38 protein-coding genes and 1 pseudogene are annotated in these 46,543 nt (G+C 28.7%); 8 read left to right on the top strand and 31 right to left on the bottom strand.

Going from position 1 to position 46,543, the window contains the following annotated elements; genetic code table 11:
* The 21 genes from BUA19_RS08065 to BUA19_RS07965 all read right to left on the bottom strand — a co-directional run.
* A partial coding sequence (locus tag BUA19_RS08065; RefSeq protein ID WP_143145407.1) for an S-layer homology domain-containing protein occupies positions 1-270 on the bottom strand: 270 nt, incomplete at its 3' end.
* 175 nt (positions 271-445) lie between these two features.
* Positions 446-1,114, bottom strand: coding sequence for a DUF6042 family protein (locus BUA19_RS08060; RefSeq protein WP_072725451.1), 669 nt, complete (start codon positions 1,112-1,114; stop codon positions 446-448).
* Positions 1,115-1,140: 26 nt separating this feature from the next.
* Positions 1,141-4,065, bottom strand: a complete 2,925-nt coding sequence (gene secA, locus BUA19_RS08055; protein WP_072725449.1) for a preprotein translocase subunit SecA — start codon at positions 4,063-4,065, stop codon at positions 1,141-1,143.
* An 89-nt stretch (positions 4,066-4,154) separates the two neighbouring features.
* Positions 4,155-5,849 carry a phospho-sugar mutase gene (locus BUA19_RS08050; protein WP_072725447.1) on the bottom strand — a complete coding sequence of 565 codons (1,695 nt, stop codon included), beginning with the start codon at positions 5,847-5,849 and terminating at the stop codon, positions 4,155-4,157.
* 1 nt (position 5,850) lies between these two features.
* A complete protein-coding gene (rfbD, locus tag BUA19_RS08045) occupies positions 5,851-6,687 on the bottom strand; it encodes a dTDP-4-dehydrorhamnose reductase (RefSeq protein WP_072725444.1) in 837 nt (278 codons plus the stop codon).
* Between the two features lie 12 nt (positions 6,688-6,699).
* Positions 6,700-8,103, bottom strand: a complete 1,404-nt coding sequence (locus BUA19_RS08040; RefSeq protein ID WP_072725442.1) for an undecaprenyl-phosphate glucose phosphotransferase — start codon at positions 8,101-8,103, stop codon at positions 6,700-6,702.
* Between the two features lie 10 nt (positions 8,104-8,113).
* Positions 8,114-8,989: a glycosyltransferase family 2 protein gene (locus BUA19_RS08035; protein WP_242939267.1), complete on the bottom strand. Its 876-nt coding sequence runs from the start codon at positions 8,987-8,989 to the stop codon at positions 8,114-8,116.
* An 11-nt stretch (positions 8,990-9,000) separates the two neighbouring features.
* Entirely contained in the window at positions 9,001-9,957 is a 957-nt protein-coding gene (locus BUA19_RS08030) for a glycosyltransferase family 2 protein (protein ID WP_072725440.1), read from the bottom strand.
* 33 nt (positions 9,958-9,990) lie between these two features.
* Entirely contained in the window at positions 9,991-11,061 is a 1,071-nt protein-coding gene (locus BUA19_RS08025; RefSeq protein ID WP_207645983.1) for a glycosyltransferase, read from the bottom strand.
* Entirely contained in the window at positions 11,058-12,299 is a 1,242-nt protein-coding gene (locus tag BUA19_RS08020) for a glycosyltransferase (RefSeq protein ID WP_072725437.1), read from the bottom strand. The genes BUA19_RS08025 and BUA19_RS08020 overlap by 4 nt, the downstream gene beginning before the upstream one ends.
* A gap of 7 nt (positions 12,300-12,306) precedes the next feature.
* Complete coding sequence (locus BUA19_RS08015; RefSeq protein WP_072725435.1) at positions 12,307-13,701, bottom strand: hypothetical protein; 1,395 nt, start codon at positions 13,699-13,701, stop codon at positions 12,307-12,309.
* Positions 13,702-13,716: 15 nt separating this feature from the next.
* A complete protein-coding gene (locus BUA19_RS08010; RefSeq protein WP_072725433.1) occupies positions 13,717-14,622 on the bottom strand; it encodes a class I SAM-dependent methyltransferase in 906 nt (301 codons plus the stop codon).
* Between the two features lie 13 nt (positions 14,623-14,635).
* Complete coding sequence (locus BUA19_RS08005) at positions 14,636-15,901, bottom strand: ABC transporter ATP-binding protein (protein WP_072725432.1); 1,266 nt, start codon at positions 15,899-15,901, stop codon at positions 14,636-14,638.
* 15 nt (positions 15,902-15,916) lie between these two features.
* A complete protein-coding gene (locus BUA19_RS08000) occupies positions 15,917-16,678 on the bottom strand; it encodes an ABC transporter permease (RefSeq protein WP_242939266.1) in 762 nt (253 codons plus the stop codon).
* Complete coding sequence (gene rfbB / locus BUA19_RS07995) at positions 16,662-17,705, bottom strand: dTDP-glucose 4,6-dehydratase (protein WP_072725428.1); 1,044 nt, start codon at positions 17,703-17,705, stop codon at positions 16,662-16,664. The genes BUA19_RS08000 and rfbB overlap by 17 nt, the downstream gene beginning before the upstream one ends.
* 15 nt (positions 17,706-17,720) lie before the next feature.
* Complete coding sequence (gene rfbC / locus BUA19_RS07990; RefSeq protein ID WP_072725426.1) at positions 17,721-18,278, bottom strand: dTDP-4-dehydrorhamnose 3,5-epimerase; 558 nt, start codon at positions 18,276-18,278, stop codon at positions 17,721-17,723.
* A gap of 10 nt (positions 18,279-18,288) precedes the next feature.
* On the bottom strand, positions 18,289-19,158 hold the full coding sequence (gene rfbA / locus BUA19_RS07985) for a glucose-1-phosphate thymidylyltransferase RfbA (protein WP_072725424.1): 870 nt from the start codon (positions 19,156-19,158) through the stop codon (positions 18,289-18,291).
* Positions 19,159-19,183: 25 nt separating this feature from the next.
* A complete protein-coding gene (locus BUA19_RS07980) occupies positions 19,184-21,217 on the bottom strand; it encodes an O-antigen ligase family protein (protein ID WP_072725422.1) in 2,034 nt (677 codons plus the stop codon).
* A 124-nt stretch (positions 21,218-21,341) separates the two neighbouring features.
* Positions 21,342-22,013: a DUF6042 family protein gene (locus BUA19_RS07975; RefSeq protein ID WP_072725420.1), complete on the bottom strand. Its 672-nt coding sequence runs from the start codon at positions 22,011-22,013 to the stop codon at positions 21,342-21,344.
* A 43-nt stretch (positions 22,014-22,056) separates the two neighbouring features.
* Positions 22,057-25,359 (bottom strand): preprotein translocase subunit SecA, encoded by a 3,303-nt coding sequence (gene secA, locus BUA19_RS07970; protein ID WP_072725418.1) that lies wholly within the window; start codon positions 25,357-25,359, stop codon positions 22,057-22,059.
* A gap of 139 nt (positions 25,360-25,498) precedes the next feature.
* Positions 25,499-28,201 (bottom strand): S-layer homology domain-containing protein, encoded by a 2,703-nt coding sequence (locus tag BUA19_RS07965; RefSeq protein WP_072725417.1) that lies wholly within the window; start codon positions 28,199-28,201, stop codon positions 25,499-25,501.
* Between the two features lie 180 nt (positions 28,202-28,381).
* Here BUA19_RS07965 and BUA19_RS12140 point away from each other — a divergent pair.
* A pseudogene (locus BUA19_RS12140) lies at positions 28,382-28,570 on the top strand (transposase family protein); the annotation flags it as partial.
* Between the two features lies 1 nt (position 28,571).
* Positions 28,572-28,781, top strand: coding sequence for a transposase (locus tag BUA19_RS12135; protein WP_408645618.1), 210 nt, complete (start codon positions 28,572-28,574; stop codon positions 28,779-28,781).
* 471 nt (positions 28,782-29,252) lie between these two features.
* On the opposite strand, the gene BUA19_RS07950 is transcribed toward BUA19_RS12135, so the two are convergent.
* The 5 genes from BUA19_RS07950 to BUA19_RS07930 all read right to left on the bottom strand — a co-directional run bounded on the left by BUA19_RS07950 (position 29,253) and on the right by BUA19_RS07930 (position 31,617).
* Positions 29,253-29,900, bottom strand: a complete 648-nt coding sequence (locus BUA19_RS07950) for a type II toxin-antitoxin system PemK/MazF family toxin (protein ID WP_072725413.1) — start codon at positions 29,898-29,900, stop codon at positions 29,253-29,255.
* Positions 29,901-30,202: 302 nt separating this feature from the next.
* Positions 30,203-30,331, bottom strand: a complete 129-nt coding sequence (locus tag BUA19_RS12025) for a hypothetical protein (protein WP_278280458.1) — start codon at positions 30,329-30,331, stop codon at positions 30,203-30,205.
* A 33-nt stretch (positions 30,332-30,364) separates the two neighbouring features.
* A complete protein-coding gene (locus BUA19_RS12020) occupies positions 30,365-30,493 on the bottom strand; it encodes a hypothetical protein (protein WP_278280457.1) in 129 nt (42 codons plus the stop codon).
* A gap of 435 nt (positions 30,494-30,928) precedes the next feature.
* Positions 30,929-31,189, bottom strand: coding sequence for a DUF7768 domain-containing protein (locus BUA19_RS12165; protein ID WP_456300355.1), 261 nt, complete (start codon positions 31,187-31,189; stop codon positions 30,929-30,931).
* Between the two features lie 173 nt (positions 31,190-31,362).
* On the bottom strand, positions 31,363-31,617 hold the full coding sequence (locus tag BUA19_RS07930) for a hypothetical protein (protein ID WP_178137473.1): 255 nt from the start codon (positions 31,615-31,617) through the stop codon (positions 31,363-31,365).
* A gap of 147 nt (positions 31,618-31,764) precedes the next feature.
* Here BUA19_RS07930 and BUA19_RS11445 point away from each other — a divergent pair, with 147 nt between their 5' ends.
* Genes BUA19_RS11445 through istB form a run of 3 tightly spaced genes read left to right on the top strand, consistent with a single transcriptional unit; the run spans position 31,765 to position 33,727 of the window.
* A complete protein-coding gene (locus tag BUA19_RS11445) occupies positions 31,765-32,436 on the top strand; it encodes a transposase (protein WP_084602001.1) in 672 nt (223 codons plus the stop codon).
* Positions 32,437-32,459: 23 nt separating this feature from the next.
* Positions 32,460-32,972, top strand: a complete 513-nt coding sequence (locus BUA19_RS11440) for a Mu transposase domain-containing protein (RefSeq protein ID WP_084602000.1) — start codon at positions 32,460-32,462, stop codon at positions 32,970-32,972.
* A gap of 5 nt (positions 32,973-32,977) precedes the next feature.
* Complete coding sequence (gene istB / locus BUA19_RS07920) at positions 32,978-33,727, top strand: IS21-like element helper ATPase IstB (RefSeq protein ID WP_072725411.1); 750 nt, start codon at positions 32,978-32,980, stop codon at positions 33,725-33,727.
* Here the strand turns inward: istB and BUA19_RS07915 are convergent.
* A complete protein-coding gene (locus BUA19_RS07915) occupies positions 33,719-34,174 on the bottom strand; it encodes a phage/plasmid primase, P4 family (RefSeq protein WP_330389046.1) in 456 nt (151 codons plus the stop codon). The two genes, istB and BUA19_RS07915, sit on opposite strands and share 9 nt — an antisense overlap.
* A gap of 280 nt (positions 34,175-34,454) precedes the next feature.
* Here BUA19_RS07915 and BUA19_RS07910 point away from each other — a divergent pair, with 280 nt between their 5' ends.
* Positions 34,455-35,099 (top strand): hypothetical protein, encoded by a 645-nt coding sequence (locus BUA19_RS07910; protein WP_072725406.1) that lies wholly within the window; start codon positions 34,455-34,457, stop codon positions 35,097-35,099.
* 168 nt (positions 35,100-35,267) lie between these two features.
* On the opposite strand, the gene BUA19_RS07905 is transcribed toward BUA19_RS07910, so the two are convergent.
* The 4 genes from BUA19_RS07905 to BUA19_RS07890 form a co-directional block, all read right to left on the bottom strand.
* On the bottom strand, positions 35,268-38,324 hold the full coding sequence (locus BUA19_RS07905; RefSeq protein ID WP_072725403.1) for an Ig-like domain-containing protein: 3,057 nt from the start codon (positions 38,322-38,324) through the stop codon (positions 35,268-35,270).
* Positions 38,325-38,429: 105 nt separating this feature from the next.
* Entirely contained in the window at positions 38,430-41,654 is a 3,225-nt protein-coding gene (locus BUA19_RS07900; RefSeq protein ID WP_072725401.1) for an S-layer homology domain-containing protein, read from the bottom strand.
* A gap of 217 nt (positions 41,655-41,871) precedes the next feature.
* The gene (locus BUA19_RS07895; RefSeq protein WP_072725399.1) at positions 41,872-43,467 is read right to left on the bottom strand and encodes a CTP synthase; all 1,596 of its coding nucleotides are present in this window, start codon (positions 43,465-43,467) and stop codon (positions 41,872-41,874) included.
* A gap of 264 nt (positions 43,468-43,731) precedes the next feature.
* The gene (locus BUA19_RS07890; protein WP_072725397.1) at positions 43,732-45,093 is read right to left on the bottom strand and encodes a S41 family peptidase; all 1,362 of its coding nucleotides are present in this window, start codon (positions 45,091-45,093) and stop codon (positions 43,732-43,734) included.
* A 343-nt stretch (positions 45,094-45,436) separates the two neighbouring features.
* Here BUA19_RS07890 and BUA19_RS07885 point away from each other — a divergent pair, with 343 nt between their 5' ends.
* Complete coding sequence (locus BUA19_RS07885; protein ID WP_072725395.1) at positions 45,437-46,126, top strand: copper amine oxidase N-terminal domain-containing protein; 690 nt, start codon at positions 45,437-45,439, stop codon at positions 46,124-46,126.
* Positions 46,127-46,318: 192 nt separating this feature from the next.
* Positions 46,319-46,543, top strand: a 225-nt coding sequence (locus BUA19_RS07880) for a helix-turn-helix domain-containing protein (protein ID WP_143145403.1), incomplete at its 3' end; no start/stop codon positions are given.

Genomic DNA, 46,543 nt, shown 5'->3' with positions numbered 1-46,543 from the left:
TCCTTTTGCTGCTTCTGCTGCTGATCCTAATCCTAAAGCTTCTACTAATAATTTTGCAAATTGCTCTCTTGTTACTTTCATTTCTTCATGGTATTTTCCATCATCCATACCATTTACTATTCCAAATGCACTTAATCTTTCTACTGCTTCTACTACCTTTTTATCTGTATCCGGCTTCATCTCTGGAGCTGCCGCAAATGCTGCCCCTACTGATCCAAATGCTAATGCACCTGCTAATGCCATCGAAAAAACTTTTTTAGTATTTTTCATATATATATTCCTCCTTAAACTTAGATGTCATTTTCCTTTTGATGATTCGGAGTTATTTTTTTACCTCGTCTACATTGACTATTATACAATGCTATACCCCTAATTACAATTACAGAAGTGTTACAATATCGAGGTAATTTATGGCAAAATTAAAAGACCTATTGAAATAGGTCTTTTAATCTATTATAAATCTCTTTTTCTCAAATACATCTTTATCTATATTTATATATATTTTATCACTCTTTCTCAACTGCTTTACATCTTTATCTGCTTTTACTTTAATCGATCCCTCTTTCACTAGATAATCTAATACTTCTTTAATATCAGAATGCTTTACTTTTGTAACATCGTGAATATTATCTAATGTAGTCATCAAATTACCATTACTATTTAAAATTAACGTCAAAATACTGTTAAATGCATCTTGATGTTTAAACTCAAATCTAATATTCTCTAAAATACTTTTTTCCTCTTGATCTAAATTTAATACTTCTTCTGGTTTTGGTATTGGAATATTATACAAATAAACTAAATTCCCATCTTCATCTTTTACTACTTTTATAAGTCTATAACTCAAAAGAAGCTCTAAATCCTCTAACCTATTAGTCGGATATTTATGCCCTATTTTTTGCAATACTCTCTCCTTTTCTTCTTTTAATTGTCCTGTTTCGTGCTTGATTTCAAAATGCGAAGTCAATAACTTCTTACTCGCTTCTTCTCCTCTTAAATCTTCATTTTGTAAATGTCCTATCATTATATAAGTTTTATAAGTAGTTTCAGGCAAATACCTAAACCACATATATTCTTCCATTAATTTTGTTATATTTATCTCTTTATTACCCATCGATACTTTTCTCCCTTCTGTTTTTATTAACTTATTAATAAATATTTCCTAAAAACAACTCTATCAAATGCCGTAATTCTAAATTCATACTTTCCTTTTTTCCAAGTTTTATCTTTCTTCTTAAGCCCAATAGTGTAAACTCCTGACTGCTTGATTTTCACAGGCAAACTTTTTACAACTTCATCTTCTTCCAAATATACAAGTTCACCTAACATTTCTACAGAATCATCTTGTTTTATATTTAACTCAACTCTTATTCTCAACTCATCTTCATAATCTTTATACTCATCTACAAGCATAAAAGGAAGTATTATGTTATTTTTTTCAAATAACAAAACCAACTCATACAACCCATTTGTCCAACCGTTATCCGGTCTTGATATAGCCACCTTTACCTTTTCATCTTTTACAGGTAACTCTAATGAAATAACATTGTTTCTATCCCTATTAAATACTAATTCTGCATTTACCTTATCTTTTTTATATCCTTTTAATGATAAATCAAAAGATACTTCATCAGATTGATTAGAAAAAAACTGAATTCGCTGAATATCATTTCTCTTTTGTTCTTCTTTATCCATATCAGTTATACCTACTAATAAAAACATAGATTTTACTGTCAATTCTTTTATTTGATTTAACATATTTTCAAATAAATTAAATGCCTCTCTATTAAATACCCTTATCGGTTTTTCTCCTCCTATAGCTTGAAATCCTATACCCTGTCTTAACTGATCTACCATATCTAAATGATCTACCCACTTTTCATCTATTGATTTCATCAAAGTTAACCTTTCAAGATATCTTATCTGCTTTTCTCCAAGTTCTTTTTCTTTTTGAGAATATATATCAAGAGCTTCTTTTATTATTTTTTCCTTTAACGTATCTTTATCCAAATCTTCTATTTCTTCAGAAGTCAACTTTTTAAAATCAATTCTATCATTAAAATGCAAATTTTTATTCAAATATTTTTGTAATCCTTCCAAATCCCATTCTTCAGGATATGGACTCATATCAGTATAATTGTCTACTAACTTACTTAAAAAGTCTTTGATTATATCTTTTATAAATGAACTCATATCCTCGCCATTTAATATTTTATTTCTTTCACTGTATATAGTCTCTCTCTGTTTGTTTAAAATTTGATCGAATTCTAATGTAGATTTTCTCGCATTGTAGTTGGCAATTTCCACATTCTTTTGAACTCCTTCAATCGCCTGTGAAACCAATTTGTCCTCTATAGCTTCATCATCTTTTAACCCTAACTTTTCTACAAGTTTTTTTACAGTAACCATCACCTCAGGTTTTACTTTATCAAATAAACTATCTTCTAAAGATATATAAAATTGAGATTCTCCAGGGTCTCCTTGACGACCTGATCTACCTCTTAATTGATTATCTATTCTCCTTGAATCATGCTTTTCAGTTCCAAGTACAAATAACCCTCCAAGTTCAGCAACACCATCTCCCAATTTTATATCAGTACCACGCCCAGCCATATTAGTAGCTATAGTTACTGCCCCAATTTGTCCTGCATTAGATATAATCTCGGCTTCATCTTTGTCCTGTTTTGCATTAAGTAATTTATGAGGTATGTTTCTCTCATTTAATAATTTGCTGAGCTTTTCAGATTCATCTATATATATAGTTCCAAGAAGTACTGGTTGTCCTTTTTTATATCTTCTTTCAACTTCATCTACTACAGATTTAAATTTTGCTTCTTTATTTTTAAACACCAAATCATCTTTATCTATTCTCTGAACAGGTTTGTTAGTTGGAATACATATAACATCCATTCCATATATATCTTTAAATTCTTGTCTTTCTGTATAAGCTGTCCCAGTCATACCTGCTATTTTATTGAACATTCTAAAATAGTTTTGGTATGTAATCATAGCTACAGTTTTTGATTCTTTTTGAATTTCAACTCCTTCTTTAGCTTCAATAGCTTGATGAAGTCCATTACTAAACCTCCTTCCTGGCACTAATCTTCCTGTAAATTTATCTACTATTATTATTTCTCCATCTCTTACAACATAGTCCTTATCTCTTTCAAATACATAATTTGCATAAAGCCCTTGTCTTATATGGTGTAAAAGTTCTGTGTTTTTTATATCTGCAATATTTTCAAGATTAAATACTTTCTCAGCTTTATCCATTCCACTCTCAGTAAGATTGACTATATTTGTTTCTATATCTCTTTCATAATCTTCTTCTTTTAATGATTTTATAAATTTATCTACAGTTATATAATATTGAGAAGGTCTACCAGCTTCTCCTGTCATAATAAGCGGAGTTCTAGCTTCATCTATAAGTATTGAATCTACCTCATCTATTATTGCATAATTTAAATTTCTTTGAACAACATGTTCTTTTGATATAGCCATATTATCCCTTAAATAATCAAAACCAAATTCACTATTTGTCCCATAAGTTATATCGCATTTATAAGCTTCCTTCTTATCAGGTAAACTCATACCTCTTTTTATAAGTCCAACGGAAAGCCCTAAAAATTCGTGTAATTTTCCCATCTGCTCTTTATCCCTAGATGCTAGATACTCATTTACTGTTATAACAAATACTCCTTCTCCTGTAAGCGCATTGAGATATGTCGGAAGTGTCGCAACTAATGTTTTTCCTTCACCAGTTTTCATTTCTGAAATGTTTCCTTCATGAAGAACTATCCCTCCCATTAACTGTACAGGAAAGTGTTTCATTCCAAGCACTCTATGTGAAGCTTCTCTTACAACTGCAAAAGCTTCTTCTAATATATCATCAAGTTTTTCACCACTATTTAATCTATCTTTAAATTCCTGTGTTTTACCTCTTAATTCTTCATCAGTTAATTCTTTTATTTTATCTTCAAAAGCTAGTATTTTATCAACTCTTTTTTTAAGCTGATTTAATTTTCTATCGTGAGGATTTATTAAACCACCTAAAAAACTTTTCATATTTTTCCTCCTAATTGTCTTTTAACTTTATTATTTCACAAATTCCATTTTATCATTTATATTTCAAAAAAAATCCTAAGCAAATTTGCTTAGGATTTTTTCATAACTGAATTTACTAAGTTATTTAACTTCAATTCAACATCTTCTTCTGATTTTCCTACTACTGCAAAGTAAAATTTAATCTTTGGCTCTGTTCCAGAAGGTCTTATCGCAAACCAAGAGTTATCTTCTAATATATATTTTAATACATCTGCCTTAGGTAGATTGTCTATTCCTTTTTTATAATCTTTAAATTCCTTTACTTTAACATCATTCACTTCTTCTATATTAGTTTCTCTAAAATACTTTATTATATCATTTATTTTTTGTTGTCCTTCTTTACCTTTTAAAGTAATTGATTTTAAACACTCTTTATAATATCCGTATTTTTTATAAATCTCTATTAACCCTTCATACAAGCTCATGCCTTTTGAATAATAATAAGCTGCCATTTCTGCAATTAACATCGCTGAAACTACACCATCTTTATCTCTTGCATGAGTTCCACATAAATATCCATAACTTTCTTCATATCCAAATATATAAGTTTTTTCTCTGTTTTCTTCAAACTCCCTTATTTTCTCTCCTATAAATTTAAATCCCGTCAAAGTATTCAAAACTTCTAAATTGTAACTTTTAGCTATTTCACTTCCCAATTCTGACGTTACTATAGTTTTTACAATTACTCCATTATCAGGAAGTTTACCTTTTTTACTTAAATTTTCAAGTATATAATCAGTTAAAAGTGCTCCAACTTGGTTTCCCGTTAAACATAAATACTCTCCTTCATTATTCTTAACAGCAACCCCTACTCTATCACAATCAGGATCTGTTCCAATGACAATATTAGCATTTTCCCTTTTAGCAAGCTCTATTCCCAAACTCAATGCTTCCTTTTCCTCTGGATTAGGGTATTTAACTGTTGAAAAATTCGGATCAGGATTTTCTTGTTCTTTAACTACTAATACATTTTTAAACCCTATTTCCCTTAAAACTTTTCTTATAGGCTTATTTCCCGTTCCATGGAGAGGTGTAAATACTATTTTAAATGTATCAGATACTTTCTCTATTATATCTTTTCTCAAAGATTTTTCCTTAACGGCTTCTATAAAAGCTGTATCTATATCTTCATTTAGTAAATTTATAAGTCCTTTATCTATTCCCTCTTTTTCATCAATAGTAGGTATTTTACTGTAATCATTTATTTTATTTACTTCTTCTATTATCTCCTTTGCTATATCAGGTAAAATTTGTGCACCATCTTCCCAATAAACCTTGTATCCATTATATTCAGGTGGATTATGACTTGCAGTAATTACAACTCCTGATATAGCATTTAAATATCTAATCGCAAATGAAAGTTGAGGAGTTGGTTTTAGTTCATCAAATATATATGTTTTTATCCCACAAGCAGAAATCGTTTTTGCAGTTTCTAAACAAAATTCTCTAGATTTATGTCTATTATCATGAGCTATAACTACTCCTTTTTTCTTTCCTTCTTCTCCTGCTTTTTTAATTATGTAATTTGCAAGTGCAAAACTCGCTCTTCTCACTGTATATTTATTCATTCTATTAGTTCCAGAACCTATAACTCCTCTAAGTCCAGCAGTTCCAAATTCTAAATTTTTATAAAATCTATCTTCTATCTCTCTTTCATCATCTTTAATTTTTAAAAGCTCATTTTTAGTTTCTTCATCAAAATAAGGATTGTTCAACCATTCTTCATATGTCTTTAAATATTCCATATTATACCTCCATAAAATATTCTATTAAAGCATCTTCCCAGTTTCTTATAAAATAATTAAAATCAATCTCTAACATATAATTTCTCATTACTGAATATTTAGGTCTTTGAGCAGGTCTATTTAACTCTTGTGTTGTTATAGGAAGTACTCCTATGTCTATATTACCAAATTCAAATATTTTTTTAGCAAATTCATTCCAGCTACAGCTTCCATCATTAGAAACATGGTAAGTTCCATAAGCATCGTTTTTTATAATCATCTCTATAACTTTAACTAAATCCATCGTATAAGTTGGAGTTCCTATTTGATCGTCAACTACTCTTAATGTTTTATTATTTTCAGATAGTTTTAACATTGTCTTTACAAAGTTATTCCCATTTTTCCCATAAAGCCATGCAGTTCTAAGTATATAATATCTCGGACAAATATCCTTTACAAAATTTTCTCCAACAAGCTTTGATTTTCCATATATACTCAATGGATTAGGTTTGTCAAATTCTATATAAGGCTCATTTTTCTCTCCATCAAACACAAAGTCAGTAGATATATGGAGTATTCTAGAATTATTTTCCAAACTAGATATAGCTAAATTTCTAGCTCCCAATCCATTTACCTTATATGCTAAATCAATATTTTCTTCACATTCATCTACATTAGTATACGCAGCAGAATTTATTATAATATCAGGTCTTATTCTTTTAACTGTATTAATCACATTGTCTATATTAGTTATATCCAAATCTTTTGCATCTAATCCAATAACTTCATACTTTTCAGATAAATTATTTACAACATCTATCCCCAACTGTCCGTTTGCTCCCGTAACAAGTATCTTCAATATAATCACTCCCTAATATGCATTTTTATTTATAAAACCCTTAAACACAGTAAGACAAAGTATTTTTATATCAAACCAAATACTCCAATTTTCAATATAATAAAGATCATACTCAATTCTCTTTGTAATAGAAGTATCCCCTCTTAATCCATTTACCTGTGCCCATCCTGTAATTCCCGGTCTTACTTGATGTTTTATCATATATTTCGGTATTTCTTCTTTAAATTTATCGACAAAATAAGGTCTTTCTGGTCTAGGTCCAATAATGCTCATATCTCCTTTTATAACATTAAAAAGTTGAGGAAGTTCATCCATGCTTGTCTTTCTAATAAAAGAACCAAATTTAGTTTTTCGTGGATCATCTTTAGTAGTCCACTGTATTTTTTCTTCTTCTTTTTTTTGAACACGCATAGATCTAAATTTATACATATTAAAAATTTTTCTATTAAGCCCTACTCTTTCCTGTTTGAATATTATAGGCCCTGATGAAGTTAATTTTATAATTACAGAAATAATTATCATAATTGGCGAAAACAATATAATAGCAACAACAGAAACTACTAAATCCAATAATCTTTTTATAGTCTTATTAAATATATTATCAAGTGGAACATGTCTTATGTTTATTATAGGAAGTCCCTCTATTTCCTCTACATAAGGTCTTGCAGGAATATATTTGTAATAATCTGGTATTATCTGAGTTCTTACCCCCATTTTTTCGCAAATACCTATTACCCATTTTAATTTTTCATATTCTTTTATACTTAAAGTTATAATGACTTCATCTATGTAATGTCCTTCTAAATATCTCTCCAAATCATAAATTTTACCTATAATATTTATGCCTTTGACTTTATAACCTAAATTTCTATTATCATCTAATATACCTTCTACACTATACCCCCAATGCTTGTTTCTTTCAATCCTTTTTAAAAATTCTACAGTTAACTCACTACAACCCACAATAAGTGAGTGTTTCAAATTATATCCTTTTTTTCTTATAATTCTTAAAAAAGCCCTTATAAATCCTCTTTCAATAGTAGTTATAATTATAGTATTAAATGTAAATATCAAAAGCAAATACCTAGAATAATGCACCTGTTTAATTAAAAATAACATTGTTGCAAGAATAAATAATCCTAACATATTAGATATTAGTATATTTAAAAATTCTTCATATACATTTTTAAATCGTCTAATAGTGTATAAATTTAAAAAACTATATATACTTAAATATATAGGTATTACAGTAAGTACAGGTACAATATATTCTTTAAAACTTAAATGACCAATCCCAACTTTTATTAATCCACTTTCAAATCTTATATACCAAGATATTAAGAAAGACATTATTATCGATACTACATCTAATAATACTAATAATCTATTTAAGTATTTCTGATTTTCTTTTATCATGCAATCATCCTTATCTTTTGAATAAATTTAACAATAAAGATAATATTAATTTAAATAATATCCCCAAATAAACAATCAATGTAACTAAATTACTGTATTCTTTTTTATAATGCTTATTGTAAAACAAATACATAGCTCTGTGAAATTCGTATATTGTTTTAAACCTTTTTTTCCTGGAACTAGAACCCTTATAATGTATTATTTGAGCTTTTGGATAATATATTACCTTATATCCAGCTTTTTTTATTCTGTAGCACCAATCTATATCTTCTCCATACATAAAAAAATCTTCATCAAACATCCCAACTTCGCTTATAACTTTTTTAGGTACTATCATAAATGCACCAACTAAACTATCCACTTCGTTTATTTCATTTTCATTTAGATAAGTTAAATTGTACTGTCCAAATTTTACATTATTCGGGAACAACCTATCAAACTTCAACATATAAAAAAGAGAAGCCTGTGGAGTTGGAAATCCTCTTTTACAAGACTTATCTATTTTACCATTCGGAAGTAATACTTTACATCCTAAAGCTCCTATATTATTATCTTTTTTTATGTATTCTAAACATTTTCTAAGACAATCATCTACTATTACTGTATCTGAATTTAATGTAAGTATATATTCCCCTTTGGATATTTTAATCCCTATATTGTTGGCTTTTGAAAAACCTAGATTTTCTTCATTTTTTACAATTTTAATTATGTTATCATCTATCTTTTGTTTAAATTCTCTTTCTAATTTATCTACACTTCCATCATTTGACGCATTATCTACTAATATTATTTCATAATTAAAATTATGATCCTTTTCTATTATCGAGTTTATAGTTTGTTTTGTAAGTTTATATGTTTTATAGTTAACTATTATTATTGATAACATAATCGTTCTCCTCAATTTAAAAATACATATTTAAAAGTATTTTTTACAAGTTCTAATTCTATTTTTATATAATTAAGTAAATTTTTATTTTTGTATTTTACTCTTTCTATTTTATTCAATGTAGTAATCCCTTCTTTTAATCCCTCTAAATACGTTTTTCCAAATCCTTTTTTAAGAAAAAATAAATATTTTATAAAAAAGCCCAAAAATAAAAATGGAAGATTAATAATCAACTGAAATAAAGGCATATTTTTATATGGAACATATACATTATTTCTAGCCGAAAGCTTTATTTTAAATTCATTATATCTACTTCCACTCGTTCCACTTCCTATATGATAAACTACAGCATCAGGACAATATATATTTTTATATCCATGGCTTTTTGCTCTATAGCTTATATCTACATCTTCCATATATGCAAAAAAGTTCTCATCAAAATACCCTATTTCATCAAATATTTTTTTCCTATATATAGCTGCTCCTGCACATGAACTAAATATTTCTTTTTTTTCATTATAATTATTTACAGATTCTCCCTCCCCAATTTTAAATGTCCAACCAAGCAATGTATATTCATCTCCTGCATCATCTATTAAATTCCTGTTATTATATTGAATCATTTTAGATGATACTGAAAATATTTTTTTATCCTTTTTTATACATTCAACTAAATTTTTAAGCCAATCTTTTTCAACTTCTGTATCATTATTTAAAAGAACAACATATTCCCCTTTTGCTAACTTTATCCCTTCATTTACAGCTTTAGCAAAGCCATGGTTTTTAGAAAGATTTATAAGTTTTACATCAGGATAATTCCTTTTTATAAATTCACAACTATTATCCTGAGAATTATTATCTACAACTATCAACTCCACTTCATTAAAATTCTGATTGTAAACTGAATCTAAACATCTCTGTAAATATCTCAATCCATTGTAATTAGGTATCACTATCTGAACACACATAATTATTCCTTCCATTAAATTTCAAATCCAAAATTATTTTTTTATAAAATTTCTAACAAGTTTAGAAAACTTAGTATTAATTTTATTTCCTGTCCTTACATACTTAATAAAAGTACTATTACTTTCATTAAATGGATTTTTATATTTATATTGCAATCTTATATTATCCCTATACGCCAACCTAGCTAACTTATCTATTTTTTCTCCTGAGTTGTAATAATCATAACTCCATTTAATACTTCCCAATTTTCTTTGTCCCATGGCTAACATCTCTCTAACATACTCATCTCTCATCTTATAAATAGCATTATTTCTATTAGGCACATACTTTTTAATCATAGCTTCATTAGCTCCCGAATCAAAACCCGAATAATGAAAAAATCTCAAAGGCATCCCATTTACTTCATAAACATATTTCTTAACTTCTTTAACTTTTCTCTTAGATAAATTCCAAGGTGCAATATTATAACCAGGATGCTTTAAAATACATACATCAAAAAAACAAGGTGCTAAATCTATCCATCTCTGATCTGTAAATATTCCCCTAGGTATATCATCATAACAAAACATATTCAATCTACTTCTCCACCAATCTATAAACTTTCTAGATTCACTCCCCCTTCTAACAGCTAAAAAACCCAAATTAAATACACCATGTTGCAAAGCACACAATTCATTGTCCATCACTGCCTCTAAACTATCTTCTTGTATTGTAAGATGTGGAGTTAAAACTATCTCATTTTCATCTAAAATTTCATATAATTCTCTCAATTCACTGTATACTTTTATATCAGGATCTAAATACACAAATTTTTCTTCATCTTGAAACTCATCAAACATATACTTAAAAAGTTGCCCTTTTACAGATGTAGCTGCTTCAACAATAGAATGTTTAAATATAAAACCTTCAAAATTCTCAAATCCTAAATCTCTCGACAAAACAACATAATCAAAATATTCAAAATCCCTCGCAACTTGTGGAATTTCCTTCTCTGTCAAACAAACCAATACACGTGCATTATTGTATTGCTTTATCGACTTTGCCAACACCATGGCCTTAGGCAAATAATTAGAACAAATCGAAGTACAAATTATCATTATCATTCCCACTTTCCATTCACATTTTCATTGAATTTTAAATCATATCTGTACCTTTTCATCTCTACTAAATCCTTAACTCTATTGTAATCATTCAAAAATTCATATAACTCTTTCTCATCATTTAAAACAATTCCCACTTCAAAACCTAAACTCTGTACAACATAATATATATTTCCACTTCTTTTATTAGTTATAATAGGCACTCCAGCTGCAATAGCCTCATGTAATGTATATGAATAACTTTCAGGAACTATCGACCACAAAATTACAATATCTATATTCTTAGAATTCAACAATTTTACAGCTGCATCTATTCCACCTTCTATAAACGAATATCCATAACACGATACATTTCGTGAATAATTCTCAACACTCCCTATATGAAAAAACTCGTATTTAGAATTTAAATTTCTATCCAAATATAATTTTTGCCAAGTTTTCCACCCTTTAAAATTGGACTTATACCCTAAATACGCTATCTTTATTTTTTCTTTAACAGTTTTATTCACTTGATCTTTTTTCAATAATTTCAAATGTCCTACATCTATAATTTTTTTCTCCTCATTTGGAAATACTTTTTTAGCAATATTTTTTAAATATACAGATGGAACTACTATTAATTCCATATTAGACAAAATAAAATCAAACTTATTCCTCCATAAAATTACCTCATCTTTACTAGAAAGTCTATCTACTATATCATAATTATGATCTACACTGTATATCTGTTCTTCTCTTACATTATAAGATAGATATATCTTATACACACTTGGAGTAAAAGAAAAAAAATCATGCATATAATAAACCATTTTTACATCGTGTTTTTTTAAATTCATCAACAGCACATCAAAGTCCAAATACTGCCAATACATTAAATGATGTATATATAAACCCTCTATTATTTTTTTATTCCCCAAAAATTTTTTTACGATTTCTTCCACTCTATAATAACCCAAAAATTGTTCATTCAAATTAACCCCATAAAACGTTTTTTTATTATCTAAAAAAAACCTCCTACTATAAGGAAATATTTGAATTACATCTATATTTTTTTTGCTTCTTAAATATTGAACTTGTTCGTATATATACTTTTCTGTTCCTCCCATTGAATTAAGATAATCCGAGTGAGATACTATAACAGCAAAACTGTCTTTTAAATCTAAATCACCAAATTTCAAATCAAATAAATTACCCATAACTCTCTTTATCTTCCTTATATAACCTTTTACTATTAAAATCACCCTTCCATTAAATTTTCAATTTAGATTTTAATTTCCTAAACGGTTCAGTTATTTTCCAAGACAATGAATTATACAGTAAATTCAACTCATTTTCGATAGATTTAATATAAATGTTCTTTTTATAAATTTCCCTATTTTTTTCCTCTAACTGCCTTTTCAATTGCTCAATTTCCATTCTTTTCTGTTTTAACTCTTTATTATCTTTTAAACTATTTTTTAAACTATCATATAAATTCATCATATACTGTTTCACTTTGTAATCAAAATCTAAAAAATCTATATCAATTACTATTTTGACATATCTCTTTAAATCTAAATTTTCTATTATAATTTGAGGATCATCGTTTAAAAATACATATTTACCTTCAAATATATACTCTGCATTTGTAACAAATTCATCTGTTTCTACATCAACCAAATTCTCATCGACAAGGACAATTTTATTAATATATACAACACAATTTGTATTTATAGGATCTACTCTTAAACTTTTTATTGATTTAAAACTTGAAATATCAAACTCAAATTTAACAGAACTATTTTTATCTAAATCCATTTCCTTAACTATACTTTTTTCTTCACAAAATCCACTGCCATCATCTGCAAAAACTTGCATATTATAAGCTCTATTTATACTTTGATTTATCAAATAAGATTTTTTTAAATATTTACTGTAAAACACATAATTATCAACATTGTCTTTGACAAAAACATAACTGTGAAATCTATTGAGCATCAATTCATATATTTTTATATATTCTCCAGTTATACCTAATGAATCAAAAATAAAATCAATATCTACAAATTTTTCTGTATATTTTATATGCCTAAAATAAAAATTAATTACAGATCTATAAACCAAAAAATCTATAGGTATTGGAAAATCAAAAACCCACTCGTAATCTATTATCTTTACCAAATTTTCACCATCTACTATCAAATTGTCAAAACTCAAATCTACATTAGATATTCTCAAACACTTTAATCCTCTTAATTTATCACAACCTCTAAATATATTCAAAAATTCATTTGTAAATTTAAAATTTATATAATTTTTTCCTTCTAAATTTTCAACAAAATTCTTATACCAATTTAATTTTTCTAAAAACCCCCTTTTATCTTTCTTTAAAATCAAATTAAGCAATATTTTATCAATAGTATTCCCATATTCATAATCAAATATTATTTCATCGTTCTTCAATTCAGCTTTTGAAATATACACATTTTTGTAATTTTGAGTTAATTTTATATAATTATCATATATATTTCTTATATGAGCTTTTCCTTCTTCATAAAGAGCTTCTTTTTTTACAAAATATTTCCCATTTTCTCTATACATAATCGTCTTTATCTGAAATTGAGGTATTCTCTCCCTAGTGTATTTAACATAAACAATATCCATAAATATCCTCGCTTTCTATAAACCACAAAAAACCAAAAATGAATTAGCGAAAAAATCAAATTTTCCATTCTCAATTATATTGTCATATACTAACCCTTCATCAAATAACAGCAATCTATCTTGATCATAATTTATCACTAAATTTCTCAATTCTCCTACCCCCGGTAATCTATTATCAGAAAAAATTTGACTAGGAAACTTATAATCCGGCATAGGATAGTAAAAATCTAAATTTTTAAATCCCACTGTATTTAATATATTTTTTAATTCTTCTTTTGAAAAAGTTATAACATCTTTAGTTCCTGTATAATTTTCTAAACTATCAAAAAAATTTCCAGTATGATCCTCTCTACACCCAGCCCAATACTTAAGACCAAATTTATTTTCTATCGCTATTATGAGTTTTCCATCTTCTTTTAAAAATTTTTTTATATTTTTTAAAAAATCTTCACAAGGACTAGTAGTATTTGTATAATATCTCGAATACTCCAAAACACCTATTAACGTAATATAGTCAAATTTTTTATCTAATTTAACATCATTCAAATTTCCAACTATTATTTCAAGATTATCTCTATATCTATTTCTATATGCATTTATTGTTGATCTTTTTTTAGACAATTCAATACACGTAACTTTTCCCGATTTATCGCATAAAACTCCCGTTATAGCTCCACATCCTGATCCTATTTCAAGTACTTCACTATTCTCTTTGAAAGGATACCATTCTATAATATTTTCTCTTAATTTTGAAAGATGATACAGTACAGCCCACCTATTATCCTTATATATCAATTCATCGTATTTATCATATTTTTTCACCATTTCCAAAATTTCATCTTCTATATCTCCATCACTGTAATAATCCTTTCCTTTATAAAATTTCAAATTTAATTTGACATTCCCTATTAATTCACACATAACCATCCACCTTTTAATTCAAATATTTAATATCTATTTTTGAATTCAAATCAAAAAAACCAACACTATTTTTTTCTGATACTATATGAATATTAAACACATCATACAATCTGTGATAAACAACGAGATTATTACTTTCAAAACCAGTACACCCAAGCGAAATCAAATAATCTCCACCTTGAAGAGTTACAATTTGTCTAAATACTACTTTTACTAATTTCCCTCTTTTAACATATCCTGTATCTATATGCTCAAGCATAGTATTTGTCCCTGTTATTTCAGTTCCTTTAAAATCTTTAATAGTAAATGCAAAAATAGGATCTTTTATACTTTCATTAAATTTAACTTTAAACACCAATTTAAACTCTTTCCCCTTTGTAATAGTATTAGTTAAATTATTTTTATCATCAAATACTCCAAAATCAATTATTTCAGCATTTTTATTTCCATAATCTAAATAATTAGGATTTATATTTAAACTTTTCTTCCAATCCACTTTTGTATCTACACTATCACTTAGTACTTTTTCCTCTACATCTTCTTTAGAATACAAATTAACAAGTATTTTTTTATATACGTCTACCATTTCAGACGGCAAACCTTCTTCTACTAAAATTCCATCATTTAATACTATAGCTCTATCACAGTATTTAATAATACTTCCAACATCATGAGTTACAAACAATATAGTTTTTCCTTTATTTTTAAATTCATCAAATTTCTTATAACACTTTGATTGAAAAAAAATATCTCCAACAGATAAAGCTTCGTCTACTATTAAAATATCCGGATCTACATTAATAGCTACTGCAAAAGCAAGCCTTACAAACATACCACTAGAATACGTCTTTACTGGATGATATATAAATTCTCCTATATCTGCAAATTCAAGAATTGAATCCAATTTTTCGTCTATTTCATCTCTTTTATATCCCATCATAGTTCCATTTAGATATATATTCTCTATCCCCGTGTATTCTGGATTAAATCCTGCACCTAATTCAAGAAGTGCTGATATTTTTCCGCTTGATTTCACGCTTCCCAATGTAGGAGATAAAACCCCTGTAATTATTTTTAACAGTGTAGACTTTCCAGATCCATTTTTTCCTATTATTCCAACCGTTTCTCCCTTTTTAACTGCAAAAGAAACATTATTTAACGCATAAAAATCCCTGTGATAACTTTTTTTTATAAAACTCAATGATTCTTTTAATCTATCTATCGGTTTATCATATAACTTATATATTTTAGTTAAATTTTCAACTTTTATCGCTTCCATTTTTTCCTCCTATGTTTATAATACATCTGAAAAATGAGGTCTTAATCTTTTAAATATAAATACACCTACTGTAAGTATCAAAATTGACAAACACCAAAAATAAATAGTTTGATTGTACCTTTCCCAAAACCATACATGATTTATAAACGCATCTCTATATCCTTGCACTATATAGTACATTGGATTTAATTTAAAAAATTTAACATACTTAACAGGTATATTCTTATATGACCAAAAAATAGGAGTTAACCAAAATCCAAATTGAATAATTATAGAAACTATCTGAACTGTATCTTTCAAAAAAACATTAATAGAAGATGTTATAAAAGATAAACCTAAAAGTAAAATCACAATAGAAAAAGAATAATAAAACACTTGTATATTATATATACTTAATTTATTTCCATATAAAAAAAACATTATAAAAATGAATACAACAAAAAACAAATGTACAAAAATAGAAGATAATATCTTTACTATTGGAAGTATACTAACTCTAAAAACGACTTTTTTAACTAAATAACTGTATTCTAACAGACAATTTGTAGCATTCACAAAACCATCTGAGAAAAAAAACCACGGAATCATTCCGCATACAAGCCACAATATAAAAGGAATGTCTTTTTCTATTGGTGGAGTTTTAAATCCAACTTGAAATACAAACCAAAATACTAATATAGTAATAATAGGTTGAATGAATCCCCATATTACTCCTAAATACGAACCAGCATATTTTGCCTTAAAATCATTTTTAGCTAATTCAAATATGATAAACACTATTACGCCCACTCCTTTTAAGAATGTTCTTCCACCAATATTTATTATCTAAATACCACTGTATAGTTTCCTTTATTCCTTGTTCAAAAGTGTATTTTACTTTCCATCCAAGTTCTGTAGTTATTTTAGTATTATCTATTGCATATCTTCTATCATGTCCCAATCTATCTTCTACGTACTTTATTAGTTTTTCTGATTTTCCAAGTGATTTAATTATTATTTTAACTATTTCTATATTTGTTTTTTCATTATTTCCTCCTATATTATAAACTTCTCCTATCTTACCTTTATGAAGCACAACATCTATAGCTCTACAATGATCTTTAACATGAAGCCAATCTCTTACTTGCATTCCATCTCCATATACAGGTAAATCCCTTTCATTTAAACAATTTATTATCATAAGAGGTATTAATTTTTCAGGAAATTGATACGGTCCATAATTATTTGAACATCTTGTAATATTTATTGGTAATTTAAAAGTTTCACTATATGCTCTAACTATCATATCAGCTCCAGCTTTAGATGCTGAATAAGGACTATTAGGAGAAAGTGGTGTACTTTCACTAAACATACCCTCTTTCCCCAATGTCCCATAAACTTCATCTGTCGATATTTGAATGTATTTTACTCCTTCTTTATACACTGGATAACCTTTTTTTTCTTTTCCTATTTCCCAACTTTTTTTAGCTACATCTAAAAGCACCTGTGTTCCCAAAACATTAGTCTTTACGAATATTTCTGGATATTCTATACTTCTGTCAACATGAGATTCTGCTGCAAAATTTACAACACAATCTATATTTTCTTCATTAAATATTTTCTCTACTAAACTTCTATCAGTTATAGATCCTTTTATAAATCTATAATTTTTATATCCTTCTATTCCATTTAAATTTTCTAAATTTCCAGCATAAGTTAAAAGGTCTAAATTGATTATTCTATAATCACTGTATTTTTTTATCATGTATCTAATAAAATTAGAACCTATAAATCCAGCTCCACCTGTAACCAATATATTTCTCATTTTTTTCTCTCCTTCTCAAAATGGTATATCAATTTCCCTTAATCTCTTTTGTCTTTTATCTTTCTCCGAAAGAATAATTTGCTCTACATATTCTAATGGCCAATTAATTCCTATATCTGGATCATTCCAAATCACTCCAGAATCGTATTCAGGAGCATAATAATCTGTACATTTATAATTGAATACAGCTTCATCTGATAAAACTAAAAAGCCATGGGCAAATCCCTTTGGTATATAAAACTGTCTTTTATTTTCTTCTGATAAAATTACCCCTTCCCATTTTCCAAATGTAGAAGAACCCCTTCTCAAATCAACAGCTACATCAAACACTTTGCCCTTAATTACTCTGACTAGCTTACCTTGAACATTTCTCGTTTGAAAATGAAGTCCTCTTAAAACTCCCTTATTAGACTTTGACTCATTATCTTGAACAAACTCAACATCAATTCCAGCTTCATAAAAATCCCTCTTATTATAACTCTCCATAAAATATCCCCTATTATCTTCAAATACCCTAGGCTCTATTACATACAAATCCTCAATACTAGTTTTTATAAACTTAAATTTCCCCATCAAATCACCTCTACATTCCTTTAGCTATATCCTCTAAGTACTTACCATAATCCGTTTTTAAAAGTGGTTGAGCAAGTTTTAATAATTTTTGTTTATCTATATACCCAAGTCTATAAGCTATTTCTTCAAGACATGCAATATAAAGCCCTTGTCTTTTTTGAACAGCTTCTACAAAATTACTGGCTTCTAAAAGTCCACTATGAGTTCCTGTATCAAGCCATGCCATTCCTCTACCAAACAACTCTACCCTGAGTTTCCCTCTTTTTAAATACTCATTATTTACACTTGTTATCTCAAGTTCTCCTCTAGCCGATGGTTTCACATTTTTAGCTATTTTCACAACATCATTGTCGTAAAAATAAAGTCCTGGAACTGCATAATTAGACTTTGGAAATTCAGGCTTTTCTTCTATAGACAAAACATTTCCCTCTGCATCAAATTCAACTACCCCAAAAGCCTTAGGATTTTTGACATAATATCCAAATATAACAGCTCCTTCTTCAAGAGATGATGCCCTTTTAAGTGTTTCACTAAATCTTTGACCATAAAAAATATTATCCCCTAAAACAAGAGCCACTTTATCAGTTCCTATAAACTCCTCTCCTATTATAAAAGCCTCTGCAAGTCCTCTAGGTTCTATTTGAACTTCATAACTAAAAGAAATTCCCAAATTACTACCATCACCCAACAACTCTCTATATAACGGCAAATCTCTCGATGTTGAAATTATCAATATCTCCCTTATTCCAGCAAGCATGAGTACAGATATCGGATAATATATCATAGGTTTATCGTATATTGGAATTATCTGTTTAGATATTGATTTTGTTATAGGATACAACCTTGTACCACTTCCTCCAGCCAACACTATCCCTTTCATAAAAATCCTCCTAAATTTTTATCAATTACAAAACATCCACTAACAACTTCGATTTATTTATTTTATCCAACACATTCTTATCTAAATTCACTCTAAATCTATCTTTAACATAATACTCAGGTACATCTTTTACTCCTTTTAACAGCTCTTTCTTTGTAATTTCTAATTTTTTATTTATTTTCTCTACACCTTCAGCTACTTTTACCACTTTCTCAAAGTACTTCTTCGCTTTATCCCTGTCTTTTTCAATATAAGAAACCCCTAAAGTATAATAAATATTTACATAATTCACATAAGTAGTATCTACCAAAGGATAATATTTTAAATACTTATCTGCCAAATTTAACCCCTTATCTACTTCTCTATCTTCTAAATAAATTCTAATAGCCTCAATCATCGCCTGTTCATTTCTTTCGTTTATTTTAAGTGCTTTCTCTATATTCTCTCTTGATTTTTTAAGTTCTCCATAATAATACTGGGTTTTCGCCAAATCAACTTTATAATCTGCATCAAAAAACTTCAATTTTGAAGCAATCTCAAAATATTTAATTGCATCTACATATTTTTCTTTTCTGTAATTCTCTACACCTTTTTCGTAATACAAAATTCCCATACCAAATGCTAAAGAAATCATAAACAACACAACAGTAAAAACTCCAACAGCAAAAGAACTTACACTCTTAACTTTTAAACTTTCATTTCTAATTTCCCTATACTTAAAAGCTATCATCGCCACTAATGTCCAGACCAACACAGAATACGAACCCAAAGCCATATCAAAATCTATAAAAGTATGAAGCACAAGTACAACAACTGCCACAATCACACTTACAATCCTATTATCTTTAGAATGTTTAATTACATAAAAACTCGAATACAATACAGATAAATAAAAACCTATAAGAAATATCAACCCCAATATTCCAACCTCAATAAAAACTCTAATTATATAATTATGTGCTTGTGTTGTCGTATAAGCATAAGTTTGATATTGAGGATATAAAGTTTGCCATCCTCCACCTCCAGTTCCCAATACAAAATAATCTTTTATTATCTTTAATGCATCTTTATAAAAAACATTTCTCTCTACTACTGTAAATGTTTTTAAGTTTATACTGCTAATTCTCTGCAAAACAGATTTAGGCAAAAATTTCGCAAAAATACCCAATATCAACAAAGACAATATTACATATTTTCTCTTTATATTTATATTGAGTTTTCTTTTAAATAATACATCTAATACAAACGACATTATAATCACAGCCAAAAAACCTATAAATATATACAACCAACCACTTTTAGCACTACTCACAGCTTTATTTATTCTTAAAAAAGATATTGCAAATCCTAAAATAACACTAAAAAAAGATATAATTACATTCATCAACCCTTCATTATTTAATAATAAAACAATTGCCAAATAAGATATCGGAAATAAAATCCACGCACCTCTCGAATAAGAAAATACAAATCCCAAAAATAAAATATAAGCTACTCCATTCAATATATAATTTTGCCAAGAACTCCTTTCAGATATTTCTCCAAGAGCTAAAATAAAAACACCTAAAATATAAGCACCAAATGTATTATGATATTGAAAAGTAGAACTCATCATGCCTTCTTGAATAGCTCCTTTATACACAAAAGTACCAAATAATACCGAAAACCCTATAAGCACAACAATCAAACCACTCAAAACAAATACTAAATTCAAAAAACTTATTTGATTATCACATTTTAATTTATTGCTAATTATCATAAACAATAAAATATAAGTAGAATTTTTTATAACCTCATATATAGCTTTACCCCTATCTATTGCAAAAATAAAATTAACTAAATATATAAATCCAAAAAATAAAGCAAAATAATGAATAAAAGAATACAAATCTATCTCCCTTAAATTAAAAACAAAAATTACAGCTAAAACTATAATTGCTATATACATCTCTTTCTCGAAAAAAAGCCCTCTAAAAAAAGGATTTAAAAACAACACTATTCCCAATAACAAAATACCTAAATCTATATTATTATGTTTCTCACTACATTCAATCTGCATTAAACAATAACCCCTTTCATCTAAAATACACCTCATTGTAATTTTTCTCATTTTTTAATTTTTTATACAAAAAAGTCCAAACACTGCTATTTAGCAGTATTTGGACTTTCTAAATCATCGCATATTAAGCTATAACAAATCTTTTTTGTTCAAATACTTCTTTATTTATACTTATATACACCTTGTCATTTTTTCTAAGATTCTTCACATTTTTACTAGCTTTTATATTAATTGATCCTTCTTTCTCTAAAAACTCAAGAACCTCTTTTAAATCAGAATACTTAACCTTAGTAGTTTTATGTATATGATCTAATGTAGTTGCTAAAGTACCATTACTATTTAAAAGCAAAGTCAAAAACATATTAAATGCATGTTGATGCTTAATTTCAAATCTTATATTCTCCAATATAGTAAGCTCTTCTTCATCTAAATTTAACACTTCTTCAGGTCTTGGAACTGGAGTGTTGTATAAATACAGTAAATTCCCATCTTTATCAGCTGCAATTCTCACAAGATTGTACTTTAAAAGAAGCTCTATATCTTCTTTTCTAGTTTCTGGATACTTATATCCTAACTTTTCTAAAACTCTCTTTTTTTCTTCCGTAACTTGAGGAATCTCCCTTTCCACAGTCAAATTAGCATTTAAAAGAGTATTTGTAGCTTTTTCTCCTTTTATATTTTCCGCATTCAAGTATCCAACCATTACATACATTTTAAATGTTGTTTCAGGTAAATATCTACTCCAAAGATACTCTTGTATTTCTGTCGGCATCTTAATCGTTTTTTTATGTTGCATAAAATTCATTCCCTTCTAATTAATTTATTTTCAAAGTTACAAATTAACTCACTAAGAAATTAGTTAAAAATATCACCTTATTAGACGCTATTAATCTAAATTCATATCTTCCTTTTCTCAACTTATTTTTTTGTTTATCTATATTAATATTTATCTGACCTGACTTATTTATATCTATAGGTATATTGCTCAATAACTCTTTTTCATCTATATTGATAAGCTGTCCAAACATCTTTATATTTCTGTTTTCTTCCATTTGTATATTAACTTTCATTTCAATATCTTTATCTTCATCAGTAAACTCATCTACAATCATAAAAGGTATTGATATATTCTTTTCACCTATATTAAATATCACTTCATAAACACCATTTTGCCATCCGTCTTCAGGTCTATTCAGCTCTATTCCTGCTGATCTATTTTTTGCATTTATTTCAAAAGTTTTAACATTTTTCTTATTGCCATTGTAAATTAAAGTAACACCTATCTTATCTCCATCAAATTCAGGGAAACTCAAATTAAAAGCTATCTTATCCCTCTTATTTGAGAAAAACTTAATATTTTCATTCGTAATTACTCTCACACCTGTAGATGTAAGATCTCTAGGTTCTACTACCAAAAAGTTTATATTTGTAGCTTCTTGTCCTGCAACAAAAACTTTCAATTGATACCATCCCATTTCCCAGTCTTTATCAGCTGGCTTTTTAAATTCCACTGGGAAAACTCCCTTTACATTTAACTTCGCTTCATAATCCTTTAATTTCTGCTCATATCCATTTTCCATATAATAAAGACCTACTATGGCATCTATCTCCTCTGTAGCATTTATATCCAAGTTAAACTTAATACTCGGAAGATTTGCAGGTATTTTCATCATGTATTTTCTATTTACCTTGTACTTATCCTCTAAATCCAATACTCTTTTCTTTCTCTCTTCTTCCTTAATCTCTAATTCTCTTTCCATTTCTTGCTGAGATTGTGTATTTATCAATCCAAATAAAGCTTTTACAGTTAACTCTTTTATCTCATGTAACATATCTTCAAATAAATTATACGCTTCTTCATTAAATACCCTTACAGGATCTTTTCCACCTATTCCCTGGAACCCTATACCTTGTCTTAACTGCTCCACTAAATCTAAATGATCTACCCACTTCTCATCTATAGATTTCATAAGTATTAACCTCTCAAGATATCTAAGCTGACTTTCATTAAACATTCCTTCTTTTTCATCATGTATCTCAAGAGCTTTTTGTGTAATTTGATCTTTTAATGATTTTTTATCCAATTTCTCTATTTCTTCCATATCTAAATTGCTCAAATTTACTCTATTTTTAAAATTCAAATTATTATTCAGATAATCTTCAAGCCCTTTCAAATCCCATTCCTCTGGATAAGGACTATTTTGTGTGAATCTCTCTACGGTTTTATCTACGACATCTTTAATTATTTCTCTAATAAAACCGCTCATATCTTCTCCATTTAATATCTTATTTCTTTCATTATATATAGTTTCTCTCTGCTTATTTAAAATCTGGTCAAATTCAAGAGTACTCTTTCTTATCCTGTAATTTATATTTTCAATACTCTTTTGAACACCTTCTACAGCTTTTGAAACCAATTTATCTTCTATTGCTTCTCCTTCAGCTATTCCCAATTTATCTATCATTTTCTTAATTCTATTTAAATGATCTTTATCTATCTTCTCAAACAATCTATCTTCAAGCGATATAAAAAATCTAGACTCACCAGGATCTCCTTGACGACCTGAACGCCCTCTTAACTGATTATCAATTCTCCTAGAATCATGTCTTTCAGTACCTATAACATACAATCCACCAAGTTCAGCTACACCTTCTCCAAGCTTTATATCCGTACCACGACCTGCCATGTTAGTAGCTATAGTTACTGCTCCCTTTTGTCCTGCTTTTGATATAATATCAGCTTCATTCTTATCCTGCTTTGCATTTAAAAGATTGTGCTTTATTCCCTTCTTTGTAAGCATTTCACTTAACTTCTCTGAATCATCTATATATATAGTACCAATAAGTATTGGCTGTCCCTTTTTATGTCTTTTTTCAACTTCATCTAATATAGCATTTAGCTTCTCCTTTTTTGTCTTGTATAACAAATCAGGTTGATCAATTCTCCTAACAGGCTTATTAGTAGGAATAGTTACAACATCCATTCCATATATATCCCTAAACTCTTGCCTTTCAGTATAAGCAGTTCCCGTCATACCTGAAATTTTATTGAACATTCTAAAATAATTCTGATATGTAATCATAGCTTGAGTTTTTGATTCTTTTTGAATCTCTAAATTTTCCTTAGCTTCTATAGCTTGATGAAGCCCATTGCTAAATCTTCTTCCAGGCATCAATCTTCCTGTAAATTTATCTACTATTAATACTTCTCCATTTTGAACTACATAATCCTGATCTTTTTTCATAATATAATTAGCATGAAGACTTTGTCTTATATGATGAAGAAGTTCAGTATTTTTTATATCTGCAATATTATCAAGATTAAATACTCTCTCTGCTTTGTCCATTCCCTCTTGAGTAAGATTTACAATATTTTTTTCATTATCGACTTCATAATCTTCATCTTTTTTCAAAGACTTCACAAATCTATCTACAGTTATATAATACTGAGAAGCCCTAGTTCCAACTCCTGTAATTATAAGTGGAGTTCTAGCCTCATCTATAAGAATAGAATCAACCTCGTCAATTATAGCATAATTTAAATTTCTCTGTACTACCATTTCTTTAGTCAAAGCCATATTATCCCTTAAATAATCAAATCCAAATTCACTATTAGTCCCATAAGTTATATCACATCTATAAGCTTCTTTTTTTTCAGGAACACTCATCTCTCTATGAATAAAACCTACTTTAAGACCTAAAAACTCGTGAACACGACCCATTTCCTCTTTATCTCTCGCAGCCAAATAATCATTTACTGTAATTACAAATACACCGTCCCCAGTTAAAGCATTCAAATAAGCTGGTAATGTCGCAACTAAAGTCTTACCTTCTCCAGTTTTCATCTCTGCAATATTTCCTTCATGAAGAACTATTCCCCCCATTAACTGAACAGGAAAGTGCTTCATTCCAAGAACCCTGTACGAAGCTTCCCTAACAACAGCAAATGCTTCTTCAAGCATATCATCAAGAGTTTGACCATTTTTTAATCTCTCTTTAAACTCTAAAGTCTTATTCTTAAGCTGTTCATCTGAAAGATTTTTCATCTCATCTTCAAATGACAATATCTTATCCACCTTTTTTTGTAAACTCTTTATTTTTCTATCATGTGGATTTATCAAACCACCTATAAAACTCTTCATATTTTTCCTCCCATAAACCATTTTAAATCTATACCATAAAATGTTGTTTTTTATCAATATTCCACAAATTACATTTTATCATCAAATTTGCTAATTTAAAAGCATATAATTATTTTGTAACACATTTGAAACATCTCAACTACTCACTCAAAACTACTAACAAATATATCTCCTGCGTTTCTCTATTGTAAATAAACTTAACATTCGGTTTTTTCCCTTTTATTTCATCATAAAATTTTTCAATTAAAATACTATTCTTTTTATTCATATTCAAATACCCATCAAGCATTATATAATCCGTTTCTCCATTGACATAAAAAGTTTCAGTTTCTCCTTTAATATCAATACGTATCTCTCCATCTTCCACATCTACACTTTCAATTACACCATCTTTTATTCTCGAATATCTGCCAAAGTCAAATAACTTACAACCCATAACTTCATTATCCTTTATGTAAAGAGCTACTATATCGCCCTTCCTCAAATCATTAAAGTCCAATTTTTTATCTAAATCGCTATATATTTTATCTCCTTGATGAAAAATATAACTTTCATCATTTATACGTATTACCTTACCCGATTTTTTATCTATTTTTCCAACTACAAAATTAAATTCATTATCATTGACAACTTCAAGTTTACTATTGTTATTTATTTTGTAAAGAATAAGCCTTTTGTCTAAAAATACATATTTACAAGAATCATCTAATAAATATTCCTTTACTTCACCTGAATTAGTTCCTACACTTACATAATTTTTATCCCCCAAATTATAACTACCATATACATATCCACATAAAGTTTCTTCCTGTATACCTTCCATATTTTTGCGAATAGCCAAAAATTCCAACTTATCATCATCTGATAAATAAACAACTTCAACATCGCTAGTTACCTTCTTACTTTTAAGTCTATCCCAAGTTAATTTCTTCACTTTATACGGATTATTATCAGTATAATCGAAATACGCAGTTTCAGAAGTTACAGTGTATTTTCTTCCGTCAATAACAACAAAGTTTTCTCCAAAATCATCTCCTGCACGTATAACAGATATATTATTTTGATCAAAAATATCCTCTTGTATATTATCGCTTAAACTTTTAAGCTTACCAGATTTATTTACAGAATATCTCAATATACATCCAGGCTCAGCATATTCCTTTAATCTCAAATACTCATCAGGATCTTCAAATGCATATAACTTTTTAGAACCACCCTTGGTAAATATCTGAATTTCTCCCCTCAATTCATCTCCATACCTTATAAGAATACCGTATAACCCATCATTTGAAGTGAAATTACCTTCAATATAGACAACATCTCCCTTTAAATCCTTATAAATACTAACCTGTTGATTATAAAATTCTTCTAATACTTCTTTACACTTGTATGTATTGTTCTTGACAGTTTTAATACTTCTATCTTTTTTATACCTATAAGAAAGTCTATCAGCTACATAAAACTTATCTTGACTATTACTAATAGTAAAATAAACATCTTTATTGTTTATTCCACCAAAAACCTTTTGAAACTTCCCAGCTATGCTGCTTTTCCAAGCATATACAACCCTTTCTTTACTATCTCCTATTTCCTCACTAATACTAATCATATAATCCTTAACTATACCACTGTAATTTATACTTTTTATATTATTTCCCTCTACTAAATACACTTTATATCCATTTTTAAAATCTTTAAAATTTATTTCTTCTTCAATTCCATCTTCTATTAATACACCTTTTAATTTTTGATTTGCCACATCAACCTCTCTTACCAGCAAATTTTCGTATTCAAATAAAACTAAATTAGCATAAACCAATTTATCATCTTTAATCACAAAATTTCCAACCGCTCCATCTTTAAGATATTCATCGTACTCATATTTATTGATTTTCTCTCCATTTACATAAATATTGCTGTTAGTACCCACAACTATAAAATTATCACTTCCTGAAAGCTTTATTTTTCCCACCGGTCTTTCAGTATATGAATTGACAATTATTTGATTTTGATATAGACCTTTGTTCTTCAAATCACAATATGAATATAGAATATATCCATCTCTATTTACAAATAATGTATAATTCATACCTTCACGCAAATCAATATTGTCCTTTATGTAAAAATTTTTTTGATATTTGTCTTTAACTGATTCAAAACACGCTGTTTTTTCATTTTTTTCTATAAATCTCATATTATCAAATCTATGTATATTTAATTTTCCCTCTAAAAAAGTATCTTTTGATAAGTGATAGTTTCCTTCAAATCCAACTATGTAATTCGCATTAAATGCATTATAAATCATAAGTGCTGCATTTCCTCTAGTCAGTAAAGAATTAGGTTTTCTATCTACTCCATTTAAAATACCTTCACTAGCTGCTTTTGACACATAATTTAAAGGCCACTTTCCATCTAAATACTCATCTTTATACCCTAATGCTCTCAATAAAATTGTAACTCCCTGCTCAAATGTAATATTGTCTAAAGGCTTAAATAAATTCCCTTCATATCCCTTCACAAGCCCCATATCAACTGCTAAACTTATATATTTAGCTGACCATCGTGAATGTTCTACATCTTTAAAATTTACTGTTTTATCGACTAAGTTTATTTCATCTGAGATACCTAAAAATTCTACAATCATCTTTACAAATTCTTCTCTAGTTATATTTTGTTCCTCGTGAAATTTTCCATCTTCTTTTCCCTTTACCATTTCCAAACCCATCAATACATTAACCGCTCTATTAATGTCTTCATTTTTATTTTCAACTTGTGCATATACATTGTTTATAAAAATTAAAAATGCAAAAATAAAACAAAGACTATATATTCTATACCTCATACCATACCTCCAATGAATATTTTACCATCTAATACAATATCATTATATCTCTTTATTTTCAACAAATTTAGTGTTTTCATAACATTATTTTATGAAATAAAAGCACTAAAAAAGGCAGGTATTTAACGCAAATACCTACCCTAACATTGACAAAGAGGCAAATTTTATGAATCCTATGACTTTCTTCCTCGATATCACCGTATAACTAACCGCTTGGTCCATTATATTTGCCAAGAGCTTACTAAACTTACTAGCATGACTGAAGTAGCTAAGTCTGCTAATGTTTCTATTTCTACAGTTATACGTATATTCAACATAGTAAACTACACTAAACCTACTTTACCAAAAATTCTTTGTATAGTTTTATGAGATCTGTCAAAGTGATAAGTATTCCTATCAAAGAACTGCTTTTAGTGAGTGGATTAAAAATGCAGAAAACCCTGATATTCCAGAATTTGAAAAATGTGCAGATAGATTTAGAAGATGGTCTAAAGAAATAAAGAATGCTTTTAAATATGGTTATACTAATAGTCCTACTAAAGGGTTTAATAATAAAATTAAAGTTTTAAAACAAGTTTAAAAACTTTCATAGATTTCGTAATAGAATTATTCATTGTATCAGTTAAATTAAAAACTTATAAAAATCAATTGAATAGCAATTTGAAACCTACATTTTAGCTAGGTTTATTAAATGTACTTAAAAACATATCATTACATTAAAATAAGCTCAAATATAATAATAGAGCGGGATTAAAACTAACCCCACCCCAACTATTAACAAAGAGCCTAAAAAAATACCAGAGAGCCCACCCGTGACTCCCTATCTTTGCTTTTTATACCACTTTGAGCATTCATCTCAAAGTATCTTTGTGTATTATAATTTTACCCGTTTATTATAATTATATTCATGAACATCGTTTTGATTACAAAAATTTCAAAAAATAATACTAGGGAACTCACTCGTAGTCCCCTATTTGAAATAATAATACCACTATCCCGCTCGTGAATAGCATCTTTGTACCTTAATAATAACATTTCAACTCCTTTTTGTCTAGAGATTTTTTGAAAAAGCTTCCCTAATTTGTCTTTGGAATTCTTCCATATCATTAATTCCAAATTCCTCTTTAAACATAACAAATCGATTTAATTCATTTTTTTTCTTAGATAATTCAACCTCTAAATCATTAATCTTTTTTTTGAGCTTCTCTATATAATCAAGTTTATCATTAAGTATGTTTTGTAATTTATCATAATGACGCTTTATATCGACAGAAATTGCTATTGCTTTATCAACTGCTTTCATTTCAGAAGAATCTAGTTTAGTTATATAATCTCCTAATCTAGCTTTGCTAACACATATCATATTAGCCAATAATACATTCCCGTCTAAAATAATTTCTCCAGATTCGTTATATTTATTAGCAATTGATACCACTACAGGTAATGTAGATTCCGTATGAGTTATTGGTGCAACTATTGTATTAGGTGATATAACATTACCAGCATCATTTTGAAGAATTAGGCATGGTCTCTCCTTGCACTCTTCACTACCAATTCCTAGACCTAGATTACATCTATAAACCTCACCCCTTTTAACAACTCTTTTACTTGCCCTACTGGCATTTGAATCAAGGTATAATTTTGTCTTTAACCACTTTAGGTATTGTTGTATCTTTGATAAATCAATACTTCTTGCCATATCTTCTCCCCTTTATCTAAAAAAGATTTACATAAATAGTATGATTCCCACCAACTCAAATACATTTTTGCTATTTCAGTATAACATATTTTGCTAAAATTTTCATATTGTTTTATTTTACATAAAAACCTATGATTTGTACTTTGCTTTAACTTTCTAATTTTCCTGGCATAGAAAAGACCCTCTTACTTTTAATGAGGGCCCATTTATCAAGAATGCTACATTTCATTAGAATCGAATCGATATAACCTCGGCATATTCAAACAACATATAGTTCCCTTAATTTTCTATACCTTTACACTTTATACTATACCATAGGTGGTAGGTGTCTTTCTATGTCTTTTAGTATCCTCTTTTAAAATTTCATCAATTATTTTTAAAGCTCTACCATGCAGCTTCATCGTATAATGCTTATTATAACCTATTACCATAGCAATCTCATCCCAGCCTTTGTTATTGATGTATCACATTTCCAGCAAAAGCTGATAACATGAATCTTTAACTTGGTTAATAGTGTCCATAATTTCTTTTTTCAAATCTACAAATCTGTCTATATCTGCAACTATCTCATATTCAAGATCTATAATTTTCACAATGATTTCTTTCATTTGACTTTTAGTATTTTTTCCTCCTGATACTTTATCCTCTCTGTATGTGAATGTTGTTTTTTTAGCCAGTGCCTGCAGTCTTTCTTTTTCCTCCAATTTGTTATTGATAATTTTATCAAGCCATATTGCCTGTGACAAATATTCTTTATCAATTATTATTATATTACCTCTATTTTTCCACCATAGTAGGTTTCAATTATATGAATTCTTGTATCTTCATCCAAAGGAAGTATTCTCTCTAGTGCCTTCTTTTGTCATAGCTTAAATTCTTCTTGAGTTTTAAAAAACCCACATCCATCACATTTTTTCTCATTAAGTACATTACAACTTCTTGGCTTATAAGCAAAATAATCTATTTTCTCCATCATTTTACCTCTTTTACCAGTCTGCAGTCTACAATAAAATATTTTATTAAAATGCCTAAAGATTCAGCTTTTTTATTTCTACAGCTATACCTAATGATATACGATTTCCAAATACCCAAATTTCATTACATAGTTTTAGTACATGCATTCCCATATCAATAACTAACCTTCTTTCCTCAAGATCATCTTCATTTAAAAACTGTGAAAAAAAAAGATAAAATATAAAGGGAACTGCATTTTTAGTTACATCAAATCTTCCATATCTTCTGACCCTTTCTGTGTTCCCTTCAACATCTCCTGCAAAGTGACTGCAGATAAAAACTATTTTTTCTCTTTAAATTTCTCTAACTCTGTATCAATTTCACTTGCTTTTCTTAGATTCATAATTTTACACCTTCGGTTTTCACAGCAGAGACTATAATATTTTCACAATGTTACAGATTATTATATATAATATATACATTTATTTTATATATAATAATTTTTTAGCTACTCTCTTTTTTCTCTTAATATAAAAAATAAATAAATATCTGTAACATCTTTTTCTATTTTTATTCCTTCATTTATGAAAGTTAAAACTGGATTATTAACCATTTCATATTCCTTCTTCTCTTTTGTTACTACTAACGGCTTAATAAATCCTGTAGTTATCACTCTTTTTAATCCTTCAACACCAAATTTTAACAAATATTCCATAGCTGATTTAGTTAAAAGCTTGTCTTTAATAAATACATCAAAATCCACATCCTTTTCAATGAAAACTGCATTAAAAGGACTAATTACAAGCCTTCTATTAATGCTAAAATAAAAATATACGAAATTGCAAATATAAAACTTAACACAATTGCAAACTAAATGATATAATTGCTTCCAACTAAGGAGGTAATTAATATGCTAGAAAATATTAAAACAGAATTAAATATTTTAAGGAGTTTAAGAATGAAACCAAATTATAGCGATTTAGCAAGAAAATATGGTATTTCAAGGCAAACGATATCTAAATATGATAAAGGCTTTGAAAAGAAAAATACTAGAAAAAGAAGTTCTAAATTAGATAAATATCTAGATGAGATTAAAGAAAAAATTAATTTACCTGGAGCTACAATAACTGGGGTGTATAAATATTTTTTCACTAAAGATTCATCGATTGGAACACGAGCAAACTTTGATTATTATGTCAGAAAGAATAATCTTAAAGAAAAACAAAAATCTATTGTACATCCAAGATTTGAAACAAAACTTGGAGAACAACTTCAGTTTGATTTTAAAGAAAATATAACTATGACTTCAAAATATGGTGAAACCTTTAAATTTAATATTTTAACAACTACATTAGGAGCATCACGTATGCACAAATTTACTTATAGTAAATCTAAAACAAAAGAGGATGTGATAAAATGTTTAATTGAATCATTTATATATTATGGCGGTGTCCTCCAAAAATTATTAACAGATAATATGAGCAGTATTGTAAATATAAAAACAAAAAAATTCATTGAGAATTTAATCAATTTGCAAAAAATTTTAATTTTACCCCAAAAAAATATAAAGAATGTAAAGTAAGATCACCCCAAACAAAAGGAAAAGTGGAATCTGCTAATAGATTTATAAATAGAATAATACCTTATAATGGTGAATTCAAAGACGAAGAAGAACTAATTACAATAATTAATAGATTAAGTAATGATGTAAATAATGAAATTAATCAAACGACAAAAGTGAAACCTATAATGCTTTTAAGAAAAGAAAAAGAACATCTTTCTCCCTTACCAAATAAAGACATTATTGAATCGTATTTAAATTATATGAAACCCACCACAGTTCATAATGATTCAATGATTAATTACAAAGGAAAAAAATATTCTGTTCCACATAAATTTATTAACAAAACCCTTAAAATAAGAAAATTTGAAAATAAATTATATATTTATAATAACACAGATTTAATAAGAATACATAAATTAACTGAGAGAATTATTAATTATAATGAAGATGATTATAAAAATATTATTAATGAAAAACTTGCATATAAGAGTGATGATGATATTACAAAGTTTGCAACGGAAAATTTAAAGCTATTAGATAATTTGAAAGGATAGAAAAAATGAATACATATACAACTTTATTAAACAATCTAGAGCAATTAAATTTAACTCAAATAAAAGAAAATATAGATACATACATAGATTTAATCACATCAGGAGAAAAAACAGTTGTTGATGCATTAAATGAACTTATCAAACTTGAAATACAACTTAAGGAAGAAAAAGCTATAAATGCATGTGTTAAAGTGGCTAATTTTCCTTTTTTAAAAACCTTTGATAATTTTGATTTTAGTTTTCAACCTACAATCACTCAAGATAAAATAAGAGATTTAAGCACACTAAGGTTTTTAGAAAAAAAAGAAAACATATTATTTTCAGGTAACTCTGGTGTAGGTAAAAGTCATTTATCTGTATCTATTGGTATAGCAGCAGCAAAGAAAAGAAATTCAACATATTTTATAAACTGTCATGATCTTTTATTGAATTTAAAGAGAGCACATTTAGAAAATAGATTAGAAACTAGGCTTAAACATTATGCAAAATATAAAATTTTAATTATCGATGAAATTAATTACTTACCAATTTCAAAAGAAGAAGCAAATATGTTCTTTCAATTGATAAATAAGCGTTATGAAAAGGCTAGTACAATTATTACAACTAATAAGGAGTTTAGCAAATGGCATGAAATATTTGGCGATACAACCATCGCCAATGCTATTTTAGATAGATTATTGCATCATTCTACAATAGTAAAAATAACTGGTCGTTCCTATAGAACTAAGGATAAAATAGCGACTAATTCAAAATAATAATTTAACAAAAGTGTTAAAAATTATATTTGCAAATTCGTTAAATTTAATATTGACATTAACACTTCTCATTAAACCATCTGAAATATCATTTATTCTTGATAGTTTATTTGCACTAAAAATAAGCTTTACATAGTTATTAAATTCAAAAAGGTCCTTTCCTTTTCTCTCTACATTAACCGTTTCTCCAGTAACTAATTTTTTAAAAATAGCATTATCATCAATATACTTTTTACTAATGTCATCTCCAATGTTAGCTAATTTGTGGAAAAGCTCTGCAGTTTTAAATCTCTCACCGAGTTCATTTATTCCAAGAGATGAATAATTATCACTACCCAATAAATTTTTAATCATATCAAGGAATATGGACTTCCCATTACTCCCACTTCCAGTGAGAATAAAACACTTACCCATTTCATTTCGTCTAAAAAGTAAGTACCCTACCAATATGGATAGGCTATACTTAATTAGACAATAACTACTTAAAAAATACGTCTACAAAAATTAGTGCAAATGACTTTCTATATGACCTTAGTAATAATCTATGTTTGTTACTTCCTGATGGGGTAAATTTTATTTCCTTCATCGTTCGTTTCAAGAATATTTTTGTGCCAAGAATTTAAAGAGCGGCTTTGAAAAAGTATCTACGAGTAAAAAAGGGGTTCTATCTGCTGGTTTAATTAAATTCTTTAATCTACGTGATAACATTGGAGATACAGTACTTGATATGCTCTATGATATGGCACCTGAAAAAGTTGAAGAGTTTATTATTATACCATTTTTAAAGAGTATAATTGATGATAGCTCATCTGATGATGATGCCTATTGGACTTTTCTAAAAAAGATGCACCCAGATATTAGAGTGTGGATTCAATACCCTAAATGTATTGAATATGATAATGAGCAAGATGAGATGTATAATGAATCTTATTACGATTTCAGTATTGGTGATAACAGAGCATTTATGGCAAATTCGAAGTTATACTTTTTCATTATTGATACACTGATGCAATTCGACTTAGATAAAACTACTTACTATGACAACAATAAAATTATGAATAAAGTCCCTGAGATACTTGAAAAGTTTAAAAAGATAAAAAATGATGAAATTGACCAATGTAAGACTGTTTATAATGATGTAGGGGATCTTGATTATACTGAATTCTCAACATTTATAAAAGTTGACGGTGATTACTGGTTTTCAGTAGAAAAAGTTCGCGAAAATGCTGAGAAACACGATACCTTGTTGTCGCTAATTAATAGTGAAGACTTCTTATATAAGAGGGCTTATCGTACCCTAAAAGAGTATTTAAGAGATCTGAAGAGCAAACAGCAAGCTAGAGATGATGAATGGACAGAAGAATTTATATAATGATTTATATAAATATGGAATAGAAAGTGTCAAAAGTGCAGAGATTGAATAAATATTAAACTAAGGAGCCGTACCAAACCATCCCCTTGTGTTAAAGAAAAAGAGAGAATCAACCCCAAAAGGCTAATTCTCTCTTTGATGTAAACAAATAGAACCATCCCAAATGTTCTAATTATTATTTACAACTTGAGTAATAAAATTTGCAACTTTATTTCCAGCCTTATCTGTCAAGTCTGTCGTTCCATTAGCTATATAACTAACAGTAACCGTATTACCAGTTGTAGGAGATTTATCTAATATCAATGTAACAGTATCTCCACTTACGCTTACACTTGATACACCTATATCTTCATTGCTATTACCTGTAGAAGTAATTGAAAATGCTTCCTTATTTGCACTGCTTCCAGATAATATTTCATTGAAAGTAATTGTTAATGTAGTATTATTAACTGAAGCACTTGCTACTGTTGGAGCCGTTCTATCAAGAGTTACATTTTCACCTATTTCATTATTATTTTCACTACCAGCTATTACTATGAAGTCTTGTTCATTTTTGTTACCATTAGTATCGATAGTAGTTACTTTAAGAGTTAACTTATCTCCATCTGCAAGAGTACTTAAGTCAGCAGCTGGTATTATGTAAGTTTTATTATCTGCATCTATTATAGCTGCCACTTCAACAGGATCAGTTACGTCAGTTTCATCATCCCACTTAGCAACTATTGTTGCAACATCGCTGTCAGTATAAGCACCTTTAATTTCTATACCATCTTGAATGTACAGTTTATCAAAGTCATCGAAATCAGTATGATCTACGCCTGCAAACTTTGTAATAGTAAGATTAGCTGGTGCAACACCATCTCCTAGAGTAACAGTTACTTCTTTCTTAGCAGCATTTTTATCTTCGCTTGCATCTTTAAGACCATCTATTGTTCCACCTGCAGTTTCAACAGTTAGAGTAGTATTTGGATTTAGTACATCATTATTATTATCACTTGATATTACAACTGTTTTGTTAGTTGTATCTTCAATATCAAGTGAAGCACTTAGTGAACCATTTAGATTAACTACTGTACCATTTTCTTTAATTACTATATCATTTGCAATATTAGCTAGTGCTGAAGAGTCCATTGCTTCATCAAATATAAGCTTGATTTGGAAAGGTTGAGATCCAGATTGACCAGCTGTAACTAGTTTACCAGAAGTCAATACAGGAGCAACATTGTCATATGCATTAAATGATTTAACAACTGTATCTATTATATTTCCTGCCTTATCAGCAACATTTTGTATTGTAAGTGCTCTTGTTTCATCCTTAATAAATGTTCCATCTGGGAATGTAATTCTTACAAGTTTCTTCTCAGAGTTTACAAAAGCTAAAGTTGTCCCATCTGGTAAAGGTTCACCATCTAGTAAATAGTTAGAAGGATTAATAGCTGAAGTTGCATCAGTTCCACCAGTCATTTCTTCATTAAACATTACATAAAGTTCATTTCTATATCCAACATCCCCTATTACAGGGTTAGTATTTATTGTAGATGTATTTGTTCCAGTTGCACTTGTGATTTCATTTGTTACAGTCGCTAGCTCTGGTTTAGTTGTATCAGTAGTATCTCCTACTGTTACAGTTGTACTGAATGCAATATTCTTGTTAGCTTCCCAAGCTAGGTCTTTAACTACTTCTTTTGGAACATTTATTGTATAAGTCTTATTAGCAGAAGTTACAAAATCAAGAACAACTATTGTATTCTTTCCATCTGCATCAGCAACAATTGTCACATCGCCTGCTGCTCCTTCAGTCAATCTAGCAACTTCTACTCCGTCTTGGTCTGTTATAGTAATGTCTGAGTATCCAGTCAATTCAGCAACTTCTTCATCAAATACTAGTTGTATTTTATTTGTAGTTTGATCAACTTTAGCTTCTACTAGAGAAGGAGCTGTTGTATCCTTAGTTAGAGTAACTGTATTTGAAGTTTCTGTCATAGCATTGTTATTATCATCTTTAACTCCATTTATTACAACAGAAACATCTACAGTGTCTCCAGTTACACCAGTAAATGGATTAGTTGTAAGTGTTAAAGTCATTTCAGTATTGTCTGTATTCCAAGAAACTGTTCTTGAAAGTATAGTATCTCCTTTTTTAACTTTTACTGTAGAAGTAGTTACAGAAGAAGTATCAACCGCTTCGCTGAATGTAACTTTTACTTGCTTATCGTTAAGAGCTTCTACAGAAGAAACTGTTGGAGCCGCCGCATCACTTTCAACTATGAAGTTGAAAGAAAGTGGATTAGGAGATATCTTGTTTCCGTTCACATCTTCAAGATTAGCTATATAAAGCTCATATGTCTGTCCTGCTGTAAGATCAGTTGTAGTAAGAGTAAGCTCATCTGTTTCGTTTCCTGAAGTAACTGTTGCAGTAACACCATTTACTTTTATAAGCGCACCAGTAGCACTTACAGGCTCTGTAAATTTAACTTTTATAGATGTAGTAGTCTTTCCTTCTTGAGCTGCTGCAGTAACACTTGCAAGCTCAGGAGCAGTCTTGTCGCTGAACAGGATTGTTTCTGTATAGTCAGTGCCAAGCTTGTTTCCTTCTGCATCAGCTATGTTTTTAGATACTTCAACTGCGTATGCAGCTCCTTCAGTAAGATAAACAGAAGAATTAGTCATGGTTATTTTAACTGTCTTCTTGTCGTCTTGAAGAGCTACTGATGTATTACTACTATTATAAGTTCCACTATCTGCAAGACTATCTGCATTTATAGAGAAGTTGACTGCAACAACAGTATCTTCATCTATTTCTTTGTTAAACTTTATTTCTATTTCTTTAGCATTAATAGCCTTTACTGATTCAACTTTTAATTCTTGTTCTGGAGTTTCAACTGGAATTTCAGTTCCATCTCCTTTTACAATAGTTGTTGCATTAGCAGGAGTTTGTACATCTGGATTAGATGCCCAAGTATCAAAATCCGCTGGATTAGTAGCCAGATAATCGCTAAACTTAGCAGACTTTCCATTCATATCAATTATAACATTTTCAGTATTTGCAGGACCAAATATGTCACTAAAAGCTTCTGCATGTTCTCCAACTATATAGTCTATAGAATAAAATTTATTATCTATTTGTATTCCATCCATTCCATTATAAGCAAACGCCATCGAAGTTGCACCACAAACCATAGCAGTAGCTAAAGTAAGTGTCATTACTTTTTTACTTCTTTTCATGGACGTACCTCCTATCATTTATTTATATTGCTTATTATTCTATAATCTATACGCAGGCGTTACCTGCGTATAGATTAATTTATTCATATTATCATATTAAAGTAATTACTTAACAATTACTTCATCTGTATCTTTTAATTCAGTTCCAACATAAGCTTTAACAATTATTTTATCTCCTTTATCAAGTCCAGGGAATATATTCCAAGTGAATTTTCCATCTGCTAATTTAGCTTCTTTTGTTTTTCCATCATATATTACTTCTACTTTTGTAACTTTAGCATCAATATCTCCAGATACTGCAGTTGCAACAGTTCCCTTTGCTTCAGCATTTGTTATCATTGAATCATCTTCAGATGGAGTTTCTTCTTTCTTTTCTACAGTTACTTTGAAAGTTTTTTCTGCAGAATTATATCCATCTTTAGTAGCAGTAACAGTTACAGTAGTTTCTCCTTCTTTTAAACCTTTAACAGATACTTTACCATCTACTACAGATACTTCTGCTATACTTTCATCTTTAGCTTTAGCAACTAATTTCACATCTTTTGGATTTACTGTTACTTCTACAGTTGTAGTTGCTCTTTCTTTAACTGTTACGTCACTTAAAGAAGCTAATTCTATATCTTTTTTCTCTGCATTTTCAACTTTGTCAATAACTTTATCTTCTTCATCGTCTACTAATCTTTCAACTACTCTTACACTTACTCCATCTTCAACTATGAAAGATACAGCATCTCCTTTTTTAATCTTAGAAATAGACTTCTTAGAATTTTCTTCATATACTACAGTATCGCTCTTTAATGTATAATCTTCTGTATTTCCAAATATATCTTTAACTTTTATAGTTTTTCCATCTTTTTCTATAACTTTACCATCTACAATTTTATAATCTTTTACAGTTTCTCCAGCTTTTCTTTTCATTAATTCTATTTTACCATCGCTCTTAACCTTAGCAATGTAAGCATCTTCTTTCTCTACATCATCTTTGTTATATACTTCTCTTTCGTGAACTTTTCCATCTTCATCAGCATACTCAATGTAAGTATCTCCATGCTTAGTCCACTTATCAATTACGTAAATAGCTTCTTCATCGTTTGCACTAGTTAATCCATTTTCACCTATGAATATTACAGCTTCAGCATCTACATCACTATCATCATCAGTAAACACGAAGAATCTAGCATTTTCTGAAGCATCTTCTTTGATATCAGCCCACTTGATTATACCAAAATCATCTGTATCAAAATCATTATTTCCTGGCTCAAATCCTTCTGCATTTATTAATACAGTTTTTGAATCAATGCTAAATGATTTTCCTTCCTTTGTTTTAATGCTGTCCTTACCAAAGTCATCTTTAGCAGTCCATGCACTATCTTTATCCATTACATATAATTCATCTTCAGCTATTTCACCGTTTTTATTAAGTTTAAACTTAACAACATCTCCTCTTTTAATAGCTGTTCCTTTTACATTATCTTCTTTGAATTTTCCATTATCATCTTTTCTTATTTCTTTATGATTTTCGAAGTCTTTATCTTCTTCTAAGTTATATTTTACTTTTTCACCTTTACCATCTTTAGTTATTGTATAAACTTCTATCTTATCTCCATCAGCATAAGCTTTAGTAACTATACCGTATCTGTATCCTGAAGTTTCTTTAACTTCTGAAGTTAAGTAAACTATTTTACCAGTTGCATCAAGATATGCTACCATTTCTGCATCGTCTGCATCTTCCATATCTTTTTCCCAATCTGAATCTGTTTTCCAAGCTTTTGAATGTTCGTCTTTATCTATGCTGTAGTAAGCATTGTATTGAACATCTCCATTTTTATCTGTGTAAGAAGCTATATCATAGCTTTTTCCACCGATTTCAATTTCATCTTTTTTAACTTTTCCAAGTTTTCCTTTAACTACATTTTCTTTTAATACAGTTACTACTGCATAGTCATCTCCTTCATATTTTTGTTTTTGAGCGTATATTAAGCTGTTTTCTTCGATGTCTTTAACATCCATTTTGTTTCCGTATTGATCGAATACTAATACTCCTTTAAAATCTCCATCTTTGCTTAAATCTAATTCGTAATCCGCATCAGTTTCACAAATACCTTTTAATACTCCATCTTTGTTTTCCTTAACTAACATCCATGGATCAGCTGCATCTTCGCCGCTACCTTTGATTTCTGCATAAACTATTTTATTATTTTTAACAACGAATTTACCAACATGGCCAACTATATCTTCAACTTTTAATTTATCGTAATCTACTTCTTTTTTATATTTATTTTTATCATCATCAAATACATATACAACTGCATTTTTAGCAAATTCATATTCATCATTGAATTTAACAAGACTTATTTCTTTATCTTTTGTAACTTTATCTATGAAATCAAAATTAGCTTTATCGTCATTTTCTCTTTGAGCATAGATTACTTCATTATCATCGTTTAAGTATATAGTTACTTCTTCACCAAGCATTGGCTTTAAGTTAGTATCTTCAGCTAAATCAAACTCACGAACGTCTTCTGCTTTGTACATATTTTTAACATTTTCTTTGTCATCTTCATCCGTTGTTTTTAAGAATTTAACTTTCACTTCGTCTTTGTCTAAAGAATCATCTACAGTTTTATCTGCAAGAAGTCTTACATCTTCATATTTATTTACATCTAACTTTTCTTTTAATAAAGTTACTTTACTTTCAGTATACTTAATTTCTCCACCTAAGTACTCACTTACTTTTACAACTTTAGCATCTAATGCATTGTCAACTAAAACAGCTACAGTTCCTCTATCAGCTGTACCATTAGCATCAGCGAACTTAGCTCCTGAAGTTATTCCAGTATCTGCAGCTTTTGCTACATAGTTTCCTGGCCAGCTTCCTGGTAAGAACTCATCTTTGTATCCTAAAGCTCTAACAAGCATAGTTACAGCTTCAGCATAAGATACTTCTTTAGTAGGTTTGAATGTTCCATCTGGATATCCATTTAATAATCCTTGACCAGCAGCTACATTGATGTATCCTGAAGACCATCTTGAACCGTCAACATCAGAGAATTTAGTTGCTCCTTTAGCAGCATCTGCTGCATCAGAAAGTCCTAAAGCAGTAACTAATATTTTAGCGAATTGCTCTCTTGTAACTTTCATTTCTTCATGGTATTTTCCATCTTCCATACCATTTACTATTCCAAAAGCTGATAATCTTTCAACAGCTTCAACAACTTTTTTATCAGTATCTTTATTCATTTCTGGAGCGGCTGCAAATGCAGTAGACATTCCACCGAATGCTAAAGCACCAGCTAGTGCTACAGAAAGAACTTTTTTAGTATTCTTCATATACCAATCGTCCTCCTTAACAATTTATGTATTTTTTAGCCCATATCTTTCTTTCATTGGACTTACTTTCTTATACATGAAGATTATACCATCGTAAATTTTACCAGTCAATAAATAAAACACTTTTGTAATATTTTTGTAATAAAAATATAACAAAAAAATGACAAGCCCTATACTATTTTGTATAAAAATACAATAGTATAAGGCTTGTTTTTGATTATTTCACAGAAGCTTTGATAAATTCTCTAAATAACGGATGTGGTCTTGTAGGTCTTGATTTGAATTCTGGATGGAATTGTCCAGCAACAAACCAAGGATGATCTTTAAGTTCTACTATTTCAACTAATCTCTCATCTGGAGATATTCCCGATATTACAAGTCCTGCTTTTGTAAGTTCTTCTCTGTATTCATTATTAAATTCATATCTATGTCTATGTCTTTCATATATTAAAGATTCTCCATAAGCTTCATACGCTTTAGTTCCTTCATATATTTTACAAGGATATACTCCAAGTCTCATTGTTCCGCCCATTTCCTCTATATCTTCTTGATCTTCCATTAAATCTATAACAGGGTAGTTTGTATTTGGATTTAACTCTGATGAATGAGCATCTTTCATTCCTAAAATATTTCTAGCAAATTCAACTACAGAAAGCTGCATTCCAAGACATATTCCAAAGAAAGGCACTTTGTTTTCTCTTGCGTATTTTATAGCAGATATTTTTCCTTCTATTCCTCTATCTCCAAATCCACCAGGAACTAGTATTCCATCTGCATTTTTTAATATATCTTTTGCATTTTCGTCATTTACATCTTCTGAGTTTATCCAATCTATTTCAACTTTTGCATCATTATATATTCCTGCGTGTTTTAATGATTCGGCTACTGATATATAAGCATCTTGAAGTTCTACATATTTGCCGACAAGCGCTATTTTTACAGTTTTCTTTAGATTTTTTTCTTTTTCTACTATTTCTATCCAATCTTTTAAGTCGTGTTCTTTAGCATTTAGATTTAATTTTTTAACTACTAATTCATCTAATCCTTCTTCTTTTAACATTAAAGGTACACTGTATAAAGTTTGAGCATCTAAATTTTGAATGACATGGTCTGATTTTACATTACAGAAAAGTCCTATCTTCTTCTTTATATCTTCAGATAGAGGCTTTTCTGATCTACACACTAATACATCTGGTTGAATACCTATACTTCTAAGTTCCTTTACTGAATGTTGAGTTGGTTTAGTTTTTAATTCTCCTGATTTTGCAAGGTAAGGAATAAGTGTTACATGTATATACATTACATTTTCTTCACCTGCATCGTATTTAACTTGTCTTATAGCTTCAAGGAATGGAAGTGATTCTATATCTCCTACTGTTCCTCCTATTTCTGTTATAACTACATCAAAGTTTCCTTCTTTACCTACTCTATATACTCTATCTTTTATTGCATTAGTTATATGAGGTATAACTTGAACTGTAGCTCCAAGGTAATCTCCTCTTCTTTCCTTATTAAGCACTGACCAGTATATTTTACCAGTTGTTACACTTGAATTTTTAGAAAGATTTATATCTACGAATCTTTCATAGTGTCCAAGATCAAGATCCGTCTCTGCTCCATCTTCTGTTACGAATACTTCTCCATGTTGATAAGGCGACATAGTTCCTGGGTCTATGTTTATATAAGGGTCAAATTTTTGGATAGTTACATTAAGCCCTCTTGATTTCAAAAGCCTCCCTAATGATGCAGCTGTTATTCCTTTTCCAAGTGAAGATACAACCCCACCTGTTATGAATATGTACTTAGTAGCCATAATAATCCTCCTTTTATTTTATGTTTTTATTATTTCCTTTTCTCACCATTTTATTAACTTTCCTAATCAATTAAATTATGTGGAGCGAAAATATAAGTGAATATTCATTGCAGTAGCGTTATTTTTGCCTCACATAATAACCTTTTAACTCAAAAAAAGGGGTAGGTCGCCCTAGGAAAGGGCGACCTACCATTTATCGAGGAGCCACCCTTTTCGGGTAAGGCTCTTTATTTTTCAATTTACAACAACTATGCTATTTTATCACTATTTACTCAATATTTCAATAGCTTTTTTTAACTGATTATCCATTTTTTCAGAAAGAATAAATTCTAAAAATTTTTCATTTAATTTCTTAATAGTTGTAATATCTGCTACGCCATAAGGATATAAATTATTATCCCTTTGGAAAGCTGTTACTGCATCAAATGTAGAATCCTGATATACCCCCATGGCATCATCTATCTTATAACCCAAAATATTTAATCTCTGTTGAAGTGCTAACACATCAAGTCCTGCGTCATTTTTAAACAGTTTTTTATCAGGGCTTAAATTCAATAAATCATCTAAATCAACTAAATATCTAGGAACTTCAATATCAGGAGTAATTCCCGTACCGTTTATAGTTCTACCCGATGGAAGATAGTACTTTGCGATAGTCAATTTTATACTTTCTCCATTCTTCAATGGAATCACTGTTTGAACAGTTCCCTTTCCATAACTTCTCTGACCTATGATTGTTCCCGAATTAGTATCTTGTATAGCTCCTGCTAATATTTCAGATGCTGAAGCTGAAGAATTGTCAATCAACACCACTACATCGTCAAAAGCAACTTCTCCTTTTGAGTAATATTCTTTTGTCTTTCCATTTTTGTATTTTACACTGACTACTTTTCCTTTTGGAACAAAATATTTAGATGCTTCTACAACACCTTTAAGTCCTCCACCTGGATTTCCCCTCAAATCTAAAATTAATTTTTTAATTCCTTTTTGTTTAAGTTTTTCTACAGCATTTTTCACCCCATCGACTACATTTGAGTTAAATTTCGATATTTTAATATAACCTATATTGTTATTTATAACTTTGTATTTTACGGGATTTATTTTTATCTCATCTCTTGTAATTGTTACATCAAATTTATTTCTATCTCTCTCTACTGTAAGAGTAACTTTTGTCCCTTTATCTCCTTTTATCATATTTATAAGTGACTTTATATCTTTAATTTTACCGATTTCTTTATTATCCACTGCTATTATTATATCTTCTGGCATAAGACCAGCTTTTTTAGCCGGAGAATTATCCAAAAGTTCAATTATTTTCACCTTTCCATCTCTTACTCCTAATAATGCACCTATTCCGTACATCTTACCTTTTACATATTCATTAAATTCTTCATTTATTTCTTTACTCATATAAATACTGTACTTGTCCAATTTTTCAAACATTCCTTTTATAGCTCCATCATACAATTCTTCTTCTGTAATTTCTCCTGCATAGTTTTTAATTATGTAATTTTTTATATCATTGAAAAATTCTTCATTTTTAACAATTTCTTCTCCAAACGCTATATTTGAAAATAAAAGTACTGTTATCAATAAAGTCATAAAAGTTTTTCGAAACAATTTCATAATACCACCCTCTTTCTACTTATAAATGGTAAAACTCGTTACAAAATCCCAAACTTACTTTAAAAAGAAATATACAAAGATAAGTGAATGCCTATGATAACTTTTATAAAAAAACTTACTGAAATGTAATGAAAAATTTGTTAAAAACCTTCAATGTTTGAACGAAGTGAGTTTTGAAGGTTTAAGATTTTTCATTACATAAAGTTTAGTTTTTTCAAAAGTTATCTGAAATGAACGTTCTTTTATATTTCTTTTTAATTCAAAAAAATAATTCAAAATACCCTTTTATTATAACACAATTTTGATGTATTCTAATATATATAACGAATATTGGAGGTGTTTTATGAAGAGGAAAATAATAACTTTATCAGTTGTGATCACTTTACTTTTAAGTGGATTTGCATTTGGAAGTGATTACAGCAAAAAAATAACCGTGTACTTTAAAAACATAAAAGTATCACTTAATGGAAAAAACTTAAATTTTTCTAATGAACCTTTTATATACGAAGGTACTACTTATGTCCCTTTAAGAGATATATCTGAAAGTTTGGGTATAAATGTTTATTGGGATGAAAAAAGCAAAAGTATTTATATGCACAGAAATAACACTAACTACCTAGACAACAGTTATGAAATTGAAATACTAAAAAATCAATTGAGAGAAAAAGAACGTGAAATCGAAAAGCTCAGAGATGACGATTATAATTTAGACGATTTAGAAGAAAAACTAGAAGATGATTACGATGAATACACAAGAGGATATAGAGATTTAGAATTCACTTATAAACTAAGTCAACTTTCCAATGACGATATAAGAGTTAAAATGTATGGAGATTTTGATAAAAATTCTTCTGCTTGGGACGATAGAAACAAATCTAAATTTAGAGATTTTATAGAAGATATATGTCGTGAAATTAAAAAGGAATTTAAAGAGGACATAGAAATTATAGTTTACGATGAAGATAGAGACAGATGTGCTGAATATACATACGATTACAGCGAAAGAGATTTAGATACAGAATATGAATACTAAACTAAAAAACTGCGTAATTTACGCAGTTTTTTACCCTTTTCTTCCAAATCCATATCTTCTTTTAACTTCAAATATATCCATTGTATTCTTGGCAGTATTCATAAAAGTAAGCTCAACATCATAGTGATATGCTCCCCTTATAGTAGACAGTTAAAATAATAAAACTGTTGGCTATAAGGAGGAGTATTTTTTATGGGAAGAAAAAGTAAGTTCACAACAAATGAAAAATTAGAATATGTTCTTAGATGTATAAATGGAGAGGACTCTATCAATCATACTGCTAAACTAATTGGTGTTAATCGAAGCACCTTAAGCAATTGGATTCGAAATTATCAATCATTAGGAATTAATGGATTAAATACCACATCTAAGAATACTTCTTATTCAGAAAAAATTAAGAATATGTCTGTGAGAGAT

The organism is Tepidibacter thalassicus DSM 15285 (assembly GCF_900129915.1).
Lineage (GTDB): Bacteria > Bacillota > Clostridia > Peptostreptococcales > Peptostreptococcaceae > Tepidibacter > Tepidibacter thalassicus.
The sequence above is the reverse complement of the archived record's forward strand: the minus strand, read 5'-3'. Positions and strand labels throughout refer to the sequence as shown.

Excerpts from the sequence above, each read along its gene's own strand:
- BUA19_RS08060 (WP_072725451.1), bottom strand. The coding sequence starts at position 1,114 with ATGGGTAATAAAGAGATAAATATAACAAAATTAATGGAAGAATATATG.
- secA (WP_072725449.1), bottom strand. The coding sequence starts at position 4,065 with ATGAAAAGTTTTTTAGGTGGTTTAATAAATCCTCACGATAGAAAATTA.
- BUA19_RS08050 (WP_072725447.1), bottom strand. The coding sequence starts at position 5,849 with ATGGAATATTTAAAGACATATGAAGAATGGTTGAACAATCCTTATTTT.
- BUA19_RS08040 (WP_072725442.1), bottom strand. The coding sequence starts at position 8,103 with ATGATAAAAGAAAATCAGAAATACTTAAATAGATTATTAGTATTATTA.
- BUA19_RS08035 (WP_242939267.1), bottom strand. The coding sequence starts at position 8,989 with ATGTTATCAATAATAATAGTTAACTATAAAACATATAAACTTACAAAA.
- BUA19_RS08030 (WP_072725440.1), bottom strand. The coding sequence starts at position 9,957 with ATGTGTGTTCAGATAGTGATACCTAATTACAATGGATTGAGATATTTA.
- BUA19_RS08025 (WP_207645983.1), bottom strand. The coding sequence starts at position 11,061 with ATGATAATGATAATTTGTACTTCGATTTGTTCTAATTATTTGCCTAAG.
- BUA19_RS08015 (WP_072725435.1), bottom strand. The coding sequence starts at position 13,701 with ATGGATATTGTTTATGTTAAATACACTAGGGAGAGAATACCTCAATTT.
- BUA19_RS08010 (WP_072725433.1), bottom strand. The coding sequence starts at position 14,622 with ATGTGTGAATTAATAGGGAATGTCAAATTAAATTTGAAATTTTATAAA.
- BUA19_RS08005 (WP_072725432.1), bottom strand. The coding sequence starts at position 15,901 with ATGGAAGCGATAAAAGTTGAAAATTTAACTAAAATATATAAGTTATAT.
- rfbB (WP_072725428.1), bottom strand. The coding sequence starts at position 17,705 with ATGAGAAATATATTGGTTACAGGTGGAGCTGGATTTATAGGTTCTAAT.
- rfbC (WP_072725426.1), bottom strand. The coding sequence starts at position 18,278 with ATGGGGAAATTTAAGTTTATAAAAACTAGTATTGAGGATTTGTATGTA.
- rfbA (WP_072725424.1), bottom strand. The coding sequence starts at position 19,158 with ATGAAAGGGATAGTGTTGGCTGGAGGAAGTGGTACAAGGTTGTATCCT.
- BUA19_RS07980 (WP_072725422.1), bottom strand. The coding sequence starts at position 21,217 with ATGCAGATTGAATGTAGTGAGAAACATAATAATATAGATTTAGGTATT.
- BUA19_RS07975 (WP_072725420.1), bottom strand. The coding sequence starts at position 22,013 with ATGCAACATAAAAAAACGATTAAGATGCCGACAGAAATACAAGAGTAT.
- secA (WP_072725418.1), bottom strand. The coding sequence starts at position 25,359 with ATGAAGAGTTTTATAGGTGGTTTGATAAATCCACATGATAGAAAAATA.
- BUA19_RS07965 (WP_072725417.1), bottom strand. The coding sequence starts at position 28,201 with ATGAGGTATAGAATATATAGTCTTTGTTTTATTTTTGCATTTTTAATT.
- BUA19_RS07950 (WP_072725413.1), bottom strand. The coding sequence starts at position 29,900 with ATGGCAAGAAGTATTGATTTATCAAAGATACAACAATACCTAAAGTGG.
- BUA19_RS12025 (WP_278280458.1), bottom strand. The coding sequence starts at position 30,331 with ATGGTAATAGGTTATAATAAGCATTATACGATGAAGCTGCATGGTAGA.
- BUA19_RS11445 (WP_084602001.1), top strand. The coding sequence starts at position 31,765 with ATGCTAGAAAATATTAAAACAGAATTAAATATTTTAAGGAGTTTAAGA.
- istB (WP_072725411.1), top strand. The coding sequence starts at position 32,978 with ATGAATACATATACAACTTTATTAAACAATCTAGAGCAATTAAATTTA.
- BUA19_RS07910 (WP_072725406.1), top strand. The coding sequence starts at position 34,455 with ATGCTCTATGATATGGCACCTGAAAAAGTTGAAGAGTTTATTATTATA.
- BUA19_RS07905 (WP_072725403.1), bottom strand. The coding sequence starts at position 38,324 with ATGAAAAGAAGTAAAAAAGTAATGACACTTACTTTAGCTACTGCTATG.
- BUA19_RS07900 (WP_072725401.1), bottom strand. The coding sequence starts at position 41,654 with ATGAAGAATACTAAAAAAGTTCTTTCTGTAGCACTAGCTGGTGCTTTA.
- BUA19_RS07895 (WP_072725399.1), bottom strand. The coding sequence starts at position 43,467 with ATGGCTACTAAGTACATATTCATAACAGGTGGGGTTGTATCTTCACTT.
- BUA19_RS07890 (WP_072725397.1), bottom strand. The coding sequence starts at position 45,093 with ATGAAATTGTTTCGAAAAACTTTTATGACTTTATTGATAACAGTACTT.
- BUA19_RS07885 (WP_072725395.1), top strand. The coding sequence starts at position 45,437 with ATGAAGAGGAAAATAATAACTTTATCAGTTGTGATCACTTTACTTTTA.